This window comes from Synechocystis sp. LKSZ1 (assembly GCF_040436315.1).
Taxonomy (GTDB): domain Bacteria; phylum Cyanobacteriota; class Cyanobacteriia; order Cyanobacteriales; family Microcystaceae; genus Synechocystis.
Genome location: NZ_AP031572.1, coordinates 1,204,972 through 1,262,435 on the forward strand (window position 1 = coordinate 1,204,972; position 57,464 = coordinate 1,262,435).

General features: G+C 50.1%; 53 protein-coding genes (1 of these 53 running past the window's edge). 32 read left to right on the plus strand and 21 right to left on the minus strand.

Translation table 11 applies throughout. The features are described from left to right. Nucleotides 1-230 precede the first annotated feature (230 nt). Nucleotides 231-950 carry a response regulator transcription factor gene (locus ABXS88_RS05740; protein ID WP_353674223.1) on the plus strand — a complete coding sequence of 240 codons (720 nt, stop codon included), beginning with the start codon at nucleotides 231-233 and terminating at the stop codon, nucleotides 948-950. 6 nt (nucleotides 951-956) lie between these two features. On the opposite strand, the gene sdhB is transcribed toward ABXS88_RS05740, so the two are convergent. Continuing rightward, a complete protein-coding gene (sdhB, locus tag ABXS88_RS05745) occupies nucleotides 957-1,694 on the minus strand; it encodes a succinate dehydrogenase iron-sulfur subunit (protein ID WP_353674224.1) in 738 nt (245 codons plus the stop codon). Between the two features lie 145 nt (nucleotides 1,695-1,839). Then, nucleotides 1,840-2,907 (minus strand): type 2 isopentenyl-diphosphate Delta-isomerase, encoded by a 1,068-nt coding sequence (gene fni / locus ABXS88_RS05750; protein WP_353674225.1) that lies wholly within the window; start codon nucleotides 2,905-2,907, stop codon nucleotides 1,840-1,842. Nucleotides 2,908-3,098: 191 nt separating this feature from the next. Between fni and ABXS88_RS05755 the strand changes: the two genes are divergently transcribed. Then, nucleotides 3,099-3,815 (plus strand): hypothetical protein, encoded by a 717-nt coding sequence (locus tag ABXS88_RS05755; RefSeq protein ID WP_353674226.1) that lies wholly within the window; start codon nucleotides 3,099-3,101, stop codon nucleotides 3,813-3,815. 12 nt (nucleotides 3,816-3,827) lie between these two features. Here ABXS88_RS05755 and ABXS88_RS05760 read toward each other — a convergent pair whose 3' ends face one another. Further along, the gene (locus ABXS88_RS05760; protein WP_353674227.1) at nucleotides 3,828-5,321 is read right to left on the minus strand and encodes an ATP-binding protein; all 1,494 of its coding nucleotides are present in this window, start codon (nucleotides 5,319-5,321) and stop codon (nucleotides 3,828-3,830) included. A gap of 1,010 nt (nucleotides 5,322-6,331) precedes the next feature. Here ABXS88_RS05760 and ABXS88_RS05765 point away from each other — a divergent pair. From ABXS88_RS05765 to ABXS88_RS05775, 3 genes are all read left to right on the plus strand, one after another. Continuing rightward, nucleotides 6,332-6,691 carry a response regulator gene (locus ABXS88_RS05765; protein WP_353674228.1) on the plus strand — a complete coding sequence of 120 codons (360 nt, stop codon included), beginning with the start codon at nucleotides 6,332-6,334 and terminating at the stop codon, nucleotides 6,689-6,691. Between the two features lie 66 nt (nucleotides 6,692-6,757). Next, a complete protein-coding gene (locus ABXS88_RS05770; protein WP_353674229.1) occupies nucleotides 6,758-7,963 on the plus strand; it encodes a response regulator in 1,206 nt (401 codons plus the stop codon). Between the two features lie 131 nt (nucleotides 7,964-8,094). Further along, on the plus strand, nucleotides 8,095-8,499 hold the full coding sequence (locus tag ABXS88_RS05775; RefSeq protein WP_353674230.1) for a PP2C family protein-serine/threonine phosphatase: 405 nt from the start codon (nucleotides 8,095-8,097) through the stop codon (nucleotides 8,497-8,499). A 30-nt stretch (nucleotides 8,500-8,529) separates the two neighbouring features. Here ABXS88_RS05775 and ABXS88_RS05780 read toward each other — a convergent pair whose 3' ends face one another. Then, nucleotides 8,530-9,546 (minus strand): PDC sensor domain-containing protein, encoded by a 1,017-nt coding sequence (locus tag ABXS88_RS05780; RefSeq protein WP_353674231.1) that lies wholly within the window; start codon nucleotides 9,544-9,546, stop codon nucleotides 8,530-8,532. A 15-nt stretch (nucleotides 9,547-9,561) separates the two neighbouring features. Next, complete coding sequence (locus ABXS88_RS05785) at nucleotides 9,562-10,947, minus strand: ABC transporter substrate-binding protein (protein ID WP_353674232.1); 1,386 nt, start codon at nucleotides 10,945-10,947, stop codon at nucleotides 9,562-9,564. Nucleotides 10,948-11,407: 460 nt separating this feature from the next. On the opposite strand from ABXS88_RS05785, the gene ABXS88_RS05790 reads away from it, so the two are divergent. Further along, nucleotides 11,408-11,539, plus strand: a complete 132-nt coding sequence (locus tag ABXS88_RS05790) for a hypothetical protein (RefSeq protein WP_353674233.1) — start codon at nucleotides 11,408-11,410, stop codon at nucleotides 11,537-11,539. Nucleotides 11,540-11,552: 13 nt separating this feature from the next. Here ABXS88_RS05790 and ABXS88_RS05795 read toward each other — a convergent pair whose 3' ends face one another. After that, nucleotides 11,553-12,539, minus strand: coding sequence for a cysteine synthase A (locus ABXS88_RS05795; protein ID WP_353674234.1), 987 nt, complete (start codon nucleotides 12,537-12,539; stop codon nucleotides 11,553-11,555). A 160-nt stretch (nucleotides 12,540-12,699) separates the two neighbouring features. On the opposite strand from ABXS88_RS05795, the gene ABXS88_RS05800 reads away from it, so the two are divergent. From ABXS88_RS05800 to ABXS88_RS05815, 4 genes are all read left to right on the plus strand, one after another. Then, the gene (locus tag ABXS88_RS05800) at nucleotides 12,700-13,449 is read left to right on the plus strand and encodes a 16S rRNA (uracil(1498)-N(3))-methyltransferase (protein WP_353674235.1); all 750 of its coding nucleotides are present in this window, start codon (nucleotides 12,700-12,702) and stop codon (nucleotides 13,447-13,449) included. Further along, nucleotides 13,430-14,563, plus strand: coding sequence for a hypothetical protein (locus ABXS88_RS05805; protein WP_353674236.1), 1,134 nt, complete (start codon nucleotides 13,430-13,432; stop codon nucleotides 14,561-14,563). Before ABXS88_RS05800 ends, ABXS88_RS05805 begins: the two co-directional genes overlap by 20 nt. A 94-nt stretch (nucleotides 14,564-14,657) precedes the next feature. After that, entirely contained in the window at nucleotides 14,658-15,551 is an 894-nt protein-coding gene (locus ABXS88_RS05810; RefSeq protein WP_353674237.1) for a DUF3747 domain-containing protein, read from the plus strand. 76 nt (nucleotides 15,552-15,627) lie between these two features. Further along, the gene (locus ABXS88_RS05815; protein WP_353674238.1) at nucleotides 15,628-16,377 is read left to right on the plus strand and encodes a DUF3887 domain-containing protein; all 750 of its coding nucleotides are present in this window, start codon (nucleotides 15,628-15,630) and stop codon (nucleotides 16,375-16,377) included. Between the two features lie 42 nt (nucleotides 16,378-16,419). Here ABXS88_RS05815 and ABXS88_RS05820 read toward each other — a convergent pair whose 3' ends face one another. Continuing rightward, nucleotides 16,420-16,596, minus strand: a complete 177-nt coding sequence (locus ABXS88_RS05820) for a hypothetical protein (protein WP_353674239.1) — start codon at nucleotides 16,594-16,596, stop codon at nucleotides 16,420-16,422. A gap of 387 nt (nucleotides 16,597-16,983) precedes the next feature. On the opposite strand from ABXS88_RS05820, the gene ABXS88_RS05825 reads away from it, so the two are divergent. From ABXS88_RS05825 to ABXS88_RS05835, 3 genes are all read left to right on the plus strand, one after another. After that, a complete protein-coding gene (locus ABXS88_RS05825) occupies nucleotides 16,984-17,106 on the plus strand; it encodes a photosystem II reaction center X protein (RefSeq protein ID WP_353674240.1) in 123 nt (40 codons plus the stop codon). Nucleotides 17,107-17,208: 102 nt separating this feature from the next. Then, complete coding sequence (locus ABXS88_RS05830) at nucleotides 17,209-18,057, plus strand: Ycf66 family protein (protein WP_353674241.1); 849 nt, start codon at nucleotides 17,209-17,211, stop codon at nucleotides 18,055-18,057. Between the two features lie 109 nt (nucleotides 18,058-18,166). After that, complete coding sequence (locus ABXS88_RS05835; RefSeq protein ID WP_353674242.1) at nucleotides 18,167-18,628, plus strand: biopolymer transporter Tol; 462 nt, start codon at nucleotides 18,167-18,169, stop codon at nucleotides 18,626-18,628. Here the strand turns inward: ABXS88_RS05835 and ABXS88_RS05840 are convergent. Beyond that, entirely contained in the window at nucleotides 18,625-19,944 is a 1,320-nt protein-coding gene (locus ABXS88_RS05840; protein ID WP_353674243.1) for an ankyrin repeat domain-containing protein, read from the minus strand. The two genes, ABXS88_RS05835 and ABXS88_RS05840, sit on opposite strands and share 4 nt — an antisense overlap. Before the next feature lie 57 nt (nucleotides 19,945-20,001). After that, entirely contained in the window at nucleotides 20,002-20,532 is a 531-nt protein-coding gene (gene infC / locus ABXS88_RS05845; protein ID WP_353674244.1) for a translation initiation factor IF-3, read from the minus strand. Nucleotides 20,533-20,664: 132 nt separating this feature from the next. On the opposite strand from infC, the gene ABXS88_RS05850 reads away from it, so the two are divergent. Together ABXS88_RS05850 and ABXS88_RS05855 are read left to right on the plus strand one after the other, a co-directional pair. Next, complete coding sequence (locus tag ABXS88_RS05850) at nucleotides 20,665-21,135, plus strand: hypothetical protein (RefSeq protein ID WP_353674245.1); 471 nt, start codon at nucleotides 20,665-20,667, stop codon at nucleotides 21,133-21,135. Between the two features lie 12 nt (nucleotides 21,136-21,147). After that, nucleotides 21,148-23,181: an FAD-dependent oxidoreductase gene (locus ABXS88_RS05855; protein WP_353674246.1), complete on the plus strand. Its 2,034-nt coding sequence runs from the start codon at nucleotides 21,148-21,150 to the stop codon at nucleotides 23,179-23,181. Here the strand turns inward: ABXS88_RS05855 and ABXS88_RS05860 are convergent. Then, nucleotides 23,178-24,374, minus strand: coding sequence for a class I SAM-dependent methyltransferase (locus tag ABXS88_RS05860; protein ID WP_353674247.1), 1,197 nt, complete (start codon nucleotides 24,372-24,374; stop codon nucleotides 23,178-23,180). The genes ABXS88_RS05855 and ABXS88_RS05860 overlap by 4 nt on opposite strands. Before the next feature lie 131 nt (nucleotides 24,375-24,505). On the opposite strand from ABXS88_RS05860, the gene ABXS88_RS05865 reads away from it, so the two are divergent. Both ABXS88_RS05865 and ABXS88_RS05870 read left to right on the plus strand, forming a co-directional pair. Beyond that, nucleotides 24,506-24,787, plus strand: coding sequence for a hypothetical protein (locus ABXS88_RS05865; RefSeq protein ID WP_353674248.1), 282 nt, complete (start codon nucleotides 24,506-24,508; stop codon nucleotides 24,785-24,787). Nucleotides 24,788-24,939: 152 nt separating this feature from the next. Further along, nucleotides 24,940-26,298 carry a hypothetical protein gene (locus ABXS88_RS05870; protein WP_353674249.1) on the plus strand — a complete coding sequence of 453 codons (1,359 nt, stop codon included), beginning with the start codon at nucleotides 24,940-24,942 and terminating at the stop codon, nucleotides 26,296-26,298. Between the two features lie 222 nt (nucleotides 26,299-26,520). Here the strand turns inward: ABXS88_RS05870 and ABXS88_RS05875 are convergent, their stop codons facing one another. Next, complete coding sequence (locus ABXS88_RS05875) at nucleotides 26,521-27,246, minus strand: SIMPL domain-containing protein (protein WP_353674250.1); 726 nt, start codon at nucleotides 27,244-27,246, stop codon at nucleotides 26,521-26,523. 128 nt (nucleotides 27,247-27,374) lie between these two features. Further along, nucleotides 27,375-28,904: a bifunctional metallophosphatase/5'-nucleotidase gene (locus tag ABXS88_RS05880; RefSeq protein WP_353674251.1), complete on the minus strand. Its 1,530-nt coding sequence runs from the start codon at nucleotides 28,902-28,904 to the stop codon at nucleotides 27,375-27,377. Nucleotides 28,905-28,999: 95 nt separating this feature from the next. On the opposite strand from ABXS88_RS05880, the gene ABXS88_RS05885 reads away from it, so the two are divergent. Together ABXS88_RS05885 and ABXS88_RS05890 are read left to right on the plus strand one after the other, a co-directional pair. Continuing rightward, the gene (locus ABXS88_RS05885; RefSeq protein WP_353674252.1) at nucleotides 29,000-29,668 is read left to right on the plus strand and encodes a cupin domain-containing protein; all 669 of its coding nucleotides are present in this window, start codon (nucleotides 29,000-29,002) and stop codon (nucleotides 29,666-29,668) included. Then, nucleotides 29,665-30,834 (plus strand): pyridoxal phosphate-dependent aminotransferase, encoded by a 1,170-nt coding sequence (locus ABXS88_RS05890; protein WP_353674253.1) that lies wholly within the window; start codon nucleotides 29,665-29,667, stop codon nucleotides 30,832-30,834. Before ABXS88_RS05885 ends, ABXS88_RS05890 begins: the two co-directional genes overlap by 4 nt. A 75-nt stretch (nucleotides 30,835-30,909) precedes the next feature. Here the strand turns inward: ABXS88_RS05890 and ABXS88_RS05895 are convergent, their stop codons facing one another. The 6 genes from ABXS88_RS05895 to sufB form a co-directional block, all read right to left on the minus strand. Further along, complete coding sequence (locus ABXS88_RS05895; RefSeq protein ID WP_353674254.1) at nucleotides 30,910-31,971, minus strand: ADP-ribosylglycohydrolase family protein; 1,062 nt, start codon at nucleotides 31,969-31,971, stop codon at nucleotides 30,910-30,912. 43 nt (nucleotides 31,972-32,014) lie between these two features. Beyond that, nucleotides 32,015-32,854, minus strand: a complete 840-nt coding sequence (locus tag ABXS88_RS05900) for an ion transporter (protein ID WP_353674255.1) — start codon at nucleotides 32,852-32,854, stop codon at nucleotides 32,015-32,017. A gap of 320 nt (nucleotides 32,855-33,174) precedes the next feature. Further along, the gene (locus ABXS88_RS05905; RefSeq protein WP_353674256.1) at nucleotides 33,175-34,437 is read right to left on the minus strand and encodes a SufS family cysteine desulfurase; all 1,263 of its coding nucleotides are present in this window, start codon (nucleotides 34,435-34,437) and stop codon (nucleotides 33,175-33,177) included. 55 nt (nucleotides 34,438-34,492) lie between these two features. Continuing rightward, entirely contained in the window at nucleotides 34,493-35,848 is a 1,356-nt protein-coding gene (gene sufD, locus ABXS88_RS05910; protein WP_353674257.1) for a Fe-S cluster assembly protein SufD, read from the minus strand. A gap of 57 nt (nucleotides 35,849-35,905) precedes the next feature. Then, nucleotides 35,906-36,676 (minus strand): Fe-S cluster assembly ATPase SufC, encoded by a 771-nt coding sequence (gene sufC, locus ABXS88_RS05915; RefSeq protein ID WP_353674258.1) that lies wholly within the window; start codon nucleotides 36,674-36,676, stop codon nucleotides 35,906-35,908. Nucleotides 36,677-36,746: 70 nt separating this feature from the next. Then, entirely contained in the window at nucleotides 36,747-38,189 is a 1,443-nt protein-coding gene (gene sufB, locus ABXS88_RS05920) for a Fe-S cluster assembly protein SufB (protein ID WP_353674259.1), read from the minus strand. A 331-nt stretch (nucleotides 38,190-38,520) separates the two neighbouring features. Here sufB and sufR point away from each other — a divergent pair, with 331 nt between their 5' ends. From sufR to ABXS88_RS05950, 6 genes are all read left to right on the plus strand, one after another. Next, a complete protein-coding gene (gene sufR, locus ABXS88_RS05925) occupies nucleotides 38,521-39,165 on the plus strand; it encodes an iron-sulfur cluster biosynthesis transcriptional regulator SufR (RefSeq protein ID WP_353674260.1) in 645 nt (214 codons plus the stop codon). 7 nt (nucleotides 39,166-39,172) lie between these two features. Beyond that, nucleotides 39,173-39,607 carry a secondary thiamine-phosphate synthase enzyme YjbQ gene (locus ABXS88_RS05930; RefSeq protein ID WP_353674261.1) on the plus strand — a complete coding sequence of 145 codons (435 nt, stop codon included), beginning with the start codon at nucleotides 39,173-39,175 and terminating at the stop codon, nucleotides 39,605-39,607. Nucleotides 39,608-39,610: 3 nt separating this feature from the next. Continuing rightward, nucleotides 39,611-40,258, plus strand: coding sequence for a phycobiliprotein lyase (locus ABXS88_RS05935; protein WP_353674262.1), 648 nt, complete (start codon nucleotides 39,611-39,613; stop codon nucleotides 40,256-40,258). Between the two features lie 75 nt (nucleotides 40,259-40,333). Further along, the gene (gene ychF, locus ABXS88_RS05940; RefSeq protein WP_353674263.1) at nucleotides 40,334-41,425 is read left to right on the plus strand and encodes a redox-regulated ATPase YchF; all 1,092 of its coding nucleotides are present in this window, start codon (nucleotides 40,334-40,336) and stop codon (nucleotides 41,423-41,425) included. A 68-nt stretch (nucleotides 41,426-41,493) separates the two neighbouring features. After that, nucleotides 41,494-42,276, plus strand: a complete 783-nt coding sequence (map, locus tag ABXS88_RS05945; RefSeq protein ID WP_353674264.1) for a type I methionyl aminopeptidase — start codon at nucleotides 41,494-41,496, stop codon at nucleotides 42,274-42,276. Next, the gene (locus ABXS88_RS05950) at nucleotides 42,269-42,628 is read left to right on the plus strand and encodes a VOC family protein (RefSeq protein ID WP_353674265.1); all 360 of its coding nucleotides are present in this window, start codon (nucleotides 42,269-42,271) and stop codon (nucleotides 42,626-42,628) included. Before map ends, ABXS88_RS05950 begins: the two co-directional genes overlap by 8 nt. 78 nt (nucleotides 42,629-42,706) lie before the next feature. On the opposite strand, the gene ABXS88_RS05955 is transcribed toward ABXS88_RS05950, so the two are convergent. Next, nucleotides 42,707-44,065, minus strand: coding sequence for a 16S rRNA (cytosine(967)-C(5))-methyltransferase (locus tag ABXS88_RS05955; RefSeq protein WP_353674266.1), 1,359 nt, complete (start codon nucleotides 44,063-44,065; stop codon nucleotides 42,707-42,709). A gap of 122 nt (nucleotides 44,066-44,187) precedes the next feature. On the opposite strand from ABXS88_RS05955, the gene ABXS88_RS05960 reads away from it, so the two are divergent. From ABXS88_RS05960 to ABXS88_RS05970, 3 genes are all read left to right on the plus strand, one after another. Next, complete coding sequence (locus ABXS88_RS05960) at nucleotides 44,188-44,538, plus strand: YtxH domain-containing protein (RefSeq protein ID WP_353674267.1); 351 nt, start codon at nucleotides 44,188-44,190, stop codon at nucleotides 44,536-44,538. After that, nucleotides 44,535-44,954: a DUF948 domain-containing protein gene (locus tag ABXS88_RS05965; protein ID WP_353674268.1), complete on the plus strand. Its 420-nt coding sequence runs from the start codon at nucleotides 44,535-44,537 to the stop codon at nucleotides 44,952-44,954. Before ABXS88_RS05960 ends, ABXS88_RS05965 begins: the two co-directional genes overlap by 4 nt. Nucleotides 44,955-45,227: 273 nt before the next feature. Beyond that, nucleotides 45,228-47,351 (plus strand): TIGR00300 family protein, encoded by a 2,124-nt coding sequence (locus ABXS88_RS05970; RefSeq protein WP_353674269.1) that lies wholly within the window; start codon nucleotides 45,228-45,230, stop codon nucleotides 47,349-47,351. A 203-nt stretch (nucleotides 47,352-47,554) separates the two neighbouring features. Here ABXS88_RS05970 and corA read toward each other — a convergent pair whose 3' ends face one another. Continuing rightward, nucleotides 47,555-48,745 (minus strand): magnesium/cobalt transporter CorA, encoded by a 1,191-nt coding sequence (corA, locus tag ABXS88_RS05975; RefSeq protein WP_353674270.1) that lies wholly within the window; start codon nucleotides 48,743-48,745, stop codon nucleotides 47,555-47,557. Nucleotides 48,746-49,024: 279 nt separating this feature from the next. Next, nucleotides 49,025-49,918 carry an ROK family protein gene (locus ABXS88_RS05980; RefSeq protein WP_353674271.1) on the minus strand — a complete coding sequence of 298 codons (894 nt, stop codon included), beginning with the start codon at nucleotides 49,916-49,918 and terminating at the stop codon, nucleotides 49,025-49,027. A gap of 316 nt (nucleotides 49,919-50,234) precedes the next feature. On the opposite strand from ABXS88_RS05980, the gene bchB reads away from it, so the two are divergent. The 4 genes from bchB to ABXS88_RS06000 form a co-directional block, all read left to right on the plus strand. Continuing rightward, complete coding sequence (gene bchB, locus ABXS88_RS05985; protein ID WP_353674272.1) at nucleotides 50,235-51,761, plus strand: ferredoxin:protochlorophyllide reductase (ATP-dependent) subunit B; 1,527 nt, start codon at nucleotides 50,235-50,237, stop codon at nucleotides 51,759-51,761. A gap of 28 nt (nucleotides 51,762-51,789) precedes the next feature. Next, entirely contained in the window at nucleotides 51,790-53,361 is a 1,572-nt protein-coding gene (locus ABXS88_RS05990) for a WGR domain-containing protein (protein ID WP_353674273.1), read from the plus strand. 9 nt (nucleotides 53,362-53,370) lie between these two features. Further along, entirely contained in the window at nucleotides 53,371-54,597 is a 1,227-nt protein-coding gene (locus tag ABXS88_RS05995; RefSeq protein ID WP_353674274.1) for a hypothetical protein, read from the plus strand. 145 nt (nucleotides 54,598-54,742) lie between these two features. Next, a protein-coding gene (locus tag ABXS88_RS06000; protein WP_353674275.1) for a response regulator crosses the window boundary here: on the plus strand, nucleotides 54,743-57,464 show its 5' portion. 1,094 nt of this gene lie beyond the right edge of the window; 2,722 of the gene's 3,816 nt are visible here — the first part of the coding sequence; it begins with the start codon at nucleotides 54,743-54,745; its stop codon lies off the right edge, out of view.

Consider the following 57,464-nt stretch of genomic DNA (forward strand, 5'->3'; position numbering starts at 1 on the left):
TAGACAAGTAGCGTGGCTAGGGCGGTTGGCGTTGCTTCGACAAACAGCAAAATCCAGTACAGTCGCCAGAGGCCGAAGTTCCATTTTACCATTACGAGAGAAGCGACCTAAAGGGCCCTTTTTTTCGGTGTTTGAGGCCTAGAATCTCCCTTCGATAACTCTAAAGACAAGCAAGTTATAGTCAGGGTTAGCCCCGGTCAATGATTGCTTAATTTCAACCCATCCAGGTCATGGCAGTGATGAATATTCTGATTGTGGAAGATGAGCCGGAAATTGCCCAGTTAATTCAAGAAACCTTGGCGCGGGAAGGATTTGATTGTCGGATAGCCAGAGATGGCCTGGCGGCTCTCCGATTATTTCAAGACTATAGTCCCGATGTAATTATTTTGGACTTAATGTTGCCCCAGTTAGATGGTCTCGAAGTTTGTACTAGAATTCGTCAAAAACCCAACCCTAAAGACCCCTATATTTTAATGTTGACGGCCAAAGGTGAGGAAATCGACCGCATTATTGGCCTTTCGACCGGGGCCGATGATTATCTGGTGAAACCCTTTAGCCCAAGGGAATTAGTGGCACGGGTACGGGCCCTCCTGCGGCGTAGCCTGCGGTTAGGGGAAGAAAACCCACAATCTATCCATAAAACCCAGCATTTTCAGCTTAATCTAGACCAACACATTGCGATCCGTAGCCTAGAGACAGGATTCGAGGAAGTGCTGGATTTAACCTCCCTTGAATTTAATCTACTGGCCACCTTGATCAGTTCTCCCGGCAGAGTGTGGAGTCGTAGTCAATTAATTGATCGACTGTGGGGCAATGATTTTTTTGGCGATGATCGGGTGGTGGATACCCATATCCGCCGCCTCCGTAAAAAAGTAGAACCGGATCCTGCCAATCCCCTCTTTATCAAAACGGTGATCGGTCTAGGTTATAAGTTTGAGGATGAAACTTAGAAGCCTTTACAGAGGATCAAGCAAGTCAAACAAACGAACTTTGATTGCTTCAATTTGGGTCATCGGGGCCACCTCCATGGGACAGGAGAGGTTACACATGCGACAGCCATTACAACCCCACACCCCGGACTTTCCCTGGTTTTGTTGTTCTAGACGGGATTGGCTGGCCTGGTCTCGGGAATCTAGCAGGTAGCGGTGTACTTTGGCCAAGGCATGGGGGCCAAGGAAATTTTGGTTTTTGCCCTTGGCATCACAGTCCGAATAACAGGCCCCGCAGAGAATACAGTTAGCGGTCTGAGTGAGGGTCTGCCGCTCCCTCGGAGATTGGGAAAATTCGCGTTCGGGCAGGGCCTGGGCCGGCAGAAGAAAGGGCTGAATAGCCGCCAGATCATCCCAAAAGGCCGTCATATCCACCACCAAATCCCGAATCACGGGGAGATTGCCCAGGGGTTTAAGTGTGAGGCTGTTCCCAGGGGTCTGGCCATTATTTTCTAACCAGGCCTGCAACGATCCAATGCTCTCTTTACAGGCCAACACAGGGCGGTCATTCACCCGCAGGGTACAACTCCCACAGATGGCATTACGGCAATTTTTCCGATAGGCCAAACTACCATCCTGTTCCGCTTTGATTCGAGTTAGGCAATCCAAAAGGGTGATTTGGGGCGTGACCTCCAGGGCGTAGCTTTGAAAGGTCGCCGGGGATTGGGCCTGTTGGCGCTGGATCGTCAAAGTCAGTTTGATCATAAAGACATCAGTATCTGGATACAACTGGCCGCTGACCCTTGGCCCGTTTTGCCAAGACAAAAGTTTTTTCGTCCGCATCCGCCATAGAGAACGGTCAGAAACCGGCTAGAGGATAAAGAATTAATATTTGAATGGAGCCAGACCGTCAACTAGCGACCCCAGAGGGTTTGTGAATCGGTTGCCAGGTTTCTCTATCGTATAAAGAAACTTGACGCAGTTGGCTTAAATTCTGGGCATCGCAACAAAAGGCCGCAATCTTGAGTTCTTCCAGGAGCCCCGCAAATTTTGCATAAACCTGATCCACCGCCTCGGTGGCGGGCCCCAGGAGGGGGGCGGCAGTTCCCACCAAAGTGGCCCCTAAATTTAAGGCAATGGCCGCATCAATGCCATTCCGAATACCCCCACTAGCAAAAATCGGTAGTTCCGGGGCGACAGCTAAAACGGCCTGTAAACTAACGGCGGTGGGAATCCCCCAGCGGGCAAAGCAATGGGCAATCTGACGGGCCTGGGCATCCTGCTGGCGGTGGGCCTCCACCTCACTCCAACTGGTGCCCCCGGCCCCGGCCACATCAATGGCCGCCACCCCACAATCCCGCAAACGCTGGGCAACCCGCGCACTAATGCCATTACCTACTTCCTTGACAATGACGGGCACTGGGAGTTGCTGGGCCAGGGTTTCTAATTTCGACCACAGGCCCTGCCAACAGCGGTCTCCCAACGGCTGTACGGCTTCCTGGAGGGGATTGAGGTGCAAAATGAGCGCGTCTGCTTCAATCATCTCTACGGCCCGCCAGGCCTGCTCCAGACCATAACCGTAGTTAAATTGCACTAGACCTAGATTGGCAAACAGTAGAATATCCGGGGCGACACAACGCACTTGGTAAGTCGGCGCGAGATCTGAATTTTCGAGGGCCGCCCGCTGGGAACCTACCCCCATGGCAATGCCCAGGGCCTGGGCCACTTCGGCCAAGTGATGATTAATCTGAGTGGCCTGGGCTGTCCCTCCAGTCATACTACTCATCAACAGAGGGGCTTTAAGGGTTTTTTGCCAAAGTGTTAGGCTCAAATCGATCTGATCAAAGTCCACAGAGGGTAGGGCGCAATGCTCCAGGGCATAGCGTTCAAAACCAGTGGTAATAGCCTTTCCTTGGACATCTTGCTCCAACACAATTTTGATATGGTCGGCTTTGCGTTCTTCCGTGGCAACAGACATGGCAATCTTGGGGGGGAATCCCTGGCATCGTTTCAGGGACTACGGTGGGAATACCGGGTGAGTCAGCCTGAGGAGAGCTGGGTAGAAATAAGGCTAACTAGATTGTAGATTTTTCCCGTCAGCTATTATAAATAGGGCCCTCGTCTGTTTACCCTATTTGGATTATGCTGTCTCTTTCATTTTCTTCCCCCTTGGCTCCGACCAGTCGACTTCTAGCAATCTTCCTGGGGGTCAGTGCGAGCGTTAGCTTATTTGCTTTACCCGGCCAAGCCCAGATTAGCCAGGCCGTTGTGCAGGAAATTATTGACGGCAATCAAGTTTATATTCAAGAAATCCCCGCCAAAGTAGATGATAAAGCAGATTTTGGCCAAGTTGTCTTGACAAAAGAATCTCGAGCGAGCCTGGCCTTTAACAATGGAGCCGCGGGCCGCCTTGGCCACAACGCCAGTGTGACGGTGGGTCAATGTGTGGAGGTACAACAGGGCGAACTATTGATTAGTGGCCCTGTTAATGGCTGCGTGGCCGGCATTACGGTAGCGGTAAAGGGTACAGTCTATGTTCTACAAAAACAGGATGACAAGAGCGGCACTGTTAAAGTAGTGGAAGGCACAGTACAGGTAACAACGGCGGATAAACCGGGTGAAACGGTAGAAGTCAAGGCCGGAGAACAAATTTCGATCCTGCGGGGCATTTTGGGTTCAGTTATTCCTATGACGCCGGAGGAAATTGTGGCCCTGCTCAGTGGCCAATTATTCTCGGGTTTTCAGATTCCCGTCACGCCCGACGGCCTGTTGCAATCCGCCTGTTCTCGTTTGTTGCCGGGCCTTAGTTGCTCCACCACCGGCCTTCCTAGCTACCCGGTACCCAGTCTACCCGTCCCCATTAGTATTCCTGGGCTGCCTTTTTAGGGGAATGGGCATCTATGCTTTGTCCTGATCCTTGGGGTCACTTACCTGTAAGGGCAAAGTAATAGTAAAGCAGGATCCCTGGCCCGGTTCACTGGTGAGTTGAATATCCCCCCCCATCATGCGACAGAATTGGCGACTAATGGCCAGGCCTAGACCCGTTCCTCCGTACTTGCGGGTGGTAGAGGAATCGGCCTGGGTAAAGGGCTGAAACAACTTGTCCATTTGTTCGGGGGTCATCCCGATCCCCGTATCCCTCACTTGAAAAGAAACCCAGGGCTGGCCCTGATGGTTAAAGGGTTGTAGGCTAAGGGTAATTGTGCCATTGTGCGTAAACTTAGCTGCATTACTCAACAAATTCAAAACACTCTGTCTTACCTTGGTTAAATCTGCCATCATCACTTCCGATGCCAGGTCATTTTCAAGCACGAGTTGGTTATTATTCTTTTTCATCAGTGGCTCAACCGTGCTCGTAATTTCCTCGGTAAAGGTCTGAAGATTAAAGCTTTCTAAATAGAGATCCATTTTACCCGCTTCTATCTTAGACAAATCCAGTAAATCGTTAATTAAAGCTAAGAGTAGTTTACCCGAACGATAAATTTTTTCTAAATCTGGAATAAAGTCCTCTGGCTCCAGTTCTTCTGCTTCCTCCATCAGGATTTCGCTGTAGCCAATGATGGCGTTAAGGGGAGTCCGCAGTTCATGACTCATATTGGCTAGAAAGACACTCTTGGTTGCATTAGCCTCTTCGGCTTCAGCTCTAGCTGCCTTCACTTCTTCAATAATTTGCTCCAACTGTTCTGTACGTTCTTGGACTTTTTTCTCTAGGCTAGAATTTGCTAGAGCCAATTCCTCACGAGCCAACTCCAATTCCTGATTTTTACTTTCTAAATTCTCATAGGAGTCCCTGAGTTCATCGGTCATTTGATTAAAGGATTTTGCTAAAATCCCGATTTCATCTTCGCTCAGAACGGGAGCCCTTGCTTGGCGATCACCAGAGGCAATATCCAGAGAAGCCTTAGTAATAGCAAGGATTGGTTGGGTAATTTTTATTGAAAGTAAATAGACTGCAATTAACAGCAATAAAGTGCTGACTAAACCGATGAGTAATAAATTTCGGGTCAAGCGATGGGCTGGTGCAAAGGCTTCTGCTTGGTCAATTTCTGCTACGATTCCTAGGTTATATTGTTCCAGCCATTCATAGACTCCAATGACCGGCGTTCCCCAACTGTTAGTGTAAAGCCCTTGCCCGCTCTGGCCTTGAACAACTGATTTAATGGCTAGAGTATCCAAGTTAAGTTGAGGTTTATTCTGAGATGGAGACTTACCATCACTAGAAATCATTGAAACACGATTATTAATTTCTCCAACTAGAAAAGTTGCTCCAGATTCCCCCAAGCCTGTATTGTTACGAATTAGAGTATCAATCGCTTGTAAATTCATGTCAAAGCTAAGATACCCTAGTCGTTTGCCTGTTCCATTTTTTATATCTGTCGCAAAGGTGATCATCGGTTTACCTTCGGCGTGAGACAGATAAAAGGTAGGGACAATAGTCGTACGGTTATTATTCTCCCTAAAATAAGTTGTTTGATTGCCTATCCCTTTGTATTTTCCAATATTATTCGGGTTGGAAGAAGCCAGAACAATTCCTCCTGTACTTAAAACGTTAATGACATCGACATAGCGAGAAACTCCCACAATATTAACCAGTTCATGGGAGATAGCTTGCTGAATTTCCTGATGATCTTTGATGTTACTTCTTTTAGCCTGGAGTAATTCTAGACTATACCATATTGATCTTATTTTGCTCACCAAAAATAGCCTTTGCTTCTCTCCTTCAAACCATTGCTCAAGCTGGTATTCTTTTAGATTTGCAGATACCTCTAGTCGTGCAAAAATCTGATCTTGAATCCCTTTGTTTAATCGTAAATTAGTAGTATAAGTAATTAGTGCAACAACAATACTAGAGAGAAAAAAATAGGAGAGGACAAATTTTAACAGCAAACTTTTCTGGAGAAATTTCATAGAACCATCACACAATCAAGAAGAATTATTCCTAAACGTCAAAAAATACGTTAAGATTTTTTCCAGCTGTCGCTATTATGCAATTCTTAAAAATATGGCTACGACCGATACGTAACTAGGCAGAAACCCTTTGTGCTTTAATAGGGACGCAAACAATCTTAACCAAAAGTCCCGTTTGACAATCATTCGCATGGTGTAGTGTTATATTTTTGCAATTATGGCGATCATGCTAAAGCATATCTTACTTTAATTAACCATAGTTCGCTACTGCTATTATAATTAAATTCTGGATTGAGAATTTCTCAGTTCTCCCCATCAGTTTAGAATAGAGACCGACAATCTCAAGATAGCTCCTGTCTAGTCATCTAGCAAAGTATTGTGAATGGCAGGCTACTATCCGGATATTTTGAGGGTTATCCGAGGAGAGCTTATGATCTTACTTTCTTGGTTTGCTTTCTTACTTAACAATTTTCGCTCAATAACTGTAAAAACTCATGGCAAAAATACTTTTAGTTGAAGACAATGAATTAAACCGCGATATGTTGTCTCGACGCTTGATCCGTCGGGGTTATCTCCTTGTATTTGCAATGGATGGAGAAATGGCAGTCAACATGGCCACATCAGAATTACCGGATCTCATTTTGATGGATGTAAGTTTGCCGATTTTTGACGGTCTCACAGCAACACAGAAAATTAGAGCCAATCCCGTAACAATGAATATTCCAATTATTGCGCTAACGGCTCATGCAATGGCTGGGGACAAGGAAAAAGCTTTAGCAGCAGGCTGTAATGATTATGATACTAAACCGATCGACATTAAAAGACTACTGGAAAAAATAGAAGCACTCCTTTAATGTCTTTGTTTTAACTGGCTTTGCTTAGCAGATTGGGTTCGGATTAAAATAAAAAATGGATATATTATGGATTATCAACTAGAAGCAACAAACTTAGATAGTATTATTTCTTTTGTTCGCCATGAACTAAAAACACCGATTAATGCCATCCTGGGTTACGGAGAGATATTGCAGGAGGACTTAGAGGAGGACGAATGTTCTTGGTATAATCAATTAGAAAAAATCATTTACAATGGAAAGGCAATACTTGATATCGTTAATGATAACTTACTTATTCCCAACGCTCTAGATGTATCTTATCCTGATTTTTCTAAATTGGGTCACGAAGTAGCCCAAAAAAGTAATCAATTAATTGAAGAAGTAATTGAAATTACAGGACAACTCTCTCTAGATGTTGAGGATGAACAAACGAAAGAAGATATTGATAAAATCCACGACTCAGCCCAGCGTTTACAGGTACTAGTTCATGATATTAATACAATTATTGAGCATTATTTAGCGTCACAGTCTCAAGGAAAAACCTCTTCAGAGCCGCCATCAGAAGTACCGTCAGTAATGTCTAGTAAGTCGGCAACGCTAGAGGTTTCTAGTGCCAAGATCTTAGTCGTTGATGACACACAAACCAATTTAGATTTACTATCACGTCAATTAGTGCGCAAGGGCCATCAAGTGACAACTTGTCTGAGCGCCAAGCTGGCATTAAAAAAACTGGAAGTGGAGGAATACGACTTAATTTTACTGGATTTGATTATGCCTGAAATGAATGGCTATCAATTACTGGAGTATCTAAAAAGTAATTCTCAATACCGACACATTCCTGTGATCATGATTTCTGCTTTAGATGATCTTAGCAGTATAATTTCTTGTATAGAAATTGGAGCTGAAGATTTCTTACCTAAGCCTTTTGATCCCGTCTTATTAAAGGCTAGAATTGATTCTTCTTTGGAGAGAAAACGCCTTAGAGATAAAGAGAAACTGTATACTATGCAGGTTGAAAAATTATCTCAAATGATGCAAAAAGAACTAGACAAGGGCCGTCAAATGCAAAAAAATTTCCTTCCCAGCCACCTGTTAGTGAAAACAGGTTGGGAATTTGATGCTTTCTTTAGTCCAGCTCGACAGTTAGCCGGGGATTTCTATGATTGTTTTGAGTTGTCAGATAACTGTGTGGGTCTAGTTGTTGCTGATGTTTGTGATAAAGGCGTTGGTGCTGCTCTCTTTATGGGTCTTTTTCGGAGCTTAATTCGTATTTTTCTGGCCAGACTTCTTTAGAAGGGCTCAATACTCCCAGCAATAAAAATAAGCTATCGTCCAACGATTTACTAGCTAACTATCCGCTTCAAGCCCTAGATGCTGTTCGTTTAGTCAACAACTACGTTGCCCTCAATCACGGAGATACGGGGATGTTTGCCACCCTATTTTTTGGAATGCTAGATTTGGAGTCTGGGGTCTTGCACTATATCAACGGGGGTCACGAACCTGCATTTGTGTTAAACCGAGATCATCAAATTCAACAAACCCTCAAGTCAACTGGGCCAGCTGTAGGTATGTTGCCAGACCTTCCCTTCAAAGTGCAACAAACCGTACTTAATCCTGAGGATACTTTAGTGATTTATACCGATGGTGTTCCTGAAGCGAAGTCTTCCACTGGCGAATTTTTTAAGCCAGAACGTTTAATTGCTGCTCTAGAAAAGCCCCAGTTATCCGCTAAAGCGACCCTAGACTATATTACTCAGCAAGTTCTTGATCATATTGGGGAAGCTGAGCAATTTGATGACATCACATTACTGGTAACTAGACGGTCATAATTCATCTATTTCATTACTGATTACAGAGAATTATTTTTGCAATAGGAAATTACCTCGATCACCGAACCATAGCAGTATAATAATAAGAATCAAACTCCCCATTACTCCTCCAAAAAAGATTTGTCGGGCTAGTTTTGTCGCACCAGCAAATACTTCTGATTGGGCCACTTCAACTAGAAGTGCTAGACGATATTGGGGTAACCATCGGTACACACCTACGACGGGAATCTGGTTATAGTTTAAATATAAACCCGAACCTTGTTGTCCTTGAATTGCTTGATCAATGCCTAGACTATTCACACTTTCGTTGCTCAAACCATTATTGTTGGATGCAGTAACGGACCGGTTAGCCACTGTCAGAAATGCATTAGATACTGAAGATATCCGACCCACAATATAGCTTTCTGTAATCTGACTCTTGATTTGCTCCGTAGAACTCTTGCTAACAACAGGGTGGCGGATTAGGCGATCGAGATCTTCTAGATTAACATCAATGGCTAGGGCCCCCATGCGTTTTCCTTCTACCGTGTTGAGAGGAGCAGCTAGGGTGATCATCGGCTTTCGAGTTAGGGTTGACTCGTATAAATTAGGCGTAACCTGCTGAATTGCATCAAGGGTGAAATAAGTTGTCGTATTTTGCAAGGGTTGATAGTTACCCTCCTGCTGTTTGTCCGTTGAGAAAATAACAATACCATTGTTGCTCAAGATAGAAATATTTAGACGCTTAGGATCGAGCTTACTAAAACGACTTTTCAGTCTTTTATAGGCCTGCTGATACTCCGGCTTAATATTAATCCGAACTTTGAGAAGCGTGACTGCATCACTAATAATTGCTTCATTCTCTAAGTCTTTAACAATCCCTCCTAGTAGTGATTGAAACCACTGCTGTAATTCTTTGGATTTCATGTCTGCAATCACTTCTAACTTCGTGATAGTGGGAGCGACCTGAGCCTGTCGTTCCTGAAAATACACAGCGAAAGAACTGAGACTCACAATGAGTAGGGCAAGTAAAAGCAATACAGTCAGTATTCTTTGTCGTCGATTCATAACCGCTAAAATGACCTACTTCCACTGAGCAAAGATATTAGTTATTTTTTCAATAGCCGCATCAGCTGCTTTTTGTGGAGAAACTTTGTCGACCACAATAGACCGTATTGCTTCTCCCCATACATTTTGAGCTAATACTTCACTGTAAGCAGCATTCAGAACAACATAAGAAGGGCGAGTATTTTTGAATTGTTTAGCAGCGGCGGTAACATGGATATCCTTAGGATTTTGCCAAAAAGGACGTTTGGTGATGCTAGGCATGACTGGAAAAAAACGTCCCTGGGCGCCTTCAACATAAGACGCCAAGTTCTGGGGCTTAACGAGGAAACTCACTAAGCTTTTTGCCTCCTCTAAATGGGGTGTTTGTTGAAAAATAGCCACTTGCTTGGTAGATACCACATAGCGCATGGGTTCGTTACTTGGCTTATTCGGCCACGGAATTGTTCGCATCCGTTCCAAATAATTGATGTCATCGCCACGTTGAGAGCCCGGAATAGACAAACTTGCATTGGCTGTCATTAGCGTTAAATTACTTAGAAAATTAATGTTATTGTCTGGATCTGTCCAGTCGACTGCTTTGGGGGGAACATACTTTTTGAGATAGGGCGTTGTATAAGCCGTCAGTGCTTTAATCAGACCATCCCGAACTTCCGGTTTATCGATTTGCAAGCTCCCATTACTATTAAGAATCTGCACATTATAGGCTTCTAAAAATTGCTCGAATACGGTAAAGGTATCCGTTGCGGCTACAGACATAGGAAGGCCGAGGGCATACAGTTCTTTCATCCCTTGCTTTCGTAGGCTATCTTGGGCGGTTTCCCAGGATTGCCAAAAGGCAGACCATTGTTGGGGAATTTGTTTTGGGTTTCCCCCGGATTGCTCTAGAAGATCTTTCCAATAATGAATATGCGTCGTTTGTTGGGAGATAGGAACAGCATAATAAGAGCGCTTTTTGTCTTTCGCATTAAAATAAAGAACGCTCTGGAGGGCTTGTGGGCTATATTCCTGCTTAATGGGTTCAATGATACTGCTTGTGTCTGCTAGCTTACCTTGCCAGGCTAATTGAGGCAGTAAAATCAAATCGATACTATATCCATATATGATATCTGGGGGAGTACCCGTTTTGATATTATTCCGGGCCTGTTCGAGTAGATCCTTCTCGCTAAAGAAGGTTAATTTAACTTTATTGTTTGTCTTTTTTTGCCAGGCTTGAACCGTTGTTTGAATAGCCTCTGTTTCCTCAGGATAGTAGCCCTCACTCCACCAAACTTGTAGAGCTTGATCCTGCGAAGGTGTCAAACGATTCGCGAGGGGATTGACATCGCATCCGCTTAACGTTAAACCAAGAATCACCGAGAGAAAAATTGTTACTCTATACACAGGATTGTAGGAAACTTCCACTAGAAGCTGAAATGACAATAATCAAAGAATAACTTGGATCTTGATTAGTAGACAATATTTTTAAATAATTTTCTTTGCTTAAAATATCTGTAAATCTACTTTTAATACTTTTTAATATTTCTTAAGAACCTCTTCATAAAGAGCTGGATTATTCCCAAAATCCCTTAAGACTAGCATGTCAGTACAAAATCTAGTGCTTGGTGATAAAAACGCTTGATACCGTATCAAGTTGATACATTTAATCATACTTTCCTAGGAATCATAACACTGTTATTGGAGAATTGGTCAATGTCTACTAAGCCGCTACTAAGTTTTGGAGAACCGGCTTCATGGTGCAATCATTGGCATTCTTGACCATTACTTTAAACGCCGGCAAGACTTTTTCTTTGAAAATAATCTTGAATTAGAAACAATAGGTCACGCACCTCGATCCCGAATGGTTCAGCGTTAACGACTGGAAATGGCGAAGGCTCATAACTTCAATGTGACCCGTATCGAGCGCTATGTGGTGGTCTGCTACGAAGGAGAAACGGGGGAATGCAATTTTCTTCTGGTACCAAGTCCCTCGCTATTGGAGGGCCTGCTGGTGTGAACTTTGTCAGCAATTAAGCGTTAATTGCAGGTATCTGCAGGCCCTTGCTGGCCAACCATTCTGGATTGTAGAGACGAGATTGGTAACGTGCTCCGCCATCGCACAGCACTGTCACAATGGTATGGCCCGGCCCCATTTCCTTGGCAAGGGCCAGGGCCGCCCCGACGTTGATGCCCACTGACCCCCCCATAAAGAGACCATCATGCTGGAGAAGTTGGTAAATCACCCGCAGGGCCTCGGGATCATCGATTTGGATCGCATCATCGATGGGGGCGTCCTCCATGTTGGCCGTCACTCGGCTATTACCAATACCTTCGGTAATGGAATTACCCTCAAGTTTAATTTCCCCAGTTTTGACATAGCTGTAGAGGCCACTGCCCAGGGGATCAGCCACGACACATTTAATTTTGGGAGATTGTTCCTTGAGGTAGAGGGCCACACCGGCATAGGTTCCCCCCGTTCCGGTGGCCGCCACCCAAGCATCGACTCGGCCCTCGGTCTGTTGCCAAATTTCCGGGCCAGTGGTTTTGTAATGGGCCTGGCGATTCGCTAAATTGTCGAATTGATTGGCCCAAATCGCATTGTCGAGTTCCTGGGCCAAGCGGCCCGATAGTTTGACGTAATTATTAGGGTCTCGGTAGGGAACCGCCGGTACGGTACGGACTTCTGCCCCGAGAGTGCGGAGCAGATCAATTTTTTCCTGGGATTGAGTCTCAGGGATGACAATCAAACAACGGTAGCCCTTGGCATTGCAGATATGGGCCAGGCCAATACCGGTGTTTCCTGCCGTTCCTTCCACCACTGTTCCCCCTGGCTTGAGTTGGCCCTGGCGCTCTGCTTCTTCAATAATTTCCAGGGCTGCCCGGTCTTTGACTGACCCACCGGGATTCAGAAATTCTGCTTTACCGAGGATTTCACAACCGGTCTGCTCACTAACGCTTTTGAGTCGAATCAGGGGAGTATTGCCAATGGCTTCGACAAAGCCGTTTTTGATATCCATGCCAGGGACAAGTTAAAGAAGAGATGAAGGTAAACATTGGTTGATCTCATCTTAATCTGCTCGGGGTAATCTGCCGGTGGGGAATTTTGCCGAATACGCTCGACGATTGTTTCGTGCGCCTCCGATAATGGAGTCAAGATTTTCCTCGGAAAAACGTAGGATGGTGTATCGCCTCGTCATTGACCAGCAGCAGATAATGCCGGAAGGGGTTTGTCTAACGCCTGAGCAGGCCCACTACGTCCAGCGAGTCCTGCGTTTACGCCATGGCGATCACGTCTTGTTGATGGATGGCCAGGGAAGCACCTGGTTAGGCCAACTGACCCCCGACCATGTCCAACTCCTCCAGACGGTTGAAGCCGGCTCAGAACTCACCTGTGCGGTCACGCTCTGGGTGGCCCTACCCAAGGGCAATGGCTTTGAAGAAATTATTCGGCCCTGTACCGAGCTTGGGGTACAAGTCCTGCAACCTCTGCTGACGGAACGAACCTTGCCTCGTCCCAGTCCCCATAAACGAGAACGTTGGCAACGCATCGCCACAGAAGCGGCAGAACAGGCCGAGCGTCAATGGGTTCCCCGCATCCTAGACCCCTGTTCCCTCGACCAGGCCTTGGCCACCCTTTCCCCCACCTTGGTCCCGCGTTACCTCTGCGTTACCCGGCGGGCCTGCCTGCCTTTTTTCCAGGCCCTGCCGACTCCCCCCCCCGCGCAGGTTGTCATTGCCACAGGGCCTGAAGGCGGCTGGACAGAGACAGAAATCACCCATTTGCTGGCCGCAAACTTTCAGCCCGTTTCCCTGGGCCCCAGCATTTTAAGGGCCATTACCGCCCCCACCGTGGCCCTGGCCCAATTCACCGCTTTCCTGGAAACCCATTCCTCCCCTGGTCAAGACCATGCTACAAGCCATTGCTAACGCGATTGAAACGGAGCAGTACGAAGAGGCCCTGCAACTCCTGCAAGACCTAGAAGCGGCCGATGCCGAGAATCTTTGGGCTATTTTTTATCGGGCCCGTCTGACGGAGGCCATTGGGGATCTGACCGAAGCCGAGGGGCAATACCGCCAACTCCTTCCCCAGGTAAATAATCCCCAACTCACGGCTAAAATTCGCCAGGGCCTGACCCGAATTAGTCAACAGCGACATCTTGCCCAAGCCAAGGCCCAGCAAGAACGCCAGCAGGCCCTAGAAGCAGTGCGTCAGGAACCGGAAAATCAACAGCCCGGTATTTTTGTGCTGGATATTGTGCCACCGGAGGATAAACCGGCCGTTGCCGCTCAATTCGCGGAGATTATGCAGATTGACGCCTATAGTGCTCGCCTACAGCTTCCCAGTCGGGCCTGGCGACTCTATCGCACGGGGGGCTTAGGGGAACTGGCCTTCTATCAACAGCAGTGTGAGGCGCGGGGAATTCCCAGTTTTTGTGTTCCGGTGAGCCAAATTCTGGCCCTGAAAGTCTTGCCGGTGTTTTACCTAGAAACCCTCGAGCCTAATCCCCGAGTCGTTTATCGAATTAACCACGAAGAACAGGGCCAGTTCGATTTCCAATGGTCGGAAGTGGGTCAGCGGGTAGAAGGCCTGCTACCCATTTTTGAAGAATACGTCAATGTCAATACGCGGGGCAAAATTGAGCGCCGCACCGATGTGCTCGATTACGCCAAGATCTGTGACCTCCATCTCCTCAATCGCAATATTATTCTGCGCTTTTGTGACCAAGTCTATGAATTTCACCAGGGGGTCTCTTTGCTAGCTCCCGAAAATCGCTCCCAGGAAAGCACCAGCCACGAACAGTGGCAGACGCTCCAACAACATTTCCAAGACCATTTACCCCTGTCGCCAGTCTGGTCAGACTTTAATCCCTTTGCGGATACGGCCAAGGATTTTCCCGAACTCCTGAAACTGATTACCCCCCATATCCATTTTCTGCGGCGGGAAGAAACTCTCTGGGATCAGGCCTTCCATCTCTACAGCAGTCTGGCCTTTTGTCGTAGAGTGGGCAATTGCCAAGCTGGACTGGAACCACCGGGCTAGGGCTAGGGTCATGTTAGAGTGGGCCCCAATGGTACGTTGACACCGAGCTGAATTTTCTTTGTTTGCTCTAGTTGTTACCTCTTGTCAATAGTTTATGAAGTGGATCTTTAATTTACCCAAGCTAGCCTGGGCGACCCTGGCGTTGAGCAGTGTGACCGTCGGGGCTGGGAGTGCCTTGGCCCAGGCTAGTCAGTTCACCGAAACGGCCCTGGATCAGACCCAGGTGATTGCCATTGCTCGTCCCTACGGTGTGGAAACTACAAAGTACGATCTTCTGGTACTAGAACAAATCCCGAATAAGCGCCAATGCTGGCAGGAAAAAGCGGACGTATCCGGCCCGGTTCTGGTGGATCCCCTCCTCCTCCAATTTGACTTTACGGGCATTTGTCGTCGTTCTACGGATAGCAATGGCTATTCTGTTCGGATTGATGGGCAGGATTACGGCCTAGAATATCTGCTTCGTATTGTTCCCCATGGCAATGAATTACTTTTGTTGGCCACCTCCCGGACGGGTAAGGCCCCAGAACTGGTGATCGGCAGTACTCGAGGCCTGGCCGCCGGCTTTATGAAAATTCAACTCAACCCCGGCTGGCAATTTACCAAGCGTACCTATAATGGCAAGCCCCTAGGACATTTCTACTTCAGTACCACTCAAGCAGCCCTGTTTAATACTCCTGTCCAATCAACTCCTGCCCCCTCGACTGCGACGCCGGCCCCCACAGTCCCACCAGTAGTTACTCCCCGTGAGCCGGTACCGGCTCCACCGCCAGTAAGCTCCAATAATCCTGCTTCACCAGTTTCTATTCCCACAGAACCCGTTCCGACGCCCCCGCCGACAAGTTCTAGTAATGCGTTGCCCACGGCCGAAACGTTACCGCCACCGGCGCCGAACGCCTCTAATGTTTCCAGCCCAGGGCCATCTCCAACAACGACATCCCCCCGACCGACCTCAAAAGGCCCGACAGTCAATGATTTTCGTCAGTTCTAGACCCTTACTGTCCGGGGCCACTTCAATTGCTCCCATTGTCCAAAACTTGCTATCCACGAGGAGTGTCTTTACGACTGTGTCTTATTCCCTGACTGCAAAACTCATTTTAGCGACAGGTCTACTGTTGGTTAACGGGCCCTTGCTGGCGGCTCGCCCTCCAGCCTCAACTGCTCCCATCGCCCAGGCCCTGACCCCAGACCAACAACAGAAAATCACCCAACAGGCAGAAAAATTTGTAGCGTTGCTCGGTCAAAGTAACTATAGCCAGGCCCTCAAATTACTTAGCCCAGACCTCCAGGCCTATTGGACACCGGAAAGTTTGCAGACCATCTGGCAACGAGACCTGATCCAAGAAGCTGGCGGTTACCAACGGGTTTTACGCTCCAGCGTTATTGATGTCATCAATGCTGACATTGTGCGGGTATCCGTGCAGTTTCAACGACGGACGGAAGACATTCTGCTGACCTTTAACAAGCAACAGGCCCTGGTGGCCGTGAGTTGGTCGAGTGGCCAAAGTATTGACGCGGTGGTCACGGACTTTATCAATGCCCTTGTTCAAAAGGACTACGGTAAGGCCCGGGGTTATTTAAGTCCCCTGCTGAAGACGGAGATCTTGCCAACTCAAATTCAGGGGAATTGGGAAAAACTGCTCCAGACCAACGGGGCCTTCCAAAAACTAACCAAGATTGACATCAAACCCGGCGGACAACTGGGGTCTCCCGACGTGGTGATTGCCACGATTCAGTTTGCGAACCGGAGCCAGGATTTCTTTCTCTTTTTTGATAATACTCGGCGCATTGTTGGCGTTGATTTTGCCCGAGAGTAGTTGGCTGGCCCTCGGGAGATGACCAGCGGTTGCTTCCCAGCACTAAAACAGGTCGAATTGGTGGCAGACTACCCCACAGAGGGCCGCTACAATGGTAATACCCAGACCGAGAAGGGGATGTTGGCCTTGGCCCACCGCAAAGGAGGTGACAATGCCGGCCCCCAGGCCTGAAACCAGCGCGGCATTGAGGAGATCTTTATTGGGATTGCTGTTATACATGGGTAACGACAAAAACGCATCTTAAAAAAGGATGTTTTTCAAGTTACCATCCCTCTTTTGGGCGAGGGCCTTGATGGGCTAAAACTGCAATCAAGCTTTAGGTTTTGCTAACTTTCTTCATGAATTTTTATCACAACGCCCCAAGGGAATCCTGAAGAAAAGAGGAACAGACCCAGTCGGTGGAGGGGATGCGATGGTAGTCTTGGGTCAAACTGAATCTTGTCTGCGGAGGAGGAGTGAGGCTGTTGCGCTTAGAACGAAAATGATACTCTCTCGTTGCCCCCCGCCCGGCTTTCTGGCTATTTTTTGGTGGAGGAACGAGAAAAGAGCAGGCAAAGCCGATAAAATAGTCAACGATGCCTATTAAATACAACAGGTTAAAGCTCTATGACCCCCTCTTTAGCTAACTTTCTCTGGAGTTTAGTGTTAGGTGCTGTGATTGTGGTAATTCCTATCACTGGCGCTCTAATCTTTATTAGCCAGAAAGATAAAATCAAACGTAATGTCTAAGGCCGGGCCTCGCTCTAGTCTGAGGCTGGGGTGAGGCTTCTTGGTCAGTATCGGCTAAAAACTCGTTACCATAGGGGCAACGAATCATCCAGCACTAGGTCAATGGTTAATTTTGGGCTTAACTCAGCCAGTATTTTAGGAATCTGTCTAGCGGTGGCAGGGGCCGGACTTTACTTTTTACGCTCCGTGCGTCCTGAGGTTTCTCGGGATTACGATATCTTTTTTTCCGCCGTTGGCCTACTGTGTGGGCTGATTCTTTTGTTTCAGGGATGGCGTCTAGACCCGATTTTGCAGTTTGGCCAATTGCTATTAGCGGGTTCAACGGTCTTTTTTGCAGTAGAAACCATCCGACTACGCGGTATTACCACGGAACAGGCCCGGCGGAGTACCCCCTACGCCGATGACCGCCGGGTGAGCAAAACTCGTGTTTACACCGAGGCTGAGCTAGACCAGTTGGAACCCTACGAGGAAAACGAAGACTACAGCAATAATCGTCGTCTCCGGGGCTACAGTGAACCCCGTCCTAATCGGAGTAGCAATTATACCAACACCGATGAGGCCCGGCCACCCCGCTCCCGTCGGCCCAGTAGTCCTCCCCAGACCCCAGACCGGCCCGCTAGTCGTCGGCCCTCCAACCGTCGCCCGCCCCAGCCCTCTACGGATTCCTACGAAAGTTGGGACGAAAGCGCAGATATGTGGGATGAGCAACCCTCAGCCCGTCGTCCCCGTCGGCCGCGACCGGATAGTGATGTCACCAGTCCCACCAGTGCTCGGCCCCGCCGTCCCCGCCCAGAGGCTCCCAGTCGGCCCAGTTCTCGCTACGATGACGAACCCCCTGCGGCCTACGTAGACTATCAACCGCTAGACGAATCCGACGAACAAGATACCTGGACTGAGGGAACGGCTTCCCAAAATAGTGAGCCACCAGTAGATTCCCCTGCTCAGGATTAACCCTAGCTAAAACGTGGTTAAGCAAGGTTTAGGCGGCGTCCGGTTCATTTTCTGGGGAATTGTACTGGGACTAGTATTGCCATTAACCAGTTGTCAATGGGGATCGCAGTTGCCCCTTACCCCTAGCCTTAATAGCCGCTTTAATGACGAACAGCCTAGTCTCAGTGGAGATGGTCGCTGGCTAGCCTTCGTCTCTAACCGCAATGGCACCCGCGAGATTTTAGTCTATAGCCTGGAAAGCCGCAGTTTTATTGAGCTTCCTGGCCTGAATCAAGCCAACATCATTGCCGAAAGTCCTAGCTTAAGCCGAACTGGTCGCTATCTGGTTTATCTGTCCAGTGTGCGGGGCCGTCCCGATGTGGCCCTCTACGACCGTTTAACTAAACGGACTGATCTATTAACCCTCAATTACCGCAGTTGGGTCAGAAGTCCCCAGATTAGCCCGGATGGCCGCTATGTTGTTTTTGAAACGGCTCGCCGGGGGCAATGGGATATAGAAGTCCTCGACCGGGGGCCTGGCATTGAATTAGATGTTCCCAATGGCCTGCCCGTTCCTGGCCCTTCTCCCTAGGCCCTTGCTCCCGCTTGGCGTAGACAGGCCACAATTCCAGAAAAATGATTATTTTCGGCCAGGGCCAGAGCCGTTAAGCCTCCCTGATGTTGACAATGCAAGTCAATCCCCGGTACTTGTAAAAGCCGCTCCACAATAGGCTGATGACCCCGATAGCTAGCCCACATCAAGGGGGTAATTCCCCGTGGGTCGGCTTGATTGACGTTAGCTTCGGCCTGGAGCAGAAGCTCGAGCAGTTCTGGGTTGCCTTGGTCGGCTACCCAAGCCAGGGCCGATTGACCATTTTGATAAACCATATTAGGATCGGCCCCCGCCTGGAGGAGTTGGCGAACCAGTTCTGCCTCACCCAGCGTACATGCCGTGAGTAAGGGCCGGTCGTCTCCCTGGCCAAGATTAGGATCGGCCCCGTTCTCAAGGAGATGGACGACTAAAGGCAGATCCCCTTGGCGCAGGGCCTGGAGCAGAGGAGAATCCCCAGAATCAGATAACAAATTAAGCTTGGCCCCCGCCTGGAGCAGACGATCAACAATGGCCCGATGACCTTCCAGGCAGGCCAAATGGAGGGCCGTTTCCCCCTGGTCATCCGTAGCGTTGACATCCCAGCCCCGGTCGATAAAGGCTTGCAGAATTAGGGGGTGGTTTTCGCTAGCGGCCGTTAACCAGGCCTCTAGGGTTAACTCGACCCCATGGATCACAAGAAGTTGAAATAGGCTTTCCTGGCCCTGGTGAACCGTCTGGAGTAGTAGATTGTCGATTGACTGGGGGCCTAGATTCAGCGTCGCACCGGCTTGTAGTAGGGTTTCGACCATCGGAATCTGGTCTTGCCCCAGGGCCACGGATAGGGCCGTTTCTCCGTCCTTGTCTTGCCAGTTGACCTCGGCTCCGGCGGCGAGGAGTTGGGCCGCAATCTCCAAATGACCGTGGTAGGCCGCGATCATCAGGGCCGTACTCTGGTCAATATTGCCGCGATTAACTGCCGCTCCTGCTTGTAGGAGCAGGGGTAAAATACTTGCTTGTCCGTAGGCCGCCGCTAACATCAGGGGCGTGGTTTGGTGGGGATGGGGACTAAAATCAACCCGGGCCCCCGCTGATAACAGCATTTCCACACCTTGGCCCTGGCCCGCTACTACCGCGATCATCAGGGGCGTTCTGCCCTGGGGATCAACACAATTTGGATTAATACCTTGCTGTAGATATTCCTTGACCCGAGACCACTGGCCCTGCCGAATGGCCTGAAAAAATAGATAATCCGGTTCCGTCACGCCCTTAACTCCCTTGGTTGCTTGTATGGTACAGGGGCCGGGGACAGCCGACAAGGGGCACAAAAAAAGCACTCCCACGAGTGCTCGGTTCGACGATAAAGCGGTAAAAACCTATTTCTTGGGCGAGAGGAACATCATCATATTGCGGCCTTCTCGCTTAGGGGCCTGTTGAATTTCTGCCTCATTCTGGAGGTCGTTGGCCATGCGCTGGAGCAATTCCTCCGCTAGATGGGCATGCTGAATTTCGCGGCCGCGGAAGGTGATGGTGGCCTTAACCTTATCCCCTGCCTTGAGAAAGCGTTGGGCCTGGTTGACCCGGACTTGATAGTCATGTTCGTCAATTTTGTAGCGCATTTTGACTTCTTTGACATCCGCCGTGTGCTGTTTCTTCTTGGCTTCCCGGGCCTTTTTTTCTTGTTCAAACTTATACTTGCCGTAGTCCATGATCCGGCAAACAGGAGGACTGGCGGTTTCACTGACCAATACCAAATCCAGTTCCTGCTCCTCGGCCACCTTGAGGGCCTCTTCGGGGGTCAGGATACCAAGCTGGGAGCCATCATTATCAATGACTCGTATTTCGGGAAAGCGAATTCTTTCGTTAATTTTGGGTAAATCGCGTTGAGGTCGTCTTTTATCGATCACAGGTGTTATCTTGTATGTTTGAAATCGAAAGGGTAGAGGGTAGGAAAAATACTGGGGTTTCTCAGGCTATTCTACCGAGTCTTGGAAAAGTTCGGTCTTAATTTCAGTTTACATTCTAACTTCTGATCCATTATGACGAATTTGCTACGCCTTGCTTCTGCTTCTCTGCTCAGTTTCGTTACGGTGGCCTATCCCCTCATCCCCAGCCAGCCCCTCCAGGCCGAAACCCCACCAGCCGAGACCTTTCGACCCGGCTTTTGGCAACCCGTCGCACGGTTTAACCCTAACCAAGCGGTGACGCTCCAGATCATCAATAAATCGGGGGTAGAACTCGACTACGACATCACTACCCTAGAGTCGCCCGCCCCCCATCGCATCGCCATTGGGGCCTCGGAAACTGTGCGGGAGTTCGGCAACGCTGCCTACATTATGGTCTATCCCGTCAATGCAGATTTTACGGATAAACCCTTTACCCTAAGTTTTCAGGCCGAGGTGAAAACAGCAACCAATCAAGTGATTGTCACGGTTACTAAGGCCGAACCGAGCTTTTTGGGGCATCGTACGATTAACCTGCAAAATACAGGGGCCATTTACTTCTACTAGACCGATTGACCCATGCTTGCTCTCCGTCTCCAGGGCCTGAAGCTCTCGATCCTGGCCCTTAGCGCTGTGTTTTGGCCAACCTGGCCCAGTATTGCTTCCAGCAGTTTCTCCCGGCCAGCGGAACAGGTCGTGGACTGTGACATCCTGATCGTCGGTGCAGGCCTATCGGGAGTGGCCGCCGCCTACGAGGGCCTGTTGGCCGGTAAAACGGTGTGTCTGACGGAAATTACCGATTGGGTCGGGGGCCAGATTTCAGCCCAAGGAACGTCGGCCCTGGATGAACAACCAACCCAGGCCCAAAAGTTGTTTTATTCTCGCGGCTATCTCGATTTCCGTCGTCGCATCCAGGAAATTTACAATGCTCGACATCCCGGCGATTGTTGGGTGAGTCAATCCTGCTTTTTACCTCAGGATGGCCACCACGTCCTCTGGGAAGAACTGCAACAGGCGGCGAAAGACGGCAAGGGCCAACTGCAATGGTTCCCCAACACCGTCATCAAATCCTTGAATCTACAACCCCAAGGGTCTGGCCAGCAAATTGCTTCGGCCATTGCCATTCAGCACCGTCCCGCAAAACAGGCCCCGCCCCTCAACACCCTGCCCCTCTCCCAGACCATTGAGGACAGTTACCGCACCGAAAATTCGGCCCTGTTCGATAAAACCATTATTCAGTTCCAGCCCAAGGCCCCTCAGACAAAGCCGGCCCCCTGGTACGTTATTGAAGCCACGGAAACCGGAGAAATCATTGCCCTAGCGGATGTGCCCTATCGCCTGGGAATTGACCCCCGTTCCTACCTGGAACCCTCGGCCTCTAGCACTACGCCAGACCCCTACTGCACCCAAGGCTTTACCTATACCTTTGCCATGGAGCAGACGGCGGAACCCCAACCCCAGACCATGCCGCCCTTCTATCCCCAGTACGAACCCTACTACAGCTATGAAGCAGCCCGCTTTGCCAATCCCGATCTACTGTTTACCTACCGTCAGATCTGGAGTCCCCAACGGGGTGAACGACAACAATTTAAGGGCCTTGGCTACTATCAGCCCCTACCGGGGAATATTTCTATGCAAAATTGGACCTGGGGTAATGACTACCGACCGGGGACGGCCCAGGACAACTTCATCTACACCCGAGACCAATTGCTCAAGAGCGGTCAACTCGCCCCCGGCGGCTGGCTAGGAGGCCTACGAACCGATGCTCTCCGCAAAGGGGAAGAACACGCCCTGGCCTACTACTATTGGTTTGTGGCGGGCACGACGGATTCCCAACTGGGGCCGGGGGTCAAAAAACCGGCTCCTAACCATCGTTTTCTGCAAGGCCTGGAGTCTCCCATGGGAACGGCCCATGGCCTGTCAAAGTATCCCTACATCCGCGAATCCCGCCGTATTATCGGCCGGCCCTCGTTTTACTATCCCCAGGGCTTTACCATCAACGAAATTGATATTTCCCGCCGCGACTACGGGGAAGACTACTACCGTCAAACCCTTTCCCCCAGCGATTACCGGCAACTCCAGGCGGCCTTGGCTGGTTTAGAGGGCTTTAAAGTCCTAGAGGGCAGTCTGGCCCCAGAGGCCGTCCAACGCCGCAAACGCTCCACCCTTTACCCGGATTCCGTGGGTATTGGTTTCTATGCCATCGACTTCCATCCCTGCATGACAGAATCTCCCCCAGAAAAACCCGGCAATAAAGAACGGGAAGGTGAGCGCCAGGGCGGTAGTCGTTCCTATCCCTTCCAAATCCCCCTACGGGCCCTGATTCCCCAGCAAATTGATAATCTTCTGGTTACGGGAAAAAGTATTGCGGTCAGTCATATTGCTGCTGCCGCCTATCGGGTGCATTCCTTTGAATGGTCAGCCGGAGCCGCCGCTGGTACCGTTGCCGTATTTGCCCTCGACCAGCAAATTTTGCCCTACCAATTAGTGCAGGAACCTCTGATGGGCCAGGCCAAGTTGCCGGCCCTCCGTCGTTTGCTAGAGGAAAATGGCAACCCCACGGCCTTTCCCGATACTTCGATCTTTAACAACACCTGGGACCAGTGGCGCTAGGCTGGCGGGGCTAGGATCAGCAGTTGGCGTTGCTGGAGCTGGCGGACTTCCTCCAGGGCCATCGGCACCTGTTGGAGGTATTGGGCTACCGTCAGGCCGGGCTGATCGTCACAGGCCTGGAGCAGGGCAAATTCCCCTTCGCTCAATTCCAGGGGTTGGTAATCATAGTTAAATAAGCTCCGGCTTGGCCAACCCGTCATACAGGGGTGACGTTCGGGAATGGCAGATAGCAGTAAAGCATCATCCGACCAATCCCAGCGTTCTAGGGGCGGCTTGACCAAGAAAAACTCGTAGTGGGTAATTTCGGGATCCAGCAATTCAATCAGGCGATAGCGTTCCCGCTCGCTCAGGCCGGCCGCTCGGGCCATGAGATCTGGAGATTGGCCAAGCAGTCGTTCTAGTTGCCAGTAGAGGGGATTGGAGAAGCCGACAAATTCCAGGCCCGAAGCCGCGATTAGTTCAAACAAGGTATCAATGTTGTAGTCCACCTCCTGGGGATGGACATACATATCGGCAAAGGACTCGTCCCGATGGTTTTCCAAAGACCAACGCTCCTGCTCTCGTTTCCGCAAACGGTTGTGTTCCGGCAGGCTGGCAAAAATACTGCGGCCCACCGCTACTCCATCGCGGTAATCTCCCCGCTTTTCTCCCTGGAGCAAGGCAATGGCCTGTTGCATTAGTTGGATTTCCCAGCGCCCCAGTTCGGCATAGACAAAAATATGGAACAGGCCTCCGGGGGCCAATTTATCCGCCAGGGCCTGAATTCCTTTGTGAGGGTCGGGGAGATGGTGCAGAACGCCCACGGAATTGATGTAGTCAAACTGGCCGGGTAACTCCGCCGCCCGTTCTAAATTTAAGTGCTGAAAGTTGACCCGCTGACGCAGAACCCCCGACTGTTGGCAACGGGTTTGGGCCACCGCCAGGGCCTTTTCGCTAATATCAATGGCGGTAATCTCTGCCTCAGGGTTGAGGTGAATCAAGTATTCCGTCCCCACGCCGGTACCACAGCCCGCATCCAAAATACGAACATCCTGGCGAGCCGGTTTGCGCCCTGTACAAAAACTATAGGCTGCCGTCCACTGCCAGCGCCAGTTGTAGCCCGGTGGTGGTTCATCCAGGAGCGGTTCTGGCGGGAAGGGATAGGTATTATAAAGACTACGCACCGCACTGTGTTGGGGAGTATCGGGAATCATGGTTCTGGCAAAGAAAACAATAGAAATAGAGAACCCGGCCGGCCCAGGCCCTAGGAAATTCAGTATCCCACATTGCTGGATGGCCCAGGAATCGTGATCAGCCAAGACCCAAGCCCCAGGAGAAATGAACGATGCAGACCCCCATCGACCGACCCTCTAAGCTTGAACCGGATCTACTCCATCAAGCCCCGCCAACGAAGATTCCATTTCAGGCCTTATCTCAGACGCCTGGCCCCTCCTCTATTCCCACTACTCAGTGGCCGGAAACGGTCTTGTCCTACGAAGGTAGCCAGGATTTTCCGGCGTTCGAGTCATATCGTACCGAACTGCTTCTGCCCAGTGAACCAGAAATAAGAAATACTTTAATTTGTTATTTTGATGTCTATGCCGTTAGCAATGGTTCATTCAGCTAAATATTTTCTATAATAATATATTGAAAGTTTTTGATCATTGTCGCTCTGAAGCATAACGTACCACAATTTTCTGCATATCATGTAGCTAGGCTACTTCATAGTTTAATTGCCGAACTCATTCTAACTTTTATGATTAGCGTATATTAATTTCTATGGACGAAAAAATTCAACACGAGCTCAAACAAGCAATTCTTAAATCTTTACCAATTCTTAATACGCTACTAACTGATGATAATTTCGTAGAGCCTTATCTAGTTTGGCGTAAAGAAGCTAGTAGCTCTTGGCGTGGAGAGTATCATAAAAAACCTGCGCTCCATATGATATTCTCTGCTGCGGATAATCAATTAAAAAAGAATGGGGCATGCTTTACAGAGCAATTCTTTGAGAGGCATTCCGAATATAAAGGAAAAGTATGTGTTAGTGGATTTGGCTTGTTCCTTCAACCCAATAATATTTTTCAAAAAATAATTGTTCGTTTTTGGGAGCGATATGAGACGTTTACGAGTGATGTTGCTGCAGTAGATGCCATTGTTGATGAAGTTGTGAATTTCGTGAATCAGCCTACCATAAAGTATTGCTTTCAGGCTCAGCTTCTTAATTTTGAAATGGCCGAGTCAGTCCTTATACTTCCAGAGAATTTAAGCATTCGAAGACTTAATGAACAAGAGGTATCAGCATTTCATGGTGGATCATTAACAATGCATAGAATTGATTCATCGCAGACTTTTGGAATTCATGAATTCGTTATTGAAGGAGAAGGAGAAACATCCAAGATTTTTGTCGATTCTCTAGATGATGATTCTCTAGTTGATAGAATAATCTCTTTCAATCAATTAGATCAATCAAAAAAATTACTTAACAAAGCTATTTTATGTCTTCGAACTTTTAAAGAGGGCCCCATCGGTTACAACCAAATCCACTTTAAACCGTTGAGCTTCTTCCCCTGTCCATTTGGGACATATGGCGGCACTGATTTATATATACCATTTGGTAGATACGAGCTATTAACTAATGAGATAACTGCTCTACATAAGCATGCACAGCTTATATTTAAAGCCTCAGAGTCTGCAATGGAAATGGCCTGTAGCCGATTAGCAGATGCGGAGATAAGAACCCGGCCTCAAGATCGAATAGTTGATGCAGTGATCGGTATGGAAGCTCTTCTTCTGGCAGGATTGGGAAAAGAGGATCGAAGAGGCGAATTGAAGTATCGTTTTTCATTACACTTTTCAACTCTATTCCATTCTCCACAGGAGCGTTATAACGCCTTCCGCAGAGCTAAGGATTTATACGATCTTCGAAGTGCTATCGCGCATGGCAGTAGTTTTACAAAAGATGAATATCGTGTCGGAGAAGAGAAGCTGAGCCTTCTAGATGCTTCCAAGCGAGCAACAGAAGCCCTCCGCACAATCATTCAACATTTTCTTCCTGAAGCTGAATCTGCTCAATATAAGCAGCCTGAATTTTGGAATCAAGCCTATTTTCAACTTCCTAATAATGCTGCCCAGTGACTAAAGAAAAATGCCTGACAAGCCCATTGATTATTGGTTCCGATTCAGGGTTATCTATCACCACGCCCTAATTGACTGACAGCAGTAATAATCGATGCAGCCCTCCATCCAGTAAGCCGCAAGCCGTTGGGATACTTGTCGATGTCCTTAGGACGTTGCTTAGTTAGGGACTAAAACCCTTGGATCAATTAAGTTTATTGCTCTTTTGTCATCCCTAGAAATTTAGTAAGTAATTTGCAATGTTACTGAGGCCCGTACATTTTGTTCACCAGCAATAACAGGAGTGGGCGCAGGGGCCATGGCTCCGCGTACCATCAGACTATCCGCCTGATACATTTTGGGAATGGGGGGGTTAGCGCCATTAACTTGGATCGCAACAATTTCCTTGGGTGTTAGGTTAAGGGATTGCAGAACGGCCTTGGCCTGTTCCTGGGCATCCTGGGTTGCTTTTTGTAGTGCTAAACGCTGGGCCTTGTTAATGGCATCGTCGGTGGCGGTAAAGCTCACGCCATTAATCCGTGTGGCCCCTGTCCTGACGGCTTCATCCAAAATACTGCCCAGGCGGTCGGGAGGAACTTGAAAACTCAGGGTATTGGTGCCCGTGTAGCCTTTGAGTTGGCGCTGGTTATTGTTGTAGTCGTAGTTGGGTTGGAGTTGAATCCCAGTGGTTTGGAGCTTATCAACCCCGCGACTGCGGAGAAAATCCACTACCGCATTACTACTTTTGGCAACCTCGGTTTGGACAGTGCCAGCGGCCGGGGCCGTGATTTCAATACTGAGTTCGACTTGGGCCAGGGTTGTGGCGATGGTTTCGGCGCCTTCCCCCGTGACGGTTAAAGTTCGCAAGAGGGTTTGTTGGGCCAGGGCAGGGGTTAGGGACATCACAGTACTTAAGCCGAAGGCGGAGATAGCGACGAGGAACGGACGAAATACCGGGGTCAAGGTCATAGTACTTTTTTCAAGAAAGGTGAGCTGGTTTGATACGACTATCCCTCATCCTAGCCTATGGTTTTTGTCCTAATTTCCGACCTGGGCCTTGAGCAGAGTGAGGATACTAGTTAGATTCGGGGCCGCACTTAAGGGGAATCCAGGTTAGCAAAGGCTTTATCCTGTTGAGTCTGGAGATATTGAATTAGGGCCTGGCGAATATCCTGCCCTGTTTGCACCACCTGCACGCCCGGCGTTTGGCGGGTTAAAAAGCCTAACCCTACCTCTTTTCCAGTGAGTAGATAGTCCATCAGGGCAACACGATAGGTTTTGCTGGGGACGATGGCCTGGGGGTCAAGGCCTGCCCAATGTAAGTAACCCCCCATACCCTGGTTTTTTTGGCCCTGCGCTACGATTTTTTGCAGTAGTGCCCCCGAGAGATCCGCCGTGATAATTTTTCCGCCAAAGGGCAATAAACGGATAATGTCATACTGGGTGATAGGGCCAGGGGGGATTCTGTCATCGAGACGAATCATGCCACCGTTAAACACCACCAATTGAGCGTCAGGGACAGTCTGGGCCATGGCACGGGTAATCAGGCGGGTTAGATTGGTTGTTTGGGTACGGACACTGGCATCTAGGGCGTCAAGCTCGAGAGGAGATTGGATAACGACGGTCTGGGGGTCAAAGTCTTGGGCTTGGAATGCTTGAAAACCAATCGTTTGCCAGTATTGGGCTACTTGGGCAGTTTCGGGATGATCGGCAATGACTGGAGTAATGGGTTGCAGGCGGGAGCGAATTTGGAGACAGCGAGTAGTGGTATCGTAGGTCAGCTCATGGATATAGACTGTCCGGGCATTGGCGTCAGCTTTCAGGATAGGGGTTTGGTTGCGGGGACAGGTGACACTGTACTGGGGTTTCGTTTGGAGATAACTGTAGAAAATATTTTCATGTTCATGCCCCCCCAAAATCAGGTCAATTTCCGGCACAGCCTTGGCCAAGGCCCTGTCTTCCGCCAAAGATAAATGGGTCACTGCAACCCACACATCGACTTGATCCTTCAGGGCCGCAATCTGACGACGGGCAGTGGTAATGGCAGGAGTGTAGCGGACATAATCAACAGGATTACTCGCAATGGTTAGCCCCAATATTCCCACTCGTACCGTCCCGCCCTTCGCGCCGGGAATATTTAGAATTTGGTACGACAAAATTCCTGGAATGGGTTGACCATCGGGATTCGTCACATTCCCTGCAATCCAACTAAATTGAGATTCCCGTAATCGTTGCTCAAACTCGGCCCGATTGAGGTCAAATTCATGGTTGCCGATGGCGGCATAATCCAACCCCATGGCATTTAAAACCGCTACCATGTGCCGTCCCGCCAGGCGGTTCCCCTGATAAATTGCCGTCCCTAGCGCTGATGGACTCAAAAAATCTCCCGCTAAAATGGTGTAAGTCTGGGGATTTTCCGCCTTCAACTGTTGCCGCACAGTTGCCACTCGCGCTAGGCCCCCCCATTGACCGTTCTCAATTGGGGTTATTTCGTACACATCATTGAGGTGTAGTAGCGTAAAGGGAATGGTTTCGGCCCTGGTTAGCGTTGCGAAGAGTCCCCAACATAGTATCCCCAGCCCCAAACTCCTAAGCCCAAATCCCTTGTCTCGCATTCTCCAGCCCATAGCGGTAGATCACAAATAGTGGTTTCCCCAATTATGGCCCTTGGACAAAACTTTGCGAAATGACTCATGAGCACCCTACATTTTTGGAGAGTTCGATGAAACTGCATACCGATTACAGCCAACGGGTTGTGATAGCGACGCATGATTTGCCCTGGCTTGATTCACCCATGTCCGGTGTGCAACGGCGAATGCTCGAACGTGATGGCGAAGAAGTGGCCCGGGCTACCTCCATTGTTCGCTATGCGGCCAATAGTCACTTTTCAGCCCATACCCACGGCGGCGGGGAAGAATTTTTTGTCCTTGAGGGGGTTTTTTCCGACGAATATGGGGATTATCCAGCCGGTACCTATATCCGCAATCCTGTGGGTTCGACCCATACGCCGTTCAGTCAGGAGGGCTGTACAATTTTGGTCAAACTCTGGCAAATGCACCCGGATGATCAACAACGAGTGGCCATTGATACCCCACAAACTGCCTGGGTTCCAGGATTAGTAAAAGGTTTAGAAGTCATGCCCCTCCACAGCTTTGGAACGGAGCAAGTGGCCCTGGTGAAATGGGCACCGGGCACCCAGTTTTCCCATCATAGCCATTGGGGCGGGGAGGAAATCTTTGTTCTGGAGGGGGTTTTTGAGGATGAATGGGGAACTTATCCACAGGGTACCTGGCTACGCAATTCCCATGGTAGTCGTCACACGCCGTTTAGTCGCCAAGGCTGCGTAATTTACGTTAAAACGGGGCATTTATCTAAGGAGTGTCTTGCTTGAATCAAAGATTGACGCGGATGGAGGCTATTCAATCCCCTGTAATTCCCTTAATTGGTGAATGGGTTTCTCAGACCCCCGGAACCATTTCCCTTGGGCAAGGGGTCGCCTTTTACCCTCCTCCCCCAACAGTGATCGAAGCCCTCCAGCGCCGTTTAATCAATCAACCTCTCCACCAATACCACTCGGTTACAGGACTACCAAGCTTAATTGAGGCTATTACTCAAAAGTTGGCCCAGGACAATCAAGTCGATGTCAGCAATAATCAGGCAGTGGTGGTGACAGCGGGCGCTAACATGGGCTTTTTGAATGCAGTTCTAGCCATTACCCAAGTCAAAGACGAAATTATTCTTAATACTCCCTACTATTTCAATCACGAAATGGCGATTCGCATTGCTGGCTGTGAGCCAGTCTGTGTTCCAACTGATGACCAGTACCAGCCTCAACTTGAGGCCCTCGCTTCTGCTATTACCCCTAGAACTCGTGCCATTGTTACCATTTCTCCTAACAATCCCACCGGAGCTATCTATCCTGAATCAACGTTGAGAGCCGTGAATCAGCTCTGTCGTACACACGGCATCTATCACATTCATGATGAAGCCTACGATTACTTTGCGTACGACTCTACGCCTATTTTCTCCCCAGCAGCGATTGCTGACAGCGACAACCACACGATTTCCCTCTACAGCTTCTCCAAAGCCTATGGCCTGGCTGGCTGGCGTATGGGCTATATGCTGATTCCTTCAGATCTATTGCTTGCTATCAAAAAAATTCAGGATACCAATCTGATCTGTCCTCCCCTTGCATCCCAATATGCGGCGCTCGCCTGTCTAGCAGAAGGCAAATCCTATTCCCAGCAGTTTTTACCGGAAATGGGCCGCTGTCGCCTGCAACTCCTCAAGGCATTAGCTTCCATTAGTGAATATTGTCGATTAGTAACTCCTCAAGGGGCCTTTTACTGTTTCCTACAACTCCGTTCCCATCGACCAGATCTTGAACTTGTCAAAGCACTCATTGAAGATTTTCAGGTAGGTGTTCTGCCAGGCTCGACTTTTGGGATGACCCATGGCTGTTATCTACGCATTGCTTATGGTGCCCTACGCGAGGAAACTGCGAGCCTGGGGATCAGCCGCTTAGTTACTGGAATCAAAGCACTCAGTGTCAAATAAATAGGGAGTTATAAATTGAGGGACACACCATACACGCTAAACCAGTTCTTGTATTCTTCACTAAGTTTCAGGCGTTTACCAAGGGGGAGCTAGACGTCGCAATCCATGGCCTAAGACAATCAGCATAAAACCTAGATTCCTAATCCATACTCCCCAAAAGGGCAAAGAGACTGGTCGCAGGGGACATTGTTGTACTCGGGCCTCAGCCAACTGCTCAGCCAGCCGTTGCATCCAATCTACTGTCCTTGGCCATTCCACCAATTTTTCTAAATACTTTTTGGGAATTCCCGCTTTACCCACGGCTGCTCCAATAATCCCCCCAGCCATTGCCGCTGTTGAGTCTGTATCTCCACCACAGACAATTAAGGCCTGAACCGCTTGCTCATAATTGTGAGGATAGGAGAGCCAAGCATGAATCACGACTGGAACTGTATGGAACATATAGCCCGATACTCCTTTCTCTAGGCCGAGGGATTGGGCAAAGGCTGGAGTTGTTTCTTTTTTTTCTACGCTTCTCACGGCTTGATAGATCAAGGTCAGTAATTCCTGAGCTGTTTCATCTAAACTGGTTTCTACCTCTTTGAGAAATTGTTGAGGACTAACAACATCTTGCTCACAAGCTAGGCGAGTGGCTAAGGCAATAACCCAAGCCCCTTGTTCGGCCTTGGGATCAGTATGGGTGAGATAGGTTGAATAATGGATCAATTCTTGTAGCTGATCCCGCTCTACCACAGCTGCGCCTAAAATAGCGGCTCGCATGCCTGGCCCATTACCCGCCGAAAAAACACCCGCTCGGTCAGCAGAGAATCCTAACCATAGCTTAATAATGGCTCGCAGTGTTGCTAAACCAATACCCGCTGGAAGAGCTAACAACCACCAGCGCAAGCGCCACGCCAGATCGTCGGCAAATCTAGCGGGTATTCCCCCACTTGCAATTAGAGCTTGGGCCGTCATACAAGCATGTTCCGTATCGTCAGACACAAAACCATAGGGGCCTAATAGACGATACCGATTCGGTAACCCCAGTAAACGCTGACCTCGACCCCGAGACAGGCCCTCATAGGGAAGGCCGAGAGCATCCCCAACCGCGGTTCCTAGTAGGCAGCCAGTCAGCCGATCTGATAAGGATAATGACAAGGGTTTTGTCGTGACTAAATTTTGGTTGATTTTAGCGAACTAATCATCTGTCTCCGCCAGGAAGGCCAGATTCCTGTCCCAATAAAGTACCACAGTATTTGCAATGGTTGGCATCGGCATCATGGCCACTAGCTCGACAGTTGGGACAACAATGCCCAAGGGATGGAGGGCCAAATCCTAAACGAGATTGAGAAAGGCCTTGGACAATAGCTCCGGTCGGGACAGCAATAATGCCATAGCCCAACAACATTACAGCGGAGGCCAATAATTTTCCCAGGGCCGTCTGGGGCGCAATATCACCGTAGCCTACCGTGGTCATCGTTACAATTGTCCAGTAAACGCTTTGGGGAATACTACTAAAGCCGTGCTCCGAACCTTCCACAAAATACATCAATGAACCAATAATCACAGTTAGAATTAGGACAAAACCAAGAAAAACTGTGATCTTGCGAAAACTGGACTTTAGTGAAACTAACAATTCCTTCGCTTCTTCGGAAAAACGTAGCAGTTTCAAGATCCTAAAAATTCGCAAAAAGCGGAGGGCCCGAAATACAGATAAAGAAGGGAATCCAATAACAAAAAGACCCAAAAAAGAAGGAAGAATTGCGACAAGATCGATCAGACCAAAAAAGCTGAGAGCATAACGGAAAGGTCGTTCTGCTGTTCCCAGCCGTAGGCCATATTCTAGGGTAAAGAGAAACGTAAATCCATACTCACTCCAGCCAAAAAACGCCTGATAGTCCTGATGTAGAGTGGGGACGCTATCTAGTAAGCTTTCGAGGACACTAGCTAAAATACAGACGAGTAAAACTAACTCCAATACCCGACCCAGGAGGGTTTCAGAATTAAAGAGTGTTTCCCTAAATAAAGTTTGTAATGACATGATGTTCGCTTGCCCCGGCCTTGATTAATTTTACAAGTGCCTTGCTCCGGCATTGGATGATTAAAGAAGGAAAAAGGAAACTCCCTTAATGCTACAAAAATTTATTTTGATAGGCTCTTAAAATATCATAGTACAACACCAGGATTGGTAACAGAATAGAGTTAACAATTTAAGCATTTACGCAATTTATCTTAGCGGTAATGATGGGCTCTCTTCTCTAGGCTTCTTATATATCTAAGCAATGCCAGACAGCTACTACCATGCTCCGCAGTTCAACACAGACAGAGTCAGTGGTATAGTCGGGCTTCAGAGAGCTGATCTTAATCCTCCAGGCCTTGGAAAAAGTTGATGGTTTGGGCCAGGGAATGCACAAAGCGGTCTATTTCGGCAAAGGTATTGTAGAAGTAAAGACTGGCCCGAGCACTACCGGAGGCTTCAAAGAAGCGGTGCAGGGGTTGGGTACAGTGGTGTCCCGAGCGAATGGCAATGCCGTCTTGATCTAAAAGAGTGGCTAAATCACTGGCATGGAGGCCTGGGACATTAAAGGCTGCCAAGGCCGCCCGACCTTGGCCCTGGGCATCGGGTAGGGGGCCATAGAGACGCAGTCGGGGGATGGTCTGGAGTTGTTGGAAGAGGTAGGCCGTTAGTTCCTGTTCGTAGGCGTGGATGCGCTCCATCCCTAAGTCTAAGAGGTAATCAATGGCGGCCCCCAAAGCAATGGCCTCACCAATGGCCGGGGTTCCTGCCTCAAACTTGTGGGGCAGGTGGCCACAGGTAAAATGGTCTAAAAAGACATCGGCAATCATCTCCCCTCCCCCGAGAAACGGGGGCATAGCTTCCAACAGGGCCTCTTTGCCGTAGAGAAAGCCAATGCCCGTCGGCCCACACATTTTATGGCCACTGGCCACGAGCCAGTCACAATCGAGTCGTTGCACATCAATGGGGGTATGGGGCACACTCTGGCAGGCATCGATGAGCACTTTCGCACCAGTCTGATGGGCCAAGGCCGTAATCTCCTCAACGGGGTTAATACAGCCCAGGGTGTTAGAGACATGAACCACCGTTACCAGTTTGGTTTTTTCCGACAGTAGGCCCTGGAAATGTGCTAAGTCAAAGGTCTCCTCCGGCGTCAGGGCCACGTGCTTGAGCACGGCTCCGGTTTTCTGGGCCACCATCTGCCAGGGCACGAGATTACTGTGGTGCTCCATGACAGACGTCAGGATTTCATCACCGGGTTTAAGGGTATTCAGGCCCCAACTATAGGCCACTAAGTTAATGGCCTCCGTGGCATTGCGGGTATAAACAATTTCCTGGCGAGAACGGGCATGGATCAATTTCGCCACCTTGTCTCGTACCGCTTCGTAGGCTTCCGTCGCCCGCACACTCAAACTGTGGGCTCCGCGGTGGACATTGGCATTATCTTTTTCGTAATAATGTCTTAGGGCCTCTAGCACCGCCAGGGGTTTTTGGGAGGTGGCGGCATTATCCAGATAGACTAGCGGATGGCCATTTACCTCCTGCTGGAGGATGGGAAAATCAGCGCGGACTTGGGCGGCCAGGGTAGGAACTTGCAGGGCAGTCATGGGGAAGGGTAAAAGAAAGACGGAATCACAATGACGAGAGGAAATGATAGCCAGGCTAGAGGGTGCGGCAGGCAATACATTGTTCTAAGCGTTTTTGCAGGGCAGGCAGAGGCAGTCGCTGGAGAATTTCCCCCGCAAAGGCATCAATCAATAAATGGCGGGCATCGGCATCATTCAGGCCCCGGCTACGAAGATAAAAGAGTTCATCAGCCTCCAACTGACTCACCGTGGCCCCGTGGGAACACTTGACGTTATCGGCGGTAATCTGTAGTTCCGGCTTGGTGTTAATCCGGGCCTTGCTAGATAGCAGGAGGTTACGGTTTAACTGGGCAGCATTGGTCAACTGGGCGGCCTGGGGCACCAAGACCTTACCGTTAAAGATGCCGTGGGCGTAGTCATCCACAATGGTTTTGTGTAATTGCTCCGTCGTGCCGTGGGAATAGCGCAGGTAGATGGCACTGTGGGTATCGGCCACCTGGCGTCCGGCAATGGCCGTCAGGCCAAACAATTGGGTGGTGGTTTGTTCTCCCTGCTGAACCACATCCAGATTATGACGAGACAATTTGGCCCCGAGGTTAATATCTACTAGTTGATAATGGCTATTTTTTTGCTGGTTGACGGCGGTTTTAGCAATATGGAAACTATCCCCCGAATCGCGCTGATTACGGAGGTGGGTCAACTGGGCATTATCCCCCAGAAAAATTTCCGCCACAATGTTGTTGAAGTAGGGCTGGTGTTGGGGCCGGTCGCTACAGTTATCGGTCACGGCTCCGTAGGATTCCGCTAGGGTCAGGCGGCTATGGTCTTCCGCCACGACGAGCAGACGGGGTTGTACTAGGGCCGGTGTGTGTGCAACCGCCGTCAAAAAAAGGAGATGAACCGGGGTTTCCAGCAGGGTTTCCGGCGGTAACCAAACCACAGCAACATCATCTAGGCCAGCGGTATTCAGAACGGTAAAGGCCTCCCCTAGGCCCTCGCTCTGTCCCAGGTAATCTAAGAGACGGGCTTGGCCCTGGGCCGGTAGTTGACTAAAGGGGCCCACAAAGACTGAGGCTGGCAAAGCACTCAGATCCGAACCGGCTACGTTATAGGCTCCATTGATAAAGACCAGACGACTATGGCGGGCCTCCGGCAAAATAAAAGCCTCCAGTTGGTCTGGGGCCAGGGCCGGGGCAGGAAGGGTCTGAAATTCGACCTTCACTAAATCAGCTAGATCCGTAAATCGCCACTCTTCATCCCGCTTGCTGGGGAGGGTTAGTCCAGAGGCCTGACTAAGGGCCTGTTGACGCAAGGGGTTCAGGCCCTCGACGGCGGCAACGGTTTTGCTTTGACTGGAGCGGAGCAGTTTAGCCCAGTCATCAGCCGTTGAAGATTGACGTAATTCGCGCTCTAGGGTGGCAATATCACTCATGGGTTCGTCCCTAACGTGGTTCAAGACAGTTTAGTCGGTCAGTTTCGCCAGGTCTCCCTAGGCCGTAGTTAGCATCTTTTCATCGAGAAAATCGTAGCCCTTGGCTTCCAATTCCAGGGCCAATTCTTTACCACCACTCATGACAATTTGGCCATCGTACATGACATGGATCTGGTCAGGAACAATGTAGTTGAGCAGGCGTTGATAGTGGGTAATCACCAGGGTGGCATTATCAGGAGTCTTGAGAGAATTAACGCCTTCGGAAACAATGCGCAGGGCGTCAATATCCAGACCCGAATCAATTTCATCGAGAATGGCCAAACTCGGTTCTAAAATCGCCATTTGCAGAATTTCATTGCGCTTTTTCTCACCCCCAGAGAACCCCTCATTCAGACTACGTTCCAGGAAGCTAGGATTCATTTTGACGATCTCTAGTTTTTCCTGTACCAGATCTTCAAAATCAAAAGCATCGATTTCTTCAAGTCCCAAATACTTACACTTAGCGTTATAGGCAATGCGGAGAAAATCAAGGTTACTTACCCCAGGAATTTCCAAGGGATACTGAAAGGCCAAAAAAATGCCCAGTAGAGCACGTTCATGGGGTTCTTTTTCTAAAAGATTTTCTCCCTTGTAGAGAATTTCACCACCGGTTACTTCGTAATCAGGATGGCCCGTTAACACCTTAGAAAAGGTACTTTTGCCCGAGCCGTTTCGGCCCATGATGGCATGGATTTCCCCGGCTTTAATCTCTAGATTCAGACCTTTTAAAATCGGGGTTCCTTCAACACTGGCAGTCAGATTTTTGACGGATAAAATGGGGGCACTCATCAGATTAACAACAGAAGTAAATAGAAGACAAATGAAACGTATGATGATTGAAATCAGGGCAATACAGGACTTAACCGACGGTACCCTCTAGTTTCAAACTCAACAGCTTATCGGCCTCTGCAGCAAATTCCAGGGGTAATTCATTGAGAACTTCCTTGCAAAAGCCACTGACCAAGAGGGAAATGGCGTCTTCTTCCGAAATACCCCGCTGGGCAAAGTAGAAAAGCTGATCTTCGCCAATTTTTGATGTAGAGGCCTCATGCTCGACCTTGGCTGTATTATTATCGACTTGAATATAGGGAAAGGTATTGGCTTCCGCTCGGTCGCCGATCAGCATGGAATCACATTGAGAGTAATTACGAGCGCCCTTGGCTTGGGGGCCCATTTTCACCAGGCCACGATAACTATTTTGGGAATTCCCAGCAGAAATACCCTTGGAAATGATGGTACTGCGGGTATTTTTACCGATGTGGATCATCTTGGTGCCCGTGTCTGCCTGCTGCTTATTATTAGTCAACGCAATGGAATAAAATTCCCCAACGGAATGATCCCCCACCAGCACACAACTGGGGTATTTCCAGGTAATCGCTGAACCCGTTTCTACCTGCGTCCAGGAAATCTTCGAGTTAACGCCCTTACACAGGCCCCGCTTGGTGACGAAGTTGTAAATCCCTCCTTTGCCGTTGGCATCACCAGCGTACCAATTCTGCACTGTAGAGTACTTAATTTCGGCATTGTCCAAGGCCACTAATTCCACCACAGCGGCATGGAGTTGATTGCTGTCATACATGGGCGCTGTACAGCCTTCAAGGTATGAAACACTTGCTCCTTCTTCGGCTATGATTAATGTCCGTTCAAACTGGCCGGTATCGCCGTTATTAATACGGAAATAGGTCGATAAATCCATGGGGCATTTAATGCCTTTAGGAATAAAGACAAAGGAGCCATCGCTAAATACCGCAGAGTTCAAAGCGGCAAAGTAATTATCGGCAATGGGCACCACACTCCCCAAATATTTCTGCACCAGGTCTGGATGTTCCTGCAGGGCCTCGGAGATGGAGCAGAAAATAACCCCGTGTTCCGCTAGTTTTTCCTTAAAGGTCGTACCAATGGAAACACTGTCAAAAATGGCATCCACGGCCACATTACTCAGGCGTTTTTGTTCGGAGAGGGGAATTCCTAATTTCTCAAAGGTTTCCAACAAGGCCGGATCAACGTCATCCAGGCTGTCTAATTTTTCTTTCTTCTGTTTCGGCGCGGAATAGTAAATAATATCCTGGTAGTCGATGGCGGGATAGCTCACGTGCGGCCAGGTCGGCTCAGTCATGGTCAACCAGTGACGATAGGCCCGGAGCCGAAATTCCAGCATGAAGTCTGGTTCATTTTTCTTAGCGGAAATGAGCCGAATTACGTCTTCATTCAGGCCCCGAGGAATGGTATCCGCTTCAATCTCGGTGACAAAGCCGTATTTATAGGGTTGATTGACGAGGGTTTTGAGGTTGGTCGCACTCATCGGATGTTATGTTCTCCCGCAGGATTGGAAAGGGGTCAGCGAGTCAGACTCTAGAATCTAGATTTCGCGTCGTTGGGCTTAGGGATGGCCCGATTGTATTTCTCAAGGGGGACTTAAACAACGATTTGCTTGCTTAAGTTTCCTTCAGGATAGATTAACAATGGCTAAGTTGTCAAAGTTAAAATCTCCCTTAGAATGGCAATAGCGAGCGGATTGCATTTTTGCTCCTGCTCTAGTTTACTGGCCCTTGTAAACTTAACTATATAATTTTCTACTATTTATTTTATTGTTTTCTCGTTTGCCCCTTGTGCCGCAATGGCCTGTGTCTGCTATGACGATTTCCCCTGCTCCATCCACAAAAGCGGATATTCTAAACCACTTGCTGAAACAAGGACAAGCGACGGCCCACGCTTTGGCCCAGCATTTAAAGATTAGTCCCCAGGCTATCCGTCGTCATCTCAAGGATCTAGAAGGGGAAGGCCTGATCATTTTCCATGCAGTACAGGAAGGCATGGGCCGGCCCCAGCACTATTACCAACTAAGCAAGGAAGGGCGGGAACGTTTTCCCCAGCGCTACGGCGAGTTTGCCCTCTCCTTTCTGGATGCTCTGGTGGAAACCGTCGGCGAACAGCAGGTCGGTGTCGTTCTCCAAAAACAATGGCAACGCAAGGCCGAGACCTATCGGCGACAATTGGGAGACGGCCCCCGTCAGGCCCGGGTGCAAAAATTAGTAGAATTACGCCAGCAGGAGGGTTACATGGCAGAACTCCACTCCCTAGAGCCGGCGGATAGTGAAACTTTTGTCTTGGCCGAACACCATTGCGCTATTGCGGAGGTGGCAGAATCCTACCCCACGGTGTGCGATCATGAACTGGAAATGTTTGCGGCAATCCTACCGGATTGCACCGTAGAGCGTACCCACTGGCTTAATAATGGAGAACATAGCTGTGGCTATTTGATCCAGCCCAAGGTCTAGGGATTGTATGTTAACGCAGTACCAAAACATTCTGACGATTCAGACGGCAGGGAAATCCCTGCAACCCATTACCAGTCAAGTGCAAGCGGTGGTTAAGGCCTCGGGCGTTCAAACGGGCTTATGTACCTTATTTGTTCGACATACCTCGGCTTCACTCCTGATCCAGGAAAATGCGGATCCCGATGTTCTGAAGGATCTGGAAACCTTCTTTGCTCAACTAGTGCCGGAATCGCCCCACCGCTATCGCCACAGCACCGAGGGCCTAGATGATATGCCAGCCCATATTCGTTCGGCCCTGACCCAGACCTCAGAACAAATCCCCATTACCCAAGGACGATTAGCCCTGGGTACCTGGCAGGGGATTTACCTGTGGGAGCATCGTCAACGGCCCCAAGGCCGGTCAGTTATTGTTCATGTGAGTGGGCTGGATCGGGAGGATTAGACCATGTGGAGCTTTCCAGAATTCTTTGAGCACTGCGATGGCTACTGGAGTATTGAGCGTACTTACCATACTCCCAGTACTGGGGAAGTCGAGCGTTCCCACACGGACTACCATGTCACCCCTTTGACCGATGGAGAAAAACTGCCCCTTCTGGCGGTGGCTGGAGGCCAAGTGGTTTTTGATCAGGCCCTCCTCCGCCAAAATCCGGCCCTGATACCGGGTTTTCAAATTACCTTTGAGACCCTTTCGGAAAAGGGAGAACGCCGGGCCATGGGCCTTAAGGCCCTCTTTGTGTCCGATACCTATCTTCAAAAAGACGACAGTTCTCCCCTGGCCCTGCCCCTGGCCGCTGCCGTTGGGCACGACCCTGAGATTATTCAAGGCTACTACCTTCGAGATCACGGGTACGAAGAAGCCGGGGCCATTGCAGGACGGTTTACCTACCAACCCCAGCGTCATTGCCTGGAGATGACGACCTACTACCAGCAATCCGTTGCCGTTGATCAAATGCACTTTCTCGATGCCGCTACCCGGCTACGCACCATCACCACCTATCGACGTCCCTTGCTCAACGAAATCCCAACGGAGATTACCCTGGTGGGTTTTGGCCTGGAAAAGCGGTACAAATTTGCCGAAGCGCCCCAGGCTTGAGTCTCGTGTGAGCAGAGAGATTTGGTATAATATAATGCCCTATTTTTCCAACCCCCACGGGTTACATCCCCACCTATGCTCAGAGCCGGAATTGTCGGATTACCCAACGTGGGTAAATCTACCCTGTTTAATGCCCTTGTTGCCAATGCGAAAGCAGAGGCGGCCAATTTCCCCTTTTGTACCATCGAACCCAATGTGGGGGTGGTTTCGGTTCCCGATGAGCGCTTAGGGATTCTAGCCAAGTTGTCTCAATCGGAGAAAGTCGTCCCGACCCGCATTGAGTTTGTGGATATTGCTGGGTTAGTCAAGGGAGCCAGTCAGGGCGAGGGCCTGGGAAATCAATTTTTGGCCAATATCCGAGAAGTGGATGCCATTGTTCAAGTCGTGCGTTGTTTTGATGACGATGACATTATCCATGTGTCTGGTTCGGTCGATCCCGTGCGGGATATTGAAGTGATCAACCTAGAACTGGTGCTGGCAGATCTGGGCCAGGTCGAGCGGCGTTTAGAGCGCAGTCGCAAACAAGCCAAGGGCAATAAGGATTTTCAGGCGGAAGTGGCGGCCCTAGAAAAATTAGTGTCTGCCTTGAATGAAGGTATCCCGGCCCGGCAAGTGGCCCTGAGCGAAGAAGAAGCGGAGTTGATTAAACCCCTGGGATTGCTGACCCGGAAACCAATCATCTATGCGACGAATGTTGCTGAGGAAGACCTGGCCACGGGCAATGCTTGGGTGGAACAAGTCCGACCCGTAGCGGCCCAGGATCAAGCCATGGTGGTGGTGATCTCGGCCCAGGTAGAATCGGAATTGGTGGAATTGCCGGAGGAAGAGCGTACCGATTACCTGGCTTCGTTGGGGGTGACAGAAGGAGGCCTTAAATCCTTGATTAAAGCCACCTACGAGCTTTTGGGTCTAAGAACCTATCTCACCACTGGCCCCCAGGAAACGCGGGCCTGGACAATTCGGGCTGGCATGAAGGCCCCCCAGGCAGCCGGTGTGATCCATACTGACTTTGAGCGGGGGTTTATTCGGGCCGAAACCGTGGCTTATCAAGACCTCGTGGCCTGTGGTACGATGCAGGCCGCCAAGGAAAAGGGCCTAGTTCGCAGTGAAGGCAAGGAATACGTCGTCCAGGAAGGCGATATCATGCTTTTCCGCTTTAATGTTTAAAGATCGCTTGTTTCAGCATCACCCGTTGCTTTTTATCCACTGTACTTTTCTAATTCTGACGGAACTTCATGGGAGAAACGATTACGCTACTGTCCCAACGGGAAATTGAAAAAATGCGCCGGGCCGGCCGCTTAGCCGCTAAGCTCCTCGACCACCTGGCCCCGATGGTTAAGCCGGGGATCAGTACTCAGGAATTAAATGACGAGGCCGAGCGCTGGACGAAGGAACACGGGGCCATCAGTGCGCCCCTCGGTTATCCCGGTGCCCAGAATGCGCCGCCCTTCCCTAAATCTATTTGCACCAGCATTAATGAAGTCATCTGCCACGGTATTCCTAGCCCTGAGCGAATTTTGCAGGATGGCGACATTATCAACATTGATGTAACTCCTATCCTGGATGGCTACCACGGCGATACCTCCCGGACATTTTTAGTGGGAACCCCTTCTCCCGTTGCCCAAAAACTGGTGGCAGTTACAGAAGAATGCCTACGCTTGGGGATTGCCGCGGTGAAACCCGGTGGACGGGTAGGCGATATTGGAGCTGCGATCCAGGCTTACGCAGAAAGTCACGGCTTTTCCGTGGTAAGGGACTTTGTGGGCCATGGGATTAGCAATATTTTCCATACGCCGCCTCAGATTCCCCATTACGGTACTAAGGGGAAGGGTAAAAAATTGCGGCCCGGCATGGTGTTTACCATTGAACCCATGATTAACGAAGGCACTTGGGAACACACCTTGCTAGCGGATGGCTGGACGGCCGTTACCAAGGATGGCAAGCTCTCGGCCCAGTTTGAGCATACGGTTGCGGTAACGCAGTTTGGGGTAGAAATCCTGACCCACAACGATGATTGAACAGGCTTTTTTGACCATTGGTACCGAGCAATTTGAGACCGTGGTGGCTTTTTATCAGGCCTGGCTCCAGCAAGGCCCTGACCGCTACCAAGCAGAGCGTTATGCCGAATTTCATCTGCCGGGTTTAACCCTCGGGATTTTTCGGCCCCAATCCAGCCATCAAAGGGAATTTCAGTCCTCGACGGGTAGTGGCTTTAGCCTGTGTCTGGAGGTCACGAATTTAGAAACAGCCATTGCCGAGTTAACGGCCCTGGGTTATCCGCCCCGAAACCCCATACAAGAAACCTCCCATGGTCGGGAGGTCTACGGCTATGACCCGGCGGGTAATCGCATTATTTTGCACCAGATCTAGTAAGGGGTTGAATTCGATACCCTCTAAGGCCTAGGCTATGATTGAGGACGTAATCGTTTGCACAGGTTGTTCAAGATACTAATCCCGGATTGAGTTTTGACGCTGTAACTTGGCAATAAAAAAGCCATCCCGCTGGTGCTGATGGGGCAAAATTTGTAGCCAGCCGGTGGGGTTGGCCCAGTTGTCTGTTGAGTTGGGCCAAATAATTGGTTCCAGTTGCCAAGTAGGATGCTGGGTCAAAAAATTCTGTACAATAGCCTGATTTTCCAGAGCGTTAAGGGTACAAGTCGCATAAACTATACAGCCGTCCGGTTTTACCCAGGTTGCGGCCTGGGCCAACAGGGCCTGTTGTTGGGGAATCAGTTGCTGAATTTTTTCTGGGGCCTGGCGCCAACGAATATCAGGATTATGGTTCAGCGTTCCCAGGCCAGAGCAGGGAGCATCCACTAACACTCGGTCGGCTTGTTCCCCCGACGGTAGAGAAAACTGACGGCTGTCCCCTACCCAAGTCTGGATACTCGTCAATCCCAAACGCTCCTGGGTGACCACGAGTTTCTTGAGGCGTGAGGCCGTTTGGTCTAGGGCATAGATGCGTCCCTGGTCTTGCATCAGTTCAGCGATGTGGGTGGTTTTGCCGCCGGGGGCCGCACAGGCATCAATGATCGTTTCCCCGGCTTGGGGGGCCAGGATATGGCCGATCATCTGGGCGCTGGCATCCTGGACTGTCCACCAACCCTCCGTAAATCCTGGCAGGGCGGTAATGGCCCCGGCCCCCTTAATCAGCCGTAGGCCTTGGGGTAAATCATCAACGATCGTTGTCGCAACCCCGTGACTTTCTAAGGCCTGGACGACCCTTTCTCGAGAAACTTGGAGAGGATTAATGCGGAGGGTAATACTGGGGGTTTGATTGAGGTAATGACAGATCTGCTCCGCTGTTTCTGCTCCCCATTGCGCTAAAAAAATATCCATAATCCAGTCAGGAAAACTATGGAGTAGGCCCAGGCGTTGGCTTGGGTTAGCCGGAAGTATTAACGGATCGGTGCCCTGGTCTTGTTTGCGCAAGTACTGGCGCAGGATACCATTCACGACTCCACTCAATTTGCCTAGGCCCTTGGTTTTGGCTAAATCTACCGTGCTATGGACAACGGCTGCTGGAGGGAGATGACAAAGGTAGCGCAACTGGTAGAGGCCCAGATGAAGAATGCGGCGCAGATCAGGGGCCTGTTTTTGTATGGGTCGTTGGCTTAACTGTTCCACAAGCGCATCAAGGGTTCGTTGCCGTCGAATGACACCGTAGACTAACTCAGTCACAAAACCTCGTTCCATCGGTTCTAGGCTAGTGGGGCGCAGGATACGGTCAAGGGCCTGGTCGGGATAGCTTTGACGCTGGTCTAGATCGCGCAGGGCCAGGAAGGCAAGGTAACGGGGGGAGGTCATTGAAACGTGAGATAAAAACAGCAAAAAACGGCCGAGAGCCAAGAACGGCAAGAGTCTGAGCGAGTCACCGACGGATTCGCCGCTCTCCTCTACAATAGGGGATAATCATCGAGGCAAAGATTATGGCAAAGGATAGCAAGGGCGGTGGTTTATGGGTCGGCCTGGTTGTGGGAGGACTCATCGGTACCGCAACCGGCCTCTTACTTGCTCCGCGCTCTGGTCGTGATACCCGCCGCATTCTCAAAAAATCCGCCGAGGCCCTCCCTGAGTTGGTCGAGGACTTGAGTACCATGCTCCAACTTCAAACGGGCCAGCTCTCCGAATCAGCCCAGAAAAATTGGCAAGAGACCCTCAATCGTCTGCAAGAGGCCATTACTGCCGGGATTGAGGCTAGTCAAATGGCGGCCATTCAAGAGGAAAACGCCCATAATAGTCCCGCCAATAGCAGTATGACCAATCAGCCCCGCCCATGACCGAACCTCTATTCTGGCTCGCGCTATCCCTTGTTCTCGTATCCGTCAGTCTTGCTGCCGTTCTGGTCACGGCCCTACCAGCCCTACAAGAATTGGGTCGGGCAGCCCGCAGTGCCGAAAAACTTTTCGATAGTCTGAACCGAGAATTTCCGCCAACCCTAGAGGCCATTCGCTTGACGGGTCTAGAAATTAGTGAATTAACCGATGAACTGGATCAAGGGGTTAAAAGTGCAACGGAATTTATCCAAACCGTTGATCAAGGCCTGACGACCGCTAAGGCCACTGTGACAACCGTCCAGGGAACAAGCCAGCGTTTTTGGATAGGAGTTCGTACCGCTTGGCAAACTTGGCAGGGCCATCCCCCGGTAAAATACCAAGCAAAGCTCATTGAAAGACGTCGGGGCCGCGAGCGTTAGAATAGAATCGCCCGACCTAACTGTTTTAAACCCAGTTGGAATTGATCAGGACTGGGGAGATTTGTAGGTCATTGGTTGCAGATTTTACAGTTTAGCTATGCAAGAAAAGAATTAAAGAGTTTTGATAATTTATTAACTCTAAAGACAGGGCCTAATCTGGCTATGATGGGGGAGCAAAGACGATCGTCCCTGCCATAAATGTCGCCAAAAATACCATAGACAACGAGCCCTTTCGCTCACAATTGGCGTAGTATTCCATCCCTACCATTTTCTATGACTGACCCTATCCGTATTTTGATGTGTGCCCCTGACCACTACGACGTGGATTATGTGATTAATCCCTGGATGGAAGGCAATATCCACAAATCTTCCCGTGACCGTGCCGTGGAACAGTGGCAGAAATTATATGAAGTCATTAAAGGCTGTGCCATTGTGGACTTGGTAGCCCCCGCGAAGGGATGGCCCGACATGGTATTTACGGCTAATGCCGGATTAGTCCTGGGCAAAAACGTGGTTCTCAGTCGTTTTTTCCATAAGGAACGCCAGGGAGAAGAACCCTATTTCAAGGCCTGGTTTGCAGAAAATGGCTTTACCGTTTACGAATTACCCAAGGATCTGCCCTTTGAAGGGGCCGGTGATGCCCTCTTTGACCGGGAAGGACGCTGGTTATGGGCCGGCTACGGTTTTCGCTCTGAATTAGATTCCCATCCCTACATTGCCGAATGGCTAGATACCGAAGTCGTTTCCCTGCGTCTGATCGATGAGCGCTTCTACCATCTAGATACTTGCTTTTGTCCCCTCACGGGCGGTTATCTGCTTTACTATCCACCGGCCTTTGATGCCTATTCCAACCGCGTGATTGAAATGCGGATTCCCCCTGAAAAGCGGATCGTAGTGGCGGAACCCGATGCGGTGAAGTTTGCCTGTAATGCGGTCAATATTCATCAGACCATCATTATGAATCAGGTCAGTCAAGACCTGAAAAATCGACTCCAAGCCGTGGGCTTTGAAGTAATTGAAACGCCCCTAAGTGAATTCCTCAAGGCCGGGGGAGCCGCGAAATGTCTCACCCTACGGGTCACAGAGCCCATTCTCGAAACGGTTCATGCCAATGTTCCCATTGAGAGTCGGGTGGTACACATGGAGGGCCATTTGCTAGATGCCGGTCTCCTGAACCAGGCCCTGGATACCATCGTTGAAAATAGCGGCAGTTTCCGCGTGCTGAACTTCAACTTAGGGGTTGAGCGCAACAGTGTTTCGTCGGCGGAAGTCCGAGTTTCGGCCCCATCCCACGACATTATGGAAGGCATTATGACCCAACTGATCGAGTTGGGGGCTGTGCCACCGCCCCAGGAACTCTGTGACATTAATACAGAGGTGGTTACCCAGGCCGGGGTTGCACCGGATGATTTCTATGTCAGTACGATTTACCCCACGGAAGTCCGGGTCAATTGTGAGTGGATGCGCGTAGAAAACCAACGGATGGATGCGGCGATTGTGGTCGGTCAAACGGTCACTGGCCCTACGGCAACCTGTAAACTACTCCGGGATCTCCAGGTCGGAGACCGGGTGATGGTCGGCGTCGAAGGGATTCGAACCATTAAAAAAGTGGAATCCCACGAAGCAGGACGTAAGGAAAATAAAGAATTTGCCTTTATGGCCTCCGGAGTTTCGAGCGAACGCCGGGTGGAACTACTAGTAGAACAAGTAGCCTGGGAAATACGCAAAATTCGAGACCAGGGCGGCAAAATCGTGGTGACGGCCGGGCCGGTCGTGATTCATACCGGGGGTGCTCAACACCTGTCTCACCTGATTCGTGAGGGTTACGTTCATGCTCTCCTGGGAGGCAATGCCATCGCGGTTCATGACATGGAACAGGCCGTGATGGGAACGTCCCTAGGGGTTGACATGCAACGGGGGATTCCGGTGCGAGGCGGCCACCGTCATCACCTCAAGGTGATTAATACCATCCGGCGCTATGGTGGGATTCGTCCGGCGGTGGAGGCCGGCTTTATTCGCAAAGGGGTCATGTACGAATGCATTAAAAATCAGGTTCCCTACTGTCTAGCGGGTTCCATCCGCGATGATGGCCCGCTACCGGATACGGAAATGGATCTGATCCAGGCCCAGGGCCGCTATGCCGAGTTAATCCAAGGGGCCGACATGATTCTGATGCTATCCAGTATGTTGCACTCCATTGGGGTCGGGAATATGACCCCCGCCGGCGTCAAGATGGTCTGTGTGGATATTAATCCCGCCGTGGTCACCAAGCTGAGCGACCGGGGTTCCGTCGAATCCATTGGCGTTGTCACGGATGTGGGGCTCTTCCTGAGTCTACTGGTACAACAACTCAACCACTTGACTCAGCCCTATAGCCAAGAACAAGTCCTAGTTTAGTCGCCGGGTCGATAAATCTTCGCTATGGTGGGAAGCGACCCAATTCCTAAACAGAGGGCCTTTTCAATGACGAGTGATCAATTACTAATGCTGGTGGTATTGCTAATCCCAGGCCTACTGCTATCTGCCCTAGTGATGGGGAGTTTTGCCAAGGGAGGTTAAGGGGCCAGGGGGCCTTGTCGTTAGTCGGCTTGACGACGGGCTTACCCCCTGGTCTGCCGGCTCCTGAGGCCCAAGGGCTGACGCCGAAACCAGCCTCGTTTCCAGAAGATGAGTAATAGGCTGGCCGCAATGATCAGCATTACCGTTAAACACAACGCGTAACCCCAATACCAATTCAACTCCGGCATATTGAAGGGAGATTTTTCCGTATTAAAATTCATCCCGTAGATACCGGCAATAAAGGTTAGGGGAATAAAAACGGTGGAAATAATCGTCAAAACCTTCATAATCTCATTCATTTTCTGGCTCATTGCCGAGAGATAAACATCCATCAGGCTAGAGGCCAGCTCACGATAGGTTTCAATCACATCAATAATCTGGATCGTGTGATCGTAGCAATCCCGAAAATAATTAATCACCGTTGGGGAAATTAATACGGCATTATCTCGAATCAAGGTATTAAAAATCTCCCGTTGGGGCCAGATGGTACGCCGCAGGGCCAATAATTCTCGACGAACTTCATAGATCCCGTTGAGAGTGGTTTCATCGGGATGGGTGACGGCTTCCGTTTCTAGTTTTTCTAAACGATCACCGTACAGTTCTAAAACGGGGAAAAAATTATCAATAATGGCATCCAGCAGAGCGTAGCAAAGATAGTCCGCATTGAGGCGACGAATGGGCCCAATCCCTTTAGCTAGACGATGACGTACCGGCTCAAAAGGATCCCTGAGGGGTTCTTCTTGAAGCGTAATCAGATAGTTCTTGCCTAACACAAAGCTGATTTGTTCAATCCAAAAGCCATCCCCCGGCTTGGCGATTACCATTTGGGCAATGATTAATAAAAAATCTTCGTGGTACTCAATCTTAGGCCGCTGAGGAACATTAACAATATCCTCTAAAATCAGGGGGGGTAAATGGAAACAATCGGCTAACTCCCGGAGCAAAGGTTCGCTCCCCAGGCCCTGGACATCAATCCACGTAACCGAATCTTCTCCCTGGCTGAAGGCTAGACATTCCTTCGGGGATAAACGATGGGCACGATGGAGGTGCTCAGCACCGTAGTCAATCACCGAAATCTCGGTGGGATAGGCATCGGGAGCAATCTGTACCGTGCCGGGGGCACTACCAGGTTGATTATAGTAATAATCAAAAAGGTCAATTTCTTCGTTATTCAGAGAAGTTACAGAATTGGTCATAAAGTCATCAAAGGGAGATTTTTTCCATGAAATCATGGTTTTTCGGTGACCAAGCTGTCTTTAAGCTTTAATTTACATTGAACAAATAAATGCTCTGGCCATTGTATTTTTCAAGAAACAAATTCGCTACAATTTTCGCAGAAATATGATTGGTATTTTTAAGAAAATTAAAGTTTCGGATCTGAAACTGGAATTTGGCAATAATTCTAACTGTAAAATCTGTTCTCAGCAAGCATTACAAATAAGCATCTTTGTTTTACTTTTCTGCTAAAAGTTAGCCTCAACCACTGATTAAGTTGGCTTGTGAACCAACGTTTAGCCCTTCCCGATACTTTGCCAGGCTAGGCGGGCAGCTCCTAACATACCGGCTCGATTGCCCAATTCTGCCACCACAATGGTCAGATCTTCCCGTGTTGGGGCCAAGACTCGATCCTGAATTTCCGCCGTCAGGGCCGGTAAAAAATAGTCGGCACTGGCACTAATGCCCCCCCCTAAAATCACGGCCTGGGGCGTGAGCACGTAGAGCAAATTAGCCAGCCCTACCCCCAGTAATTGACCATAGCGTTCCCAGTAGGCCAGGGCCTCGGGAATCCCCTTAGCCGCTAATTGGGCCAATTCGGCTCCATTTTTGCCGGTTTCTCGCTGGATGGCCTGGGCGGAGACGTGCTGTTCCAGGGAACCCCGATTGCCACTATGACAATCCGGCCCGCGATAATCAATACTCAGCAGGCCCAATTCCCCGGCGGCTCCGTGGCGACCAACAAATAAATTGCCGCCCAGAAAAATGGCCCCGCCCACCCCCGTCCCCAAGGTGAGGAGAATAAAATCTTGAAAGTGACGGCCGGCCCCCAGCCAGGCCTCCCCCAACCCCGCACAATTGGCATCATTTTCCAATACGACCGGCAGGCCAATAGCGGTCTCTAACCAATCGGCCAGGGGCACATTGTGCCATTGCGGAAGGTTAATGGCCAATTTGGCTAACCGTCTAGACGCATCGGTTGGCCCTGGCATCCCCACTCCCAGGGCCTGGCAATGCTCGGTTTTCAGTCGCTGAATTGCTGGAATTAAGGCCTGGAGAACCGCTTCGGGAAAAGCGGGTTGGGGCGTGGGAACTGAAAAGGACGCGAGACAGGTGCCATCAGCTAAAAAACGACCGAGCTTAATGGCAGTACCGCCGAGGTCAATACCCATCACTTGGGCCTGGTTCATAACAAAGGAACAATAAGAGGACAAAAAGAACACTAGAATTGTTCAGCTTTTTTTAAGCATCTTTGGATTATCCATCAATTGTGTGAATAAACATTAAGAATTGTGTTATCAAAGTCAGCGGATTGCCTGGCCTGAAAAGCGGCAACATCCCGTGCCTAAATTATTTCAGCCATTGCCCCTAACCTTGGCCTGTAAAGTTCCCCCTCGACAAGCGCAATGCCCAGAACGACAATTCTAGACAGGATTTGGCTAGGTTCCTGTGATAGGGCCAGTCAAGTTGTGATGGATTTGCTGAAATTCTCCCCGAGATGGTTTTATGAAATTAGCCTACTGGATGTATGCGGGCCCGGCTCACATTGGTACTCTCCGCATTGCTAGCTCCTTTAAAAATGTCCATGCCATCATGCACGCACCCCTGGGGGACGATTACTTTAACGTCATGCGCTCGATGCTAGAGCGGGAACGCGATTTTACCCCCGTCACCGCCAGCGTGGTGGATCGCAATGTCCTGGCGCGGGGTTCCCAGGAAAAAGTGGTTAACAATATTGTCCGCAAAGACCAAGAGGAACGACCGGATCTGATCGTACTAACACCAACCTGTACCTCCAGTATTTTGCAGGAAGACCTGAAAAACTTTGTGGATCGGGCCCAGATGGATGCTCAGGGCGATGTCCTACTAGCGGATGTCAATCACTACCGCTTCAATGAACTCCAGGCCGCCGATCGTACCCTCCAACAGATTGTCCAGTTCTACTTAGACAAGGCCCGTCGTCAAGGGGAATTGCCGACCGAGAAAACCGCAACCCCTTCGGTCAATATCATTGGTCTGACTACCCTGGGTTTCCACAACAATCACGACGCGACGGAACTCAAGCGCTTGATGACGGATCTCGGCATTCAGGTGAACGTGGTGGCCCCCGCTGGCGCAACGGTTGACCAATTAAAAGATCTGCCCAAAGCCTGGTTTAATCTCTGTCCCTACCGGGAAGTGGGCCAAATGACGGCCCAGTATCTAGAGCGGGAATGGGGGATACCCTTTGTGGATATTACGCCCATGGGGGTGGTGGAAACAGCCCGCTGTATTCGTCAGATCCAAACGGTACTGAATGCCCAAGGGGCCGGGGTCGATTACGAAGACTACATCAATGAGCAAACCCTATTTATTTCCCAGGCGGCCTGGTTTTCCCGCTCCATCGATTGCCAAAATTTGACCGGGAAAAAAGCGGTGGTCTTTGGGGATAACACCCACGCCGCGGCCATGACCAAAATCCTAGCCCGAGAAATGGGAATTAAGGTGGTACTCGCGGGGACTTACTGCAAGTACGATGCTGAATGGTTCCAGGGCCAAGTCCAGGGCTATTGTGACGACGTTTTAATTAGCGATGATAACGGGGCCATTGCCGATGCTATTGCACGCTTGGAGCCTGCCGCTATTTTTGGAACCCAGATGGAACGTCATGTGGGCAAACGGCTCGATATTCCCTGCGGCGTGATTGCGGCTCCGATCCATATTCAAAACTTTCCCCTGGGCTACAAACCCTTCCTCGGCTACGAAGGCACCAATCAAATTGCCGACCTGGTCTATAACTCCTTTACCCTGGGCATGGAGGATCACCTCTTGGAAATCTTCGGTGGCCACGACACCAAGGAAGTCATTACCAAAGGCATTTCCGCCGACTCAGACCTGAGCTGGAACAAAGAGGCCCAGGCCGAATTGAATAAAATTCCGGGCTTTGTGCGGGGAAAAGTCAAGCGCAACACCGAGAAATTTGCTCGGGAGCGTCGGTTTGCTGAAATCACCCTAGAGGTGATGTACGCCGCCAAGGAGGCTGTCGGGGCCTAGGGTTTGATCATTTTGTCGGAGGTGGGCCATGACGGAACAAAACACCTATCTTGAATTCATCGACGAAGCCAGTAACGCTCATAAATTCTATGAAGTGAGGGTGATCGGTTCGACCGTTACCATTCGTTTTGGCCGTCTCCAGACCCAGGGCACCATCCAAGTCAAAACCTACGCCACGCCCGAACAGGCCCAAGCCGAGGCCAACAAGAAAATTCGGGAAAAACAACGCAAGGGCTATGGTCTGGCCCCGGCTCCCCCAGTTACCCCAGGGCCAGAGGCAACAACGACCATTGCCCCTATTTCTCCACTCTCTGAGCCAGCGGCAACAACAACCGTTAGCCCGATGACCGAGACTCCTAAGCCGTCTAATAATTCCTCAGCTGTCCTGGCTCAGACCCCTCCCACTATTTCCTTAAGTCAACCGGCCCCTTCTTCCTTGCCCCTGGCACCCTTCTCTCCGGCCAGGCCCCCGACACCGGAGATGATCCGCTGGCGCTTTGATTCGGGCTTTCCGGCCTTTGGCCTGGCGGTGGATGAAAACCATTGTTGGCTCGGCAATGAAAAGGGCCAAGTGTTTAAGCTGGATCACCAGGGCCAGGTCTTGCAAAAATATCAACTACCCGACGCGGTGAAATGTATTGTCACTGATGATATTTGGCTCTACGTGGGCTGTGACAATGGCAATATCTATGACCTAACTGGCAAATTTCCCTACCTGGCCTATGAGATCGAACGGGGCCTGGATCTCCTCTGGCTAGACATCTACGACGGCATGCTAGGGGTTTCTGATGCCAATGGGGGCCTGAGTAAAACCGACCCCGAGGGGGAAGTCCTGTGGAATCGGCTGAGTGGGGGCCGACTGGGCTGGATGCTCTGCTGTGATGCCCAGGGCTTTTACCATGGCCATACCAAAGGTGTCACCATGTACGAGTTTGAGACGGGTCGTCAAGCGTGGCATCAGGCCACCCTGGGGAAAGTACTCTTTGGTTGTCAAAACGGCGATCAGCTATTTGTGGCGACGAGCGGTAAGGTCGTCCAGAGCTTTCGTAAGACCGGAGAACCGCTGATGACGTATCCTTGCGAAGCCTCGGTGTATTGCTGTACAACGGATGCGACCGGTTCCTACCTCTACGCGGCGGATAGCTCGGCTTTTATCTATTGTTTTAATCAGGCGGGGGAACGGCTTTGGAAAGTAGCAACGGGGAATGGTTCGGCCCTATCGATGCAATTTTTTGACCAGGCCCTGTATTTTGTGACCAACCAAGGCCTGATGGTGGGCTGGGATTTGCAGGTGAAGGCCTCACCGGACTCCCCCCCGATCCAACCCCTAACCCCCGCGCCCAATCTCCCCAGTCAAGGCCTAGTGGCCCTCGAAACGACGACACAAAAGGGCCCAGGGGTGATTCTGGAATGTTTTCGTCAGGGCCAGCAATTGCGGGTACATCCCCTCTCGGAGGGCTATCATCGGGATTGGATGGTGCAATTTCCGCGAGATTTGCGGAGGGAAGGAGACCGCTACTGGGTGCAGGAACTGCGGGAAGCTAAACAGGGCGGCTACTACCGCACCTACGGCGATATTAAACGTCTGGTGGAGGATTAAGCATTCATCATGGCCTACCAGGACTATTACTTCCTGCATCGGGACGGCAAGGGTAGTTACCTGCTCCAACACCAAGAATCGGGACTGGTGGCAGGATGTCCCTTCATGGGTATGCCGGGAGAAAGTGCCTATGCGTTCTCGCGGGACTACGGTTCCGTTTGGTATCCCGGCCAGGCCCTAAATTGGGCTGATTTTCCAGAATTGGCCGACGTGCCTTTTTTCACCATTGGTTCCTGTGACAGTCTCGATAACTACTTCCATCGCCCGGAATGTCAGCCGGTCTGGCCCCTGTTGGCCACCTTTGCCAAACAACTTGCCTATAGCCCCTCTTTAAAAATCCCGCTGCCCGTTCCCCCTCAACAGCAGTGGCAGTATCAAGTTCCCAACCCCCATGGTTCCTGGACTATTCCCATTCTGGATCTCTGGGTTGACGATCAGGGTTGCTGGCTCTGTCTCCGGGATGGCCGCATTGTGGTGCTCAATCACCAGGGAGCCCTGATTCAGCAATACCAGTTACCGAAGGATAGTCATTGTTTGGCCCTTCTAGATGAAACACCCTACGTTGCTTGTCAGGACGGCAATCTCTACGAATTGACGGGGAAACTCCCCCAAGCCGTCTATGACCTCCGGCCCCTCAATCAGACCTACTACCAATATCTCATCCTGGCCCTGGAAGCCGGCCAGCATCATTTGGCCGTTGCCGATGCCTGCGGTTATCTAGAGGTTATCAATACCGAGTTAAGACGACAATGGCAACACCATGAACCCGACCATTGGCAAAGTTGGTTTCTCGGCAGTGATGAGCAAACGCTGTATCAGGGCCATTACCGAGGCGTCACGGCCTACGATTTAAGTACTGGAAAAAGACAGTGGTTTCAGGCCCTGGAAACGCCCGTGCTCTGTGGTTTAGTTACTACTGATTCTCTGATCATTGCCTGCGGGAACCGGACGCTCTACCGCTTGGGAAAAGTACCCGACCTCAAAACCCAGGAGGTCTCCGTTACTCCCTTCTATACCAGCACGGATATTCCCTACTGTCTGGCCCTCGCCGAGGATAGAACGTCTTTTTGGTTGGGGACTCATAATAGCCGATTAGAGCGACTCGATTTCACTGGTACCGTCAAGGATGATATCCAATTAGGGGTCGGCGGCATTACCGCGATCCAGGCCTGGCGGGAGGCCCTTTATGCAACCACCGGCCAAGGAATTGTTGTTAGTTTGCAGATACGAGACTGAATAGAACTGTGTATAAAGATGAAATCTAGAGGGAAAAGTAGCCAACAAGCATAAGCAAAATAGTTCGATTCTTCCCAAAAAATGGCCATAAGATCAGCAATATAGCTCTTGTATCCTTCTTTGTCGGGTTAGCGGTTCGTGCGCCATGTTTTGGAAACCGATTGATTCCTTCTCGGCTGACCAATTGGATTATCAAGGTTCCTACGACCCCACATTGGTCTTGCTCTCGATTGCCATCGCTATTTTTACCAGCTATATGGCCTTCTTGATGGCCCAGTCGGCGGAATCGGTACCCAGTAGAGGTTTACGGACGATTCTGTTGGGCTTCAGTGGGGCAGTAATGGGAGTCGGTATTTGGGCCATGCACTTCATCGGTATGCTCAGCTTTGAGTTGCCCTGTCCGATCCGCTATCACTTGGGCATTACCGTTCTGTCGATGCTCCCAGCCATCGCCGCCAGTATTTATGTCTTGGGTTATCTGGGCCGTAGTCAACCCACCGTCAAACAATTGGCCTGGGGAGCTGTTTGGTTTGGCCTCGGGGTCGGCACGATGCACTACACCGGGATGGCGGCCCTAAGCCTCCATGGCAACATTTACTACGAAATTCCCCTCTTTCTGCTCTCCATTGTTGTTGCCGTCGTTTTAGCCTGGATCGCCCTCTGGTGCCACTTCTACGCCCACCGATTTTTCCATCAGCACAACCAATATCGACTCTGGAGTTCCGCCTTGGTCATGGGCCTAGCAACGACGGGAATGCACTACACGGCCATGACCGCCTCCCATTTTATCTGTAGTCCCTGGGCAGACCTCTTGATTCAAGGGATTGATATCCGCGAAGTGGCCATCGCCGTTGCCTTGGTGAGCATTCTCCTGACGGGGGGAGCGATGTCCATTGTCCTGCGGGAAAGCGTGGTTCAGCGCCAACAGCAAAAAGTCCTTTCCGATACTGAAGCCTGGTACCATCGCATCCTTGAACACGCCCCCGAAGGAATCCTGATTTTGGATGCCCAGGGCCAGATTATTCTGACCAATCCCTCCCTGGAACGCATTTTTGGCTACAGCCCAGGAGCATTGATCGGGCAAACGATTGCTAGTCTCGGCCTCGAAGATCTCCTACAACAGGCCCTGCCGTGGCGCCATTCCAGCGAAACCCAGGGCCCGGTCTGTCTTCTAGAGCAACAGGAATTTGAGGTGATGGCTACCCGTCGTGATGGTTCAACGTTTCCCGTTGAAGTGGGCCTAGCGAGTTTTCCTTCCCTCCAACAAAAGGACATTAACATCTTCGCCTCTATCCATGACATTAGTGCGCGTCACCAAGCCCAGCAAGAAATTCTGCAACAGCGCGAACATCTGCAATCCATTCTCGACCGGGCCCCCGTGGGGGTGGCCATTACCATCGACGGCATCACACGCTTTGCCAATCCCCATATCATCGAGCTAGTGGATCTCAAGGTGGGAGATGCGCCCCAGAAAATCTATGCTGACCCCATGGAGCGAGAGCAGATGCTCCAGGAATTGTTGCAAACCGGTTTGAGCGAAGGGGGCTTTTATAAAATGTATGGCCCAGATGGTCAACTGCGGGATGTGATGGCCACCTTTATGACCACCGTCTACGAAGGCCAAGCGGGTATTTTGGGCTGGCTGACTGATATTAGTAAAATCAAGGCCGCCGAAGCGGAAATGCAACGGGCGAAGGAACTGGCCGAAGAAGCGAACCAACTCAAAGCGGATTTCCTCGCCAACATGAGTCACGAGATCCGTACCCCGATGAACGCCATTATTGGCATGACCCACCTGGCCCTGAAGACCGACCTCACCCCCCGTCAGCGGGAATATTTACAGAAAATTCAGACCTCGGGCCAGCATCTGTTGGGAGTGATCAACGACATCCTCGACTTTTCCAAAATTGAAGCCGGTAAACTGCCTATGGAAAGCATTGACTTCGACCTGGACAAGGTGCTGGATAATGTTTCGGCCTTGATTAGTGAAAAAGCCACGGATAAGGGTCTAGAGCTACTATTTGACATTGACCGCAATCTGCCCCGTCACTTTATCGGCGATCCCCTGCGTTTGGGACAAATTTTGATTAACTATGCCAACAATGCCGTTAAATTCACAGAGACAGGGGATATTACGATTGTCGTCAAATTGCAGGAATACCGTGACGAGGATGTCGTACTCTACCTCGCGGTGAAAGATACGGGCATTGGCCTCAAACCGGAACAAATGGGCAATCTTTTCAACAGTTTTCAACAGGCCGATAGCTCTACGACCCGTCGGTTTGGCGGAACTGGACTGGGTTTAGCTATTTGTAAGCGCATTGCTGAACTGATGGGGGGCACCGTCGGGGTTGAGAGTGAATACAGCCAGGGTAGTACTTTTTGGGCCACAATCTGCCTGCGCAAGAGTAACCTGCCGCCCCGTCGCCTGGTCTTAAGCCAAGATATAGAAGGGAAAAAAGTCTTGATTGTTGATGATAACGACCATGCCTGCTTGGTCATGAAAGACTTGCTGGAGCCGATGAAATTTGTGGTGGATACGGTTCACTCTGGTCGGGAAGCCTTAGCCCTTGTGATCGAGAAAGATACCAGTGCCAATCCCTACGACCTCATTTTTGTGGATTGGCAAATGCCCAATATGGACGGCTTGGAAGTCGCGCGTCGTCTTGAAATAGCCGGTCTTCACCATCCGCCCTCAATTTTCATTGTGACGGCCTATGGTCGGGAAGAACTGTTTGTTAAAGCGAAGACAATGGGTATCGTCGATGTCTTGGTAAAACCGATCAGCCCCTCCGTTTTGTTTGATAGTTTGGCCCGGGCCCTCGGAGATACTTCAGGGATCGCAACAGAAACGAGGGAACTTCGAG

Excerpts from the sequence above, each read along its gene's own strand:
- ABXS88_RS05740 (WP_353674223.1), top strand. The coding sequence starts at position 231 with ATGGCAGTGATGAATATTCTGATTGTGGAAGATGAGCCGGAAATTGCC.
- sdhB (WP_353674224.1), bottom strand. The coding sequence starts at position 1,694 with ATGATCAAACTGACTTTGACGATCCAGCGCCAACAGGCCCAATCCCCG.
- fni (WP_353674225.1), bottom strand. The coding sequence starts at position 2,907 with ATGTCTGTTGCCACGGAAGAACGCAAAGCCGACCATATCAAAATTGTG.
- ABXS88_RS05760 (WP_353674227.1), bottom strand. The coding sequence starts at position 5,321 with ATGATCACCTTTGCGACAGATATAAAAAATGGAACAGGCAAACGACTA.
- ABXS88_RS05765 (WP_353674228.1), top strand. The coding sequence starts at position 6,332 with ATGGCAAAAATACTTTTAGTTGAAGACAATGAATTAAACCGCGATATG.
- ABXS88_RS05770 (WP_353674229.1), top strand. The coding sequence starts at position 6,758 with ATGGATTATCAACTAGAAGCAACAAACTTAGATAGTATTATTTCTTTT.
- ABXS88_RS05775 (WP_353674230.1), top strand. The coding sequence starts at position 8,095 with ATGTTTGCCACCCTATTTTTTGGAATGCTAGATTTGGAGTCTGGGGTC.
- ABXS88_RS05780 (WP_353674231.1), bottom strand. The coding sequence starts at position 9,546 with ATGAATCGACGACAAAGAATACTGACTGTATTGCTTTTACTTGCCCTA.
- ABXS88_RS05790 (WP_353674233.1), top strand. The coding sequence starts at position 11,408 with ATGGCGAAGGCTCATAACTTCAATGTGACCCGTATCGAGCGCTATGTG.
- ABXS88_RS05795 (WP_353674234.1), bottom strand. The coding sequence starts at position 12,539 with ATGGATATCAAAAACGGCTTTGTCGAAGCCATTGGCAATACTCCCCTG.
- ABXS88_RS05800 (WP_353674235.1), top strand. The coding sequence starts at position 12,700 with ATGGTGTATCGCCTCGTCATTGACCAGCAGCAGATAATGCCGGAAGGG.
- ABXS88_RS05805 (WP_353674236.1), top strand. The coding sequence starts at position 13,430 with ATGCTACAAGCCATTGCTAACGCGATTGAAACGGAGCAGTACGAAGAG.
- ABXS88_RS05810 (WP_353674237.1), top strand. The coding sequence starts at position 14,658 with ATGAAGTGGATCTTTAATTTACCCAAGCTAGCCTGGGCGACCCTGGCG.
- ABXS88_RS05820 (WP_353674239.1), bottom strand. The coding sequence starts at position 16,596 with ATGTATAACAGCAATCCCAATAAAGATCTCCTCAATGCCGCGCTGGTT.
- ABXS88_RS05825 (WP_353674240.1), top strand. The coding sequence starts at position 16,984 with ATGACCCCCTCTTTAGCTAACTTTCTCTGGAGTTTAGTGTTAGGTGCT.
- ABXS88_RS05830 (WP_353674241.1), top strand. The coding sequence starts at position 17,209 with ATGGTTAATTTTGGGCTTAACTCAGCCAGTATTTTAGGAATCTGTCTA.
- ABXS88_RS05850 (WP_353674245.1), top strand. The coding sequence starts at position 20,665 with ATGACGAATTTGCTACGCCTTGCTTCTGCTTCTCTGCTCAGTTTCGTT.
- ABXS88_RS05855 (WP_353674246.1), top strand. The coding sequence starts at position 21,148 with ATGCTTGCTCTCCGTCTCCAGGGCCTGAAGCTCTCGATCCTGGCCCTT.
- ABXS88_RS05860 (WP_353674247.1), bottom strand. The coding sequence starts at position 24,374 with ATGATTCCCGATACTCCCCAACACAGTGCGGTGCGTAGTCTTTATAAT.
- ABXS88_RS05865 (WP_353674248.1), top strand. The coding sequence starts at position 24,506 with ATGCAGACCCCCATCGACCGACCCTCTAAGCTTGAACCGGATCTACTC.
- ABXS88_RS05870 (WP_353674249.1), top strand. The coding sequence starts at position 24,940 with ATGGACGAAAAAATTCAACACGAGCTCAAACAAGCAATTCTTAAATCT.
- ABXS88_RS05875 (WP_353674250.1), bottom strand. The coding sequence starts at position 27,246 with ATGACCTTGACCCCGGTATTTCGTCCGTTCCTCGTCGCTATCTCCGCC.
- ABXS88_RS05880 (WP_353674251.1), bottom strand. The coding sequence starts at position 28,904 with ATGGGCTGGAGAATGCGAGACAAGGGATTTGGGCTTAGGAGTTTGGGG.
- ABXS88_RS05885 (WP_353674252.1), top strand. The coding sequence starts at position 29,000 with ATGAAACTGCATACCGATTACAGCCAACGGGTTGTGATAGCGACGCAT.
- ABXS88_RS05900 (WP_353674255.1), bottom strand. The coding sequence starts at position 32,854 with ATGTCATTACAAACTTTATTTAGGGAAACACTCTTTAATTCTGAAACC.
- ABXS88_RS05905 (WP_353674256.1), bottom strand. The coding sequence starts at position 34,437 with ATGACTGCCCTGCAAGTTCCTACCCTGGCCGCCCAAGTCCGCGCTGAT.
- sufD (WP_353674257.1), bottom strand. The coding sequence starts at position 35,848 with ATGAGTGATATTGCCACCCTAGAGCGCGAATTACGTCAATCTTCAACG.
- sufC (WP_353674258.1), bottom strand. The coding sequence starts at position 36,676 with ATGAGTGCCCCCATTTTATCCGTCAAAAATCTGACTGCCAGTGTTGAA.
- sufB (WP_353674259.1), bottom strand. The coding sequence starts at position 38,189 with ATGAGTGCGACCAACCTCAAAACCCTCGTCAATCAACCCTATAAATAC.
- sufR (WP_353674260.1), top strand. The coding sequence starts at position 38,521 with ATGACGATTTCCCCTGCTCCATCCACAAAAGCGGATATTCTAAACCAC.
- ABXS88_RS05930 (WP_353674261.1), top strand. The coding sequence starts at position 39,173 with ATGTTAACGCAGTACCAAAACATTCTGACGATTCAGACGGCAGGGAAA.
- ABXS88_RS05935 (WP_353674262.1), top strand. The coding sequence starts at position 39,611 with ATGTGGAGCTTTCCAGAATTCTTTGAGCACTGCGATGGCTACTGGAGT.
- ychF (WP_353674263.1), top strand. The coding sequence starts at position 40,334 with ATGCTCAGAGCCGGAATTGTCGGATTACCCAACGTGGGTAAATCTACC.
- map (WP_353674264.1), top strand. The coding sequence starts at position 41,494 with ATGGGAGAAACGATTACGCTACTGTCCCAACGGGAAATTGAAAAAATG.
- ABXS88_RS05950 (WP_353674265.1), top strand. The coding sequence starts at position 42,269 with ATGATTGAACAGGCTTTTTTGACCATTGGTACCGAGCAATTTGAGACC.
- ABXS88_RS05955 (WP_353674266.1), bottom strand. The coding sequence starts at position 44,065 with ATGACCTCCCCCCGTTACCTTGCCTTCCTGGCCCTGCGCGATCTAGAC.
- ABXS88_RS05960 (WP_353674267.1), top strand. The coding sequence starts at position 44,188 with ATGGCAAAGGATAGCAAGGGCGGTGGTTTATGGGTCGGCCTGGTTGTG.
- ABXS88_RS05965 (WP_353674268.1), top strand. The coding sequence starts at position 44,535 with ATGACCGAACCTCTATTCTGGCTCGCGCTATCCCTTGTTCTCGTATCC.
- ABXS88_RS05970 (WP_353674269.1), top strand. The coding sequence starts at position 45,228 with ATGACTGACCCTATCCGTATTTTGATGTGTGCCCCTGACCACTACGAC.
- corA (WP_353674270.1), bottom strand. The coding sequence starts at position 48,745 with ATGATTTCATGGAAAAAATCTCCCTTTGATGACTTTATGACCAATTCT.
- ABXS88_RS05980 (WP_353674271.1), bottom strand. The coding sequence starts at position 49,918 with ATGAACCAGGCCCAAGTGATGGGTATTGACCTCGGCGGTACTGCCATT.
- bchB (WP_353674272.1), top strand. The coding sequence starts at position 50,235 with ATGAAATTAGCCTACTGGATGTATGCGGGCCCGGCTCACATTGGTACT.
- ABXS88_RS05990 (WP_353674273.1), top strand. The coding sequence starts at position 51,790 with ATGACGGAACAAAACACCTATCTTGAATTCATCGACGAAGCCAGTAAC.
- ABXS88_RS05995 (WP_353674274.1), top strand. The coding sequence starts at position 53,371 with ATGGCCTACCAGGACTATTACTTCCTGCATCGGGACGGCAAGGGTAGT.